We start from the raw sequence: 56,199 nt of genomic DNA on the forward strand, positions 1-56,199 counted from the left end.
GGCTGCGGTCGCGGTTCCCGGTCACACTGCGGTTCGGCGACTACTCCGTCGGCGAGCTGGTGGAGATCTTCCGCGGCCTCGCCGACGACGCGGGGTTCACCCTCGGCGACGGCGTCGGCCAACGCGTCGGGCGGTTGCTCGGGCCGTTGCGCGGGCAGTACGGGTTCGGGAACGGGCGCGAGGCGCGCAGCGTGTTCGAGGCGACGGTCGCGCGGCAGGCCACGCGGATCGCGGAGATCGCCGAGCCGAGTCAGGCGCAGCTGGCCGAGCTGGTGCCGGCCGACGTTCCGTCGTACTGGCGGGAGCAGAGCACGCGCCTGGTCGGGCAGTACCTGTAACGGGGAATCTTCTGCGGCCTTGCCGCTGTTGGGGCAGTTAGTTTATTCTTGAACTACCTGCCCAGCGAGGAGACTTCCATGCCTGCCGTCACCGTCAGCGACATCACCGTGCTGCCCCGCGTCCACCAGCCCGACCCGGCCGTGTCCCGTGAGCGCGCGGTGCGGTCGGTGACGTCGGCGCCGACCGGGTACGAGGGCGAGGGGTTCCCCGTACGCCGGGCCTTCGCGGGCGTGGACCTGCGGGACCTCGACCCGTTCATCCACATGGACCAGATGGGTGAGGTCGAGTACGCGCCGGGCGAGCCGAAGGGCACGCCGTGGCACCCGCACCGCGGGTTCGAGACCGTCACCTACATGCTCGACGGGATCATGGAGCACCAGGACTCGCAGGGCAACGGCGGCGTGATCACCAACGGCGACACGCAATGGATGACCGCCGGGTCCGGCCTGCTGCACATCGAGACGCCCCCGGAGCACCTCGTCCTGAGTGGTGGGCTGTTCCACGGGATCCAGCTGTGGGTGAACCTGCCGGCCGCGCAGAAGTGGGCGGCGCCGCGGTACCAGGACATTCGCGGCGGCGACTCGGCGCTGCTGTCGACGCCCGACGGCGGCGCGCTGATCCGCGTCATCGCCGGATCGGTCGGCGGGTACGACGGGCCGGGGTCGACGCACACGCCGATCACGCTGGTGCACGCATCGGTGAGCCCGGGCGCGGAGATGGTGCTGCCTTGGCAGGCGGACTACAACGCGCTCGTCTACGTGCTGGCCGGTCAGGGCACGGTCGGTGCCGAGCGGCGGCCGTTCCGGAAGGGCCAGCTGGCGCTGTTCGGACCGGGCGACACGATCCGCACCGCCGCCTCGACCTCGCAGCCACTGGCGGAGCCGAACCTCGACGTACTGGTGCTCGGCGGTCGGCCGATTCGTGAGCCTGTCGCGATGGCCGGGCCGTTCGTGATGAACACCCGCGACGAGGTCGTCCAGGCCTTCGAGGACTTCCAGGCCGGCAAGCTCGGAACGATCCCGGCCGTGCACGGCGCACCGACCGAACTCCGCGAGTCGAACTAGCCCTCGGGGTAGAAGACGAAGATCGTGCAGCCCTCGGTGGTTTGAGGGACGTGCTGACTACCGGCCGGACAGTGGATGAAGCTGCCGGCCGGGTAGTCGCGCAGGCCGTCGTTGAAGACACCATCGACGACGTACACCTCCTCGGGGCCTGGCTCGTGCACGTCGATGCCTTGCCAGGTCGAGCCGGGGTCCATTTCCAGTACGTGGGCTGAGGCACCCGCCGGGCTCTTCCACAGTGAGCGCAGGCGGATGCCGGGGAAGAGTTCGCGGGTGGGTCGGTCGTCGGCCGGGGTGGTCCACTCGAAATCCATAGGCCTCAGCCTGCCGTGGCGCGAGGCTTGGCGGACAGTGTCAGGAAAGTCTTCATCGGGTACTTTTCTGCCATGGCCAGGCATCGGGTGGTCGCGCTGGTGAAAGCTCCGCAGAGCACGTTCGAGCTGGGGTGCGCGGCCGGGGTTTTCCGGGGCGACGAGTACAGCTTCGGCGTGTGCACGGAAACGCCGGGCGCGGTGGCGACGTTGAACGGTTTCGAGATGCTGGTGCCGTTGGGGTTGCGCGCGCTGGATCGCGCCGACACGGTGATCGTGCCGGGCTGGCTACCGATCGACGAGCCGCCGTCGCCGGCTGTCCTGCGCGCGCTGCAGCGGGCCCATCGGCGTGGTGCCCGACTCGTGAGCATCTGCTCCGGCGCGTTCGCTCTGGCCGCGACCGGTCTGCTGGACGGGCGAACCGCGACCACACACTGGGCGTACGGCGAGGAGCTGCAGCGCCGGTTCCCCGCCGTACGGGTTGATCCCGACGTGCTCTACATCGACCACGGTGACCTCGCCACCAGCGCGGGCTCCGGCACCGGGCTGGACCTCTGCCTGCATCTGGTCCGCACCGACCACGGTGCCGCGTACGCCGCCCGCGTGGCGCGCCGCATGGTGATGCCGCCGCACCGCGAAGGCGGCCAGGTCCAGTACCGCGTCGAAACCCCGAGCGCCGCCGTCGATTCCCTCGCGCCCCTGCTCGACTGGGCCTCCGACCGCCTGTCCGAGCCGCTGACCGTCGACGACCTCGCCAACCGCTGTGCCCTCTCCCCCCGAACCCTCACCCGCCGCTTCACCGAACAACTCGGCACCACCCCCGGCCAGTGGCTGCTCGCCCAACGCATCGCCCGAACCCGCCAACTCCTCGAAACCACCGACCTCCCCGTCGAAACCATCGCCCACCAGGTCGGCCTCTCCACCGCCACCAACCTCCGCCGCCGCCTCCAGTCCGCCCTGCACACCACCCCCAGCGCCTACCGCCGAGCCTTCAGGTCGTCGTCAGGTGACCTCCAGCCGAGGTAGACCGGTTGGTGGGGTGATGTGGATGCGTCGGGTTCTGGTGGTTCTGGCGGTTCTGGTGCTGGTGGCGACGGGGTGTTCCGGGCCCGGCGAGGTCCGGGTCGATGTCGGGCCCGAGGTGGTGGTGGCTGATGAGGTGACGCACGTGAAGGTCACTGGGCTGGGTGGTGGCGATCGGGTCGAGGTGGTGGCGGAGGCTACCGATCGGGCGGGGAAGAACTGGCGGGCGTCGGCGTCGTACGAGGCTGATGACGTGGGGGTGGTCGACCTGGACCGGGCGGCCCCGGTGGGTGGGAGCTACGGGGGCGTCGACGGGATGGGGTTGTTCTGGGCGATGAATCCGCCGGACGGGGATCCCGACCAGCAGTTCTACCTCCCGGAGGTGAACGGCGAGGGGCCGCACGCGGTCGTGCGGATCAGTGTGCGAGACGGCGCGAAGACACTGGCCACGGCGACGCAGACCCGCCGATGGGCGACGGACGGGGTGACCGACCGCGCGTTGACGTTGGCGAAGGACCAAGTGGTCGGCGGGTTGTTCCTGCCGAAGCCGGACGGGAAACGGCATCCGGCGGTGCTGCTGCTCGGTGGGTCCGAGGGCGGGATGAGCCAGGCGTTGACGGCCGCTCTGCTGGCCTCGCACGGGTTCCCGGCGCTGACGGTCGCGTACTTCGGTGCTCCCGGGCTGCCGAAGGCCCTGAAGGAGATCCCGCTCGAGTACTTCCGTACGGCGGCGTCGATCCTGGCCTCGCAACCGGGCGTCGACCGCGCGCACGTCGTCGCGTTCGGCCCGTCCCGCGGCGCCGAGGCCGCGCTGCTGATCGCGGAGAACTTCCCCACGCTGATCCACGGCGCGATCCTGTACGCGCCGAGCGCGAAAGTCGTCGCCGGCTTCCCCGACTACCTCACCAGTGCCTGGACCCTGCACGGCGAACCGCTGGCCACCGACGACCTGATCCCGGTCGACCGCGTCAGTGGCCCGGTCCTCACCGTCGCTGGTACGGCGGACGGCATCTGGCCGTCGGCTCCGGCCGCCCAGCTGATCGTCACCGAACTGGACGCGGCCGAGAACCCCTATCCCCACAAGGCCCTCGTCTACCCCGGCGCCGGCCACAACGTCGGCACCTACCCGTACATGCCCCAAGGCACCCGGGTCTACGAGCCGGCCGCCGACCACACCGCCTACCTCGGCGGCGACCGCCCCACCAACGCCGCGGCCCAGGCCGACGCCTGGCCCAAGGTCCTCGCGCTGCTGCGCAACCTCTAGAAGTTGTCGAGGCTTATGTACCAAGGGATCCGGTCGTCCTCCGGGTCCGCGCCGTAGTCCAGGGCGAACGAGCGCGCTGCCGGCGGGCCGCCGTACTGGGGGTTCAGGTCGCCGGACAGGCTCATCGTCATCAGGGCGACGTCGACGTACGGGTCGCCGAGGCCGAGGCGGCTGAGGTCCAGTACGCCGGTGAAGCGCAGGGTCTCCGGGTCGACCAGGACGTTCGGCATGCAGTAGTCGCCATGGGTGACGATTGTCTTCGCGCCCGGGAACGGCGAGGCGAAGGGGCAGTCGGTCAGGGAATGCAGCTGCCTCAGGCACTCAGCGACGGCTCGCAGTACGGCGGGGCGCTCGGCGGCGGGCCAGGGCTGGGAGGCGTCGCGGCCGGGGAGTGCCGAGGTCAGCATCCAGTCGTTGCCTCGATCAAGCAGTTGCGGACAGCCGAAGCCGGTCGCGCTGAGCCACGCGACCCGGTCCGCTTCGTCGGCAGCGTCGGGACCGGCCTTGTAGTAAAGGGTTTCCGTCCCACGCTCCAGCCGGACGACGGTCGCGCCGGAGCACCCGACGTGCACCGGTTCGGCGTTCCGCGCGCCGAACCGGTCGGCCAGGATGTCGAGGTCCACCCCGACACCCTAGGCCTTCGTCAGCGACATCTCACCGGAGATTACGGTGCAGCGACGTGATCAGCTCGCCGTCGGCGGTGTCGCCGTCCAGGGACCAGATCATCGCGCCGCCGAGGCCGCGATGGTTGATGTAGCGCGCCTTGCGCTTCATCTCGGTCGGGTCGTCCCAGGTCCAGAACGTCGTACCGTCGAACAGCCAGGCGAAGCCGGCCTTCTCGTCGCGGTGGACGGTGAACTTGCCCAGCTGGGCCTTGAGCAACTTGTAGTCCTCGTACCCAGGCTCGTACGTCGCCGGAGCGGCGCCGGTGGCGGGCTGGAAGAGGCCGTTGTTCTGGTTCGTCACGCCCGTCCAGCCGCGACTGTAGAACGGGACGCCCATCACCAGCTTGCTCCGCGGCGCGCCGCGGGTCAGGTACGCGTCGATCGTCACCTGCGAGCTGAACTCGGCCGGCGCGGGATCACCGGCAGGCCCGTCGATCGCGGACTGCTGGTTGGTCTGCGGGTCCCAGGCGCCGTGGTAGTCGTAGCCCTGCGTCGTACCGAAGGTCAGGTCCTTGAAGAGCTTCTTGACCTCGAACCCGTTGTCGATCTGGGCCGGTGCGGCCGGCAGGAACGCCGAGAGCGTGTACCGGCCCTTGAACGGCCAGGACGAACGGTCGAGCTGGGTGCGGTATTCGTGCACCAGCGCGGAGAAGTTCTGCTTGTCCTGGGGCCGGATCACGTTGCCCGGGTTGCCTTCGCTGCCCGGCCACTCCCAGTCCAGGTCGACGCCGTCGAAGACACCCTTCGCGGCACCGGCCGGTGCGCCCGGCAGGTTCCCCTTGATCCACAGGTCCAGGCAGGACTTCACGCTGGCCGCCCGGCTGGCCGGGGTGAGCGCGGCGTCGGAGAAGTACTTCGATCCCGTCCAGCCGCCGAGCGAGATGCTGATCCGCAGCTTCGGGTACTTCTTCTTCAGCTGCTTGAGCTGGTTCAGGTTGCCGGACAGCGGCTGACCGGCAACGTCGGCCTGGCCGCTGACGCTCTGCTCAGCGGTGAACGGCCGCTGGTAGTCGGCCCACGGATCGCTGCTGACGCACTTGCCCTGCTCGTCCAGGAACCCGAACGCGTAGTTCAGGTGGGTCAGCTTGGCGGCCGTCCCGTTCTTCACCAGGTCGCTGACCAGGAAGTTGCGGTCGTAGCCGCTCCACTGCGTGTAGTACCCGACCACGCGCTTGCTGCTGTGCGCGTCGGCCGGTACCGCGGTCAACCCCACCGGCGCCACCACGGCCAAGGCCGTGAGCACCACGAAACTGCGACGACGTTTCACTGACATCGTTCTCCCCACCGGGCGGTCACATCGGGACAGGTGCGGCTCACCCTAAGTGCCACCGAGGAGTTCGGCAATGTCTCTACCGAAGTCATTTCGGCACAACGTCGCCAGCCAGGAGAGCGCTTTCTTTCCCCAGGCTCTTGAGTTAGTCGCTCAGAAGGTCTTGGCGCCCGTCGGCTTGAGCGGGTCGTGGCCCACCGACATCAACTTGTGGCGCCAGTGAGCGTCGCCCGCGACCGGGTCGAGGTCCTCGCCGCGTTCACGGCGGACGCGGATCGTCACGCGTTCCATGGTGGAGATGTCGTCGTCGGTGAGGTCAGCGCGGCGCTTGCCGAGAATCCGGACGACCTGGGCGCCCAGCTCCTCACCCGCATCCTCAGGCAGCGCCTCGGTGGTCTCGGACGACGCGTTCGTGCGCAGCCAGTCCTCCAGCTCGCGCGACGTCATGTTCACCAGCAGGTGGAACTCGTCCCACAGCTCGTCGGACACCTTGCTCTCAGCCATCAGCACTCCTCGTGGGCCTGGTCAAAACCCTCCCTCGCCCGGCCTGTGCCCACCCGCGGCCGACGTACACACGGCCGGCGTCACGCCTCGGGAGTGCCGAACCGCAACTCGGTCAAGCCTGCCAAGTCGATCCCGTAGCGCGCGTAACCTTGACCGTGTTCTCGCCGGTCAACCGCTCCGCCTCCACCCCGAGCAGTCCCGCCACCTCCACCACGTGGTCCCGTGAGCTCCCTTCGATCTCCAGGTACGCCGGAATCAACGGCCAGCTGTCGATCTCCAGCCGCGCTCCCGCCAGCTCGAAACTCTCCCGCCGGTTCTCCTGGTACGACTTCGCCCGGAATCCCATCCGCTGCACCAGCTCGTGCGCGTCGGCGAAGTCCCCCACCGTCACCTCGGTCTCGGTGGTTCCGTCGATGCCGTCGTGGGCGATCTCCTTGACGGTCAGGGTGGCCTGGCTGCCGTCGTCGCGGAGGCGGATCCAGCGGCTGGTGTCACCGGGCGTCACGTCGTACACGAAGCGGCGGAGCAGCACTTCTCCGAGGCGCCGGCCTCCGGCGGTCGCGATGCGGCGGCGGATGGCTGCTGCGTCGATGTCGAGGACCTTCGCCTCGTACTCGATCGGCACGTCGGTCCTCTCGGGAAAAAGACGCAGGAGGCGACCGCACCACGGCGGTCGCCTCCTGCGTGGGGAGAAACTCAGTGGAAGAAGTGTCGCGTCCCCGTGAAGTACATGGTGACGCCGGCCTTGGTGGCGGCTTCGATGGCGGCCTCGTCGCGGATGGAGCCGCCGGGCTGGACGACCGCGGTGACGCCGGCTTCGAGGAGGACCTCCAGGCCGTCCGGGAAGGGGAAGAACGCGTCGGAGGCGGCGACGGAGCCGGCGGCGCGTTCGCCGGCGCGGGTGACGGCGAGGCGGCAGGAGTCGACGCGGTTGACCTGGCCCATGCCGACGCCGACCGACGCGCCCTGGGAGGCGAGCAGGATGGCGTTGGACTTGACCGCGCGACAGGCCTTCCAGGCGAAGGCGAGGTCGGCGAGCACCTCGGGCGAGGCGGCCTCACCGGCGGCCAGGGTCCAGGCGTTCGGGTCGTCGCCCTCGGCCTGGAAGCGGTCGCTGTGCTGCAGGAGCAGGCCGCCGCTGATCGCGCGCATCTCGACGAGCTCGGCGTCCGAGCGCGGCGGCGCGACGAGCAGGCGGATGTTCTTCTTGCCCTGCAGGATCTCGACCGCGCCGTCCTCGTACGCCGGGGCGACGAGCACCTCGGTGAAGATCTCCGCGACCTGCTTGGCCATCTCGACCGAGACCGGGGCGTTGGTCGCGATCACTCCGCCGTACGCCGAGACCGGGTCGCACTCGTGCGCGCGCCGGTGCGCCTCGGCGATGTCGGCGCCGACCGCGATCCCGCACGGGTTGGCGTGCTTGATGATCGCCACCGCCGGCTCGGCGAAGTCGTACGCCGTCCGCCGCGCCGCGTCGGCGTCGACGTAGTTGTTGTACGACATCTCCTTGCCGTGCAACTGCTCCGCACCGGCCAGACCGCCGCGGCCGTTCAGGTACAGCGCGGCCGGCTGGTGCGGGTTCTCGCCGTACCGCAGGACGGCCTTCTTGTCCCACGCCGACCCGACCCACGCCGGGAACACCGAGCCGTCGCCGGTGTCGGTGAGCACGCTGCCCATCCAGGACGCGACGGCGACGTCGTACTCGGCGGTGTGCACGAAGGCCGCGGCGGCCAGCTTCTGCCGCTCGGCCAGCGAGAAACCACCCTCTTCCAGCACCGTGTAGATGTCCTCGTACTGCGAGGGCGAGGTCACCACGGCGACGTTCGCGTGGTTCTTCGCCGCGCCGCGGACCATCGACGGCCCACCGATGTCGATCTGCTCGATGCACTCCTCGGTGGAGGCGCCGGAGGCGACCGTCTCGGTGAACGGGTACAGGTTGCTGACCAGCAGGTCGAACGGCTCGACCCGCATCTCGGCCAGCTGCTCGACATGGTCGGCCTTGCGGACGTCGGCCAGCAGCCCGGCGTGCACCTTCGGGTGCAGGGTCTTGACCCGCCCGTCCAGGCACTCGGGGAAGCCGGTCAGCTCCTCGACCTTGGTGACCGGTACGCCGGCCGCGGCGATCCGCCCCGCCGTGGAACCGGTGGAGACGATCTGGACGCCGGCCGCGTGCAACGCGGAAGCGAGCTCCTCCAGACCGGTCTTGTCGTAGACGCTGATCAGCGCCCGGCGGATCGGCCTGCGGTCGGTGCTCACTTCAGTCGAACCTTTCGTCCGGTGATGGTCCAGCCCTGGCGAACCAGCCGGCCGACCCAGTCCACCAGTTGGCGGCGCTCGACCTCCTTGATCCGCTCGGTCAGGGTTTCTTCGGTGTCGTCGTCCTCAACCGGTACGACGACCTGGCCGATGATCGGCCCGGTGTCGACGCCGCCGTCGACGAAGAACAGCGTCGCGCCGGCCACCTTCACGCCGTACTCGAGCGCGTCACGGGGGCCATGGATGCCGGGAAAGGCCGGCAACAGCGCGTTGTGGGTGTTGATGTAGCGGTCCCCGAAGGCGGCGAGGAAGTCGTCGCCGACCAGCTTCAGGAACCCGGCCGAGACCACCAGGTCGGGCTGGTAGGAAGCGACCGACGCGGTCAGTGCGCGGTCCCAGTCGGCCCGCTCGGCGTACTCCTTGACCTTATGCACGAACGTCGGGACGCCGGCCGCCGCGGCCTTGTCGAGCCCGGCGATGCCGTCGCGGTCCGCGCCGACGGCGACCACCTGGGCGCCGTACGCGGGATCCTGGCAGGCGTCGAGCAGGGCCTGCAGGTTCGAGCCGGAGCCGGAGACGAGCACGACCAGCCGCGCGGGGTGAGGCGTGGGCGCCACCGGGTCTGTCACGCGCCAAACCTTATCGCCCGGGCTCAGGGCTCCGGTCGGCCGGGCCGTCAGGCCGTCGGCTGCACGTGCTCGGCCGGCCGGCGAGCCGCCAGTACGCCGGCCGCGACCGCCGCGCCGATCGCCATCCCGGCGCCGAGCAGCGCAGCGGCCGGAAGCGCGCTCGACACGCCGAAGTCGGCCATCCGCCCCGGCCCGGCCGAGCCGCCGGCCAGCAGCATCAGGATCAGCAGCCCCACGCTCGCCAGCAGCGCCGACATCGCGCCGCGCAGCGCGAACGCGTCCCAGCCCAGCGCGTCGGACTCCGGCGCGGCCAGCCCGCGCCGCGCCACCACGAGCCCGGCGACGACTCCGGCGAGCAACGGCACGATCGCGGTCAGCACCAGGAAGTACGTCGGCGTGCTGCCGTCACTCGGTACGGCGGCCAGCAGCGGCAGGGCGGGCAGGTTTCCGACGTCGACGCCGGTCGGCGCGATCGACGTCCCGACGCCGAGCTGGAACCCCGGCCCGGCCAGGAACGAGACGAAGTAGACGACCAGGTTCGGCAGCAGGCCGAGGCAGATCGCGAACAGCACGACCGACCCGACGACGCCGGTGTCGAGCAGGTCCAGCATCGCGGTCACCCGCGAGAAGCGGATCGCCAGCAGTACGCCGTACAGGAGGGCGGCGAAGCCGATCACGGTCAGTACGGCGGCCGCGGCAGCCGGTACGGCGTCGCGCAGCCCCGTCGGGGTCGCGTCGGCGAGGTCCGCGGCGGCGCCGGACTCGACCAGGATCCCGGCCGAACCCGCGACGACCGCCAGCGAGGCGGCACCGAGGAAGGCCGACAGCGGCGAGATCTTCAGCGCGCCCTCGGAGGTGAGCAGCGCGATGATCAGCGCGCCGAGACCGTACGTCGCAGCGAACACGCCGGCGGCGGTCAGCAGGTCCTTGCCACGGTCGGCGGCGCTGATCCGCGCGGTGAACCGGCCACCGCGGTACAGGCACCAGCCGACGAACGCGGTCAGGCCGAGGGGAGCGACCGAGATCGAGGCGCCGTTCAGGGTGAGCCCGGCCTTGTGGGCGAGCAGCCAGACCGACGCGCCGGCCCGGACCGCGCCGGAGGCTCCGCCGAAGGTCGCGGCCAGCCAGCCGATCACCGCGACCGCGGCACACGCCAGCAGCCCGGCCAGCAGACAGGCGCCCGCTCCGACGACAGCAGCGACCACCACCGGCCTGGGCGGGACAGTCGGCGCGGGCTGGGCGGGCCCGGGCGCCTGGTGGGATCCGCCGTCACGGGCGCCCGGACGGCTCAGCATGTCGGTCATCTAACCCCCATCGTCCCCCTCCGCCGGACACAGCTCGTTCTGACACGCCGGATGTGGAACACTTCGCCAGAGTTGACCTCGGCGTGGCTGATTTGCTTTGAGGGCTACCAGGTACATTCGGCGTGGACCAGGGGTTGAGTCAGGAGGTCTGGAGTCATTGTCCGGTTCCCACCGTGCGCCCCGCGGCGGAGGTCGCGCCGCGGCCCGTGAGGCGCGGCGTCAGCAGTCCCGCCGCCGGAACCAGATGATCGGCGCCGGAGCGGCGGTCGTGGTCCTGCTCGGCGGCGGCGGAATCGCCGCGGTGAACGCCTTCGGCGGCGACGACTCCCCGGGCGACTCCAAGTCCAGCCCTGACGCCAGCAAGGGCGCCGGCGACGAGAACGCGCTGGCCGACGCCAAGGTCCTGATCGACGGCCCGGCGGCCAAGCCGCTGACCGCGACCGGCAGCTGGGCGATCGCGGCGACGGCCGACGGCAGCAGCGCGCCGGACAAGTCGTTCGTCTGCCAGGCCCAGCGCTTCGCCGACCCGGCCGGGATCCGGACCTGGGTGCGGACGTTCAAGAACGCCACCACCAAGGACACCGCGGTCCAGTACGTCGAGGTCTCCAACGACACCGCCGCGGCCGGCAAGTCGTACACCACGATCACCGGCTGGCTGAGCCAGTGCAACACCCCGCAGGTCCGCCTGATCTCCAGCTACGTCACCGAGGGTCTCGGCGAGCGCGGCGTGATCGCGGTCTTCGGCCAGCCGACCGGCACCAAGTCGAGCAAGTACCGGACCGTCAGCGTGACGACGGCAGGCCAGGCGACGATGGTCGTCGAGCACGACACCACCGGCAGTACGCCGCCCAAGCCCGACGGCGTACTGGCCACCGCCAGCGCCGGGCTGAAGCGCATCTGCGCCGAGACCGGCGCCGACTGCGGCACCGGCACGCTGGCCGCCAAGGCCGGGCTGCTGCCGACCCAGGAGAGCGCCGGGTTCATGGCGCCGATCGACCTCCCCGTGCTGTCCAGCATCCAGAAGCCGTGGGTCAGCGTCGACGGTGAGGCCCGCTCCGGCACGCTGTGCGAGAAGATCGACCTGAAGAAGGCCAAGGCGACCAAGTACAAGACGCAGACGTACGTCGTACCGGACGCCCAGGTGCCGACCGAGTTCGGCCTGGACGCCACCGTCGCCAAGTTCGCCACCCCGGCCGCCGCGTCGGCGTTCGTGGCCCAGATCCGCAAGAACGTCGACGGCTGCGCGAAGACCACCTCGACCGCGACCGTGAAGTCGACCGGCTCGATCAGCCAGGGCGCGCTCAAGGGCGAGGCCTGGAAGGCCAGCTACGACACCGGCGGCGGCAAGATCTTCACCTTCCGGATCGGCATCGCCGGCTCCGGGGACCGCGCGGTCTACCTGCTGTACCCGGTGCTGAAGAACCTGGACATCACCGACAGCGTGTTCACCGACGTGCTCGGCCGCGCGGCGGACCGCTCGGCCACCTTCAAGTAGGCCCAACGCGAAAGGCCGCGGTCCGAGGACCGCGGCCTTTCGTCGTACGACGTACTTACTTGTTCAGGTCCTGCATGATGGCGCGCATCAGGTTGGCCGTCTCGGTCGGCGTCTTGCCGACCTTCACTCCGACCGCCTCGAGCGCTTCCTGCTTGGCGGCCGCCGTACCGGACGAACCGGACACGATCGCGCCCGCGTGGCCCATCGTCTTGCCCTCCGGCGCGGTGAAGCCCGCGACGTAGCCGACGACCGGCTTGGTGACGTTCTCCTTGATGAACGCCGCCGCCCGCTCCTCGGCGTCGCCGCCGATCTCGCCGATCATCACGATCGCGTCGGTGTCCGGGTCGTCCTGGAACGCCTGCAGCGCGTCGATGTGCGTGGTGCCGACGATCGGGTCGCCGCCGATGCCGATCGCGGTGGAGAAGCCGAAGTCGCTCAGCTCGTACATCATCTGGTAGGTCAGCGTGCCGGACTTCGACACCAGACCGATCCGGCCGGCGCCCGCGATGGTCGCCGGGATGATGCCCGCGTTCGACTCGCCCGGCGTGATGATGCCGGGGCAGTTCGGGCCGATGATCCGGGTCTTGCCGGAGGCCTGCGCGGCGGCGAAGAACGCGGCGGTGTCGTGCACCGGCACGCCCTCGGTGATCACCACGACCAGCGGGATCTCGGCCTCGATCGCCTCGAGCACCGCGTCCTTGGTGAACTTCGGCGGCACGAAGACGACCGACACGTTCGCGCCGGTCTCCTTCATCGCGTCCGCGACGCCACCGAAGACCGGAACGGCCTTGCCGTCGAAGTCGACGCTCTCGCCGGCCTTGCGCGGGTTCACGCCGCCGACGATGTTGGTGCCGGAGGCAAGCATCCGGGTGGTGTGCTTGGTGCCCTCGGAGCCGGTCATGCCCTGGACGATGACCTTGCTGTCCTTGGTCAGGAAGATAGACATGTTCAGCGATCCCTTACTTCGCAGCCAGCTCGGCGGCCCGCTTGGCGGCGCCGTCCATCGTGTCGACCCGCTCCAGACCGGCCAGGCCGGCCTCGTCGAGGATCCGGCGACCCTCGTCGGCGTTGTTGCCGTCCAGGCGGACGACCAGCGGCTTGCTGACCGCTTCGCCGCGGCCCTCGAGCAGCGCGAAGGCCTGCACGATGCCGTTGGCGACCGCGTCGCAGGCGGTGATGCCGCCGAAGACGTTGACGAACACGCTCTTCACCTGCGGGTCGGAGATGATGATCTCCAGGCCGTTGGCCATCACCTCGGCGGAGGCGCCACCACCGATGTCGAGGAAGTTGGCCGGCTTCTGCCCACCGAACTCCTCACCGGCGTACGCGACGACGTCCAGGGTGCTCATCACGAGCCCGGCGCCGTTGCCGATGATGCCGACGGAACCGTCGAGCTTCACGTAGTTCAGGCCCTTGGCCTTCGCCTTGGCCTCCAGCGGGTCGGCCGCCGACGAGTCGGCGAACTCCGCGAACTCCGGGTGCCGGAAGTCGGCGTTCTCGTCCAGCGAGACCTTGCCGTCCAGCGCCTCGACGTTGCCGTCCTTGAGCTTGACCAGCGGGTTGACCTCGACAAGCGTCGCGTCCTCGGCCAGGAACACCTCGTACAGCTTGACGATCTCCGGCGCGACCGCGTCGATGATGTCGGCCGGGTAGCCGGCCTGCTCGGCGATCTCGCGGGCCTTGGCCTCGTCGACACCGGTCGCCGGGTCGATCGAGATCTTGGCGACCGCGTCCGGGTTGGTGTGCGCGACCTCCTCGATCTCCATGCCGCCGGCCGCCGACGCGATGCACAGGTAGTTCCGGTTGGCCCGGTCGATCAGGAAGGAGAAGTAGTACTCCTCCGCGATCGAGGCCGCCGGAACGATGTTCAGCGTCTTGACGATGTGGCCCTTGATGTCGAGACCGAGGATCTCGCGGGCTCGGGCCTCCGCCTCGTCGGGCGAGGTGGCGATCTTGACGCCGCCGGCCTTGCCGCGGCCGCCGGTCAGCACCTGGGCCTTCACGACCACCGTGCCGCCACCGAGCTTCTCGGCCGCCGCGCGGGCTTCCTCCGGCGTGTGGACGACTTCACCCACCGTCGTCCGTACACCGTGCTTGGCGAAGACAGTCTTCGCCTGGTACTCCATCAAGTCCACGACTGTGGTCCCTCTCTCGCCTGTTCGAGTTGGGCCGCGGCAGGCAGCGGTGCGGAGAGGCACGGTCGCCGGGCGCGTTCCGTCGGGCTGAGACTAGCCACCCCGGCGCCCGTGGCAACAGCCGGGGTACACGCTGAGACGACTGTCACAGGTTGGTTGCCCCAGCGTGAAAGGCTGGTTCGCATGACTGAAGCATCAACCAGACCAGCTGACGACTGGTGGCGTAGTGCCGTCGTCTACCAGGTGTACCCCCGGTCGTTCGCCGACGCCGACGGCGACGGCACCGGGGACGTGAACGGGATCCGGGCCCGGCTGCCGTACCTGGCCCAGCTCGGCATCGACGCGATCTGGATCAGCCCGTGGTACCCGTCGCCGCTGCTCGACGGCGGGTACGACGTGTCGGACTACCGCGACATCAACCCCGAGTTCGGCACGCTGGCCGACGCCGACGCGCTGATCGCGGAGGCGCACGCGCTCGGGATCCGGATCCTGATCGACCTGGTACCGAACCACTGCTCCTGGGACCACCCGTGGTTCAAGGCGGCCCTGGCCGCGGGCAAGGGCTCTCCGGAGCGGGACCTGTTCTGGTTCCGTGACGGGGTCGACGGGCAGCCGCCGACGAACTGGCCGGCCGCGTTCGGAGGTGGCGCCTGGCAGCAGATCGAGGACGGGCAGTGGTACCTGCACATGTTCGACATCTCGCAGCCGGACTGGAACTGGGACCACCCGACGGTGATCGAGGAGTTCGACGCGATCCTGCGGTTCTGGTTCGACCGCGGCATCGACGGGTTCCGGATCGACGTCGCCGACTCGATGGCCAAGGACGCGACGCTGCCCGACGTACCGCTGAAGGACGGGCAGCCGACCCGCGAGAAGTACGTCGGCAACCCGTTCTACGACCAGCCGGGCGTGCACACGATCCACCAGCGCTGGCGCGCGATCGCCGACGAGTACGCCGACACCCCGCAGGGCCCGCGGGTCTTCGTGGCCGAGGCCTGGCTGTCGCCGGCCGAGCGGCTGGCCCAGTACGTGCGCTCCAACGAGCTGCACTCGGCGTTCAACTTCGACGTACTGCGGTGCGCGTGGGACGCGAAGGAGCTGCGGCAGGTCATCGACTACACCACCGAGAGCCTGTGGGCCGTCGGTGCGCCGGCGACCTGGGTGTTGAGCAACCACGACACCATCCGGCACCGCACGCGGTACGGCCGGGCGCTGCAGGACGCGCTGGCCGGTGCCGGCGAGGTCCCGACCGACCTGGCGCTCGGACTGCGCCGGGCCCGGGCGGCGGCGCTGCTGGAGCTGGCACTGCCAGGTGGCGCGTACATCTACCAGGGCGACGAGCTGGGCCTGCCCGAGGTGGAGGACCTGCCGGAGGAGACCCTGGACGACCCGACCTGGGAGCGCTCCGGCCACACCGTCCGCGGCCGGGACGGCTGCCGGGTGCCGATCCCGTGGAGCGGCAGCGAACCGCCGTACGGGTTCAGCGACGGTACGAGCCAGCCCTGGCTCCCGCAGCCCGCCGACTGGGCGCCGCTGACGGCCGCGGCCCAGGAGAGCGACCCGGACAGCCACCTGAACCTCTACCGGGCCGCGCTGAAGATCCGGCGCACCGAAGAGGCCCTCGGCGAAGGCCGCCTCACCTGGGACGACGACGCTCCCGCCGGAGTCCTGTCCTTCACCCGCGACCCGGGCTTCCGCTGCGTGGTCAACCTCGGCAGCGCGCCGATCGACCTCCCCGCCGGCGAGCTCCTGCTCGCCTCGGAGCCCCTGCTCGACGGCGAACTCCCCGTCGACGCAACGGTCTGGCTGAAGGTCTAGAACGACTCAGGGCCGGCACCCGAAGGTGCCGGCCCTGAACTTCTTCTCAGCGACGCCGGTCGCGATCCTCACGATCGCGGCGGTCGCGTTCTTCGCGATCCCTGCGGTCCCGGTCCTCCCGGTCCCGGCGGTCCCGCTCCTCGCGGTCGCGCCGATCGCGTTCGTCGCGGTCCCGGTCGTAGCTCACTTCACGCCGCCTGCCGTCAGGCCGGCGACGATCCGGCGCTGGAAGATCAGCACCGCGATCACCAGCGGGATGGTGACGACGACACCGGCGGCCATCTGGCTGCCGAACGGTTGGTCTCGCCCGGAGGCACCGGTGAACTGCGAGATGACCACGTTGGCGGTCTGCAGTTCCTTCTTGTTGATCATGCTCAGCGCGATGAGGAACTCGTTCCAGGCCGCGATGAACGTGATGATCGCCGTGGTGAACACGCCAGGTGCCGCGAGCGGCAGGATGACCTTGTAGAACGCCTGCGCCGGAGTGCAGCCGTCCACCATCGCCGCTTGTTCCAGTTCCCGCGGCATCTGCCGGAAGAACGTGGTCAACGTCCACACCGCCAACGGCAGCGCGAACGAGAGGCTCGGGACGATCATCGCCTGGTAGGTGTTGATCCACTTGATGTCGATGAACAGCTTCAGCAGCGGGATCACCAGCGAGATGCCCGGGAACATCGACGTGGTGATGATGATCGCCAGCACCACGTTCTTGAACCGGAACTCCAGCCGGGCCAGCGTGTAGGCCGCGACCATGCCGATCACCAGGGTCAGGATCGTCACCGTCCCGGCCACCAGCAGGCTGTTCAGCAGGGCGCGACCGAACCCTGTGCCCGGCTTGAAGACGTCCGTGAAGTTCGTCAGCGACCAGGTGGTCGGGATGATCGAGTTCTCGAACTGGTCGGTCGGCCGGCGCAAAGCCGAGACGACCATCCAGTAGAACGGCGCCAGGCAGTACAGGACGATGATCGCCACACCCACCAGAGGCAGGTACTTCCGCAGCGGGCTCGCCTCAGCCGCCTTGACGTCGATCTTGGCCGGAGCATTGGTTGCCGTGGCCATCAGACTCCACTCCCCACACCGCTCATACCGGCAGCAGAACCCAACGCGACGCCCGGGGGCGCACTGTCACGGTCCTTGCCCTTCCTGGTCTTCTTCTTCTGCACAGCGTCGCCCAGCACGTCCGCACCAAGCAGTTTCACGAACACGAACGCCACGATCGCGACGTACAGGAACAGCAACGTCGCGTACGCCGCGGCCGGACCGTACCTGGTCTGGTTCGCCTCCAGATAGGCCAGTATCGACAGCGTCTCCACGGACTGCTTGTTCGGACCGACCAGGACGAACGGCAGGTCGAAGATCCGCAGCGTGTCGAGAATGCGGAACAGCACGGCGACCAGCAGCGCCGGCTTCACCAACGGCAGCGTGATCTTCAGGAAGGTCTGGAACGGACTGGCACCGTCGACCTTCGCCGCCTCGTACACCTCGTCGGGAATGGTCTGCAGGCCCGCGAGCACCAGCAGCCCGATGAACGGCGCGGTCTTCCAGGTGTCGGCGACGATCACCGACGCGACCGACTGCCATCCTTCGGTCGACCACAGGATCTGCGTCCCGAGCAGCGCGTTCGCGGCGCCGTCGGCCTGGAAGATCCACTTCCACAGCAGCGCCGACACCACGGTCGGGATCGCCCACGGCACCAGGATGCTGGCCCGGACGATGGCGCGGCCCTTGAACGCCTTGTGCATCACCAGAGCCATCGCCACCCCGAGCACGGTCTCCAGGACCACACACGTGACGGTGAAGAACGTGGTGTTGTAGAACGCGTTCCAGAAACGCTCCCCGGTCTCCCCGGAGAAGATCGCGGTGTAGTTGTCGAGCCCGACGAACTCCGAGCCCTTGATCACGAACCCGTCCGCGTCGACGCGCTGACCGCTGGTGTAGAGCGACTCCCGCAGCGCCGAGATGATCGGGTAGACGACGACCAGGACCAGGACGATCAGGGTCGGGGACAGCAACAGCGCGGCCAGCCGCCCGGTGCCTTCGTTGAACGTTGTCTTGCGGACCTTGCCGGTCCCCGTTGGTGGTCGCTGCGTGGCGACCACGTCGGATGCACTCACCTTCGCCTCCTTCTCTCCACGGCCTCACGGCGGTGGGGACAGGCCGGGGCCGGTACGCAGCAGTCGCTGCGTACCGGCCCCGCCGGTTCGATCATTGCGTGATGAGCGTGCTCAGCTTGGTCTGCAAGCCGGCCAGCGCATCCTTCGGAGGTGTCGTGCCGGTCAGGGCGCCGTACGCGGCTTCCTGGATGGCGGTGGTGACATCGCCGTACTTGACCACCTTCGGCCGCGACTTCGCGGACTCGATCGAGGCCTTCAGCGGAGCGAGGTAGGGGAACTGCTTGGTCAGCGCCGGGTCGTCGTACAGCGACGCCCAGGTCGGGGCCTGCGAGGTCTTCTCGATGTTGGCCTTCTGGCGCTCCTCGCTGGACATGAACTTGATGAAGTCCGCCGCGGTCGCCTTGTTCTTGGCGAACTCCGAGATCGCGTAGTTGTGCCCACCGAGGGTGGACACGCCCGGGCCCTTCAGACCCGGCAGCGGCGCGACCGCGAACTTGCCGGCGATCTTCGACGAACCGTCGGTCTTGCCGGCCAGCGCGTACACGTACGGCCAGTTCCGGTGGAAGATCAGGTTGCCCTCCTGGAAGGCCCGTCGGCCGGGCTCCTCCTGGTAGGTGATCGCGGCCTTCGGGATCTCACCCGACTTGAAGCCGTCGACCAGGAAGTTCAGGCCTTCCAGCGCCTCGGGGGTGTCGACGTTCGGCTTGCCGTCCTCGCCGACGACCACACCGCCCGCACCGTTGACCGCCTCGGAGAAGTTGACCGTGAGGCCCTCGTACTTCTCGAACTGTCCGGCGTAGCAGTTGGCGCTCTTTGCCTCCGGCAACGCCTTGACCTTGGCGCAGGCGTCCTTCATCTCGGCCCACGTCGTCGGCGGCTTCACGCCCGCCTTGTCCAGCAGGTCCTTGCGGTAGTACAGCAGACCACCGTCGGACGTCACCGGTACGGCGTACAGCTTGTCGCGGTACTTGGCCGTGTCGAGGGTCGACGGCAGCAGCTTCCCGAGATCCGGGAACTGGTCCTGCGGCAGCTCGGTGACCCAGCGGTTCGCGGCGAACTCGGCCGTCCAGACGACGTCGAGGTTCAGCACGCTGAACGAGTCGGACTTGTTCTGCGCGTTCTGGATCATCTGCGCGCGCTGCTGGTCCGCCGACTCCGGAAGCTCCGAAACCGTGACCTTCTCGTCCGGGTGCTGCGAGTTCCACGCGGCGACCTGGTTGGTCAGGTTCCCCGACGTGTCCTTGCCGGTGGCAAACGTGATCGGACCGCGCCCTTCGAGCGCTCCCCCGGCCGAACCGCCGCCGCCACCGCTGTCCCCGTCGTCACCGCCGCACGCGGAGGCCAGCAGCACAAGGCTGCCGGTCATGGCCAGAGCGACCGCCCGGCGTGCGTGTGATCGTTCAAACCTCATCGTGTACCTGCCCTCTCCCGATGGGATCTCACTTGGTCCTGCGCAGGTCGTCCACAGTCCCCCACCACGCTGCGATCCGCCCTGTCCGGACAGTAACCGAGATCGGGGGCGATGTGTCCTGAGCCACACACCTGAACCGCTCGTTCTGTACGGACAAACGCATGGCTGTATGCGACCGCGATTCGACAGCCCGCACAACCAGGTGTTTCTTAACGATTCGGTATTACCGATTAGTAACTAAGCTGAAACGACCGATCGGCTTCAGAACGACTGCGCACGGTCGTCGTCACACTCCGGAGCGGATCCGGTGCTCCGCTTCGCGCCGTACCGGCGGCTGCTCCGTCAGGCAGTGGTGGCCGACGCGTCGCCGACGTTGGTGCGGACCCAGTCGACGATCTCGTGGGTCGGCGCGCCGGGGGTGAAGATCCGGCGGACGCCGAGCTCGGCCAGCGGGGCCAGGTCGGCCTCGGGGATGATCCCGCCGCCGAACACGACGATGTCGTCGGCGTCCCGGGCGGCCAGCAGCTCACGGACCTTCTTGAACAGCGTCATGTGCGCACCGGACAGCACCGACAGGCCGATCGCGTCGGCGTCCTCGGCGATGGCGGTCTCGACGATCTGCTCCGGGGTCTGGTGCAGGCCGGTGTAGATGACCTCCATCCCGGCGTCGCGCAGCGCCCGGGCGACGATCTTGGCGCCCCGGTCGTGCCCGTCCAGGCCCGGCTTGGCGACGACGATGCGCAGGGTGCTGGTGGCAGGCATGGCTCGAGCCTTTCAGTACTGGAGCGCCGCGTTGCGTCCAGTTTCGCAGGTTATCCGAGGCGCACCTCACGGATAAGACACGAAGGCGTGTGTTCCCCGCCACGCGATCGGGGAACCGGTTACCGTGAAAGAGAAGTCAGACCAGTTGCGCGGGGGGTCTGATTCAAGGTGAGGAGTCGCCGATGAGTGCTGAGGCTGTCGATCAGTCCGGTGCTGCTGCGCGCAGCGGGCTGCGAGAGGCACTGGACGGACTCCGGTACGGCGCGCGCTCGGCGCTGTCACCTCGCGTACTCCAGGGCGCGGCGGTCGAGATCGGCTGGCTGACCACCCACCTGGCCATGTACCCGCTCGGCCTGGTCGGCGGTGCGGGCAGCCGCACGGACCGGCTCAGCCTGGACGGCCTCACCCCGGCTCAGCGCAGCCTGGTGGTCGGCGACGTCCGCGCGGCCGGTACGCCGATCCTGCTGGCGCACGGGATCGTCGACAACCACACCGTCTTCGCGCTGATGCGCCGGCAGCTGCTGCGCCGCGGGTTCAGCCGGATCCACACGTTCTCGTACTCGCCGCTGACGCTGGACGTGCGCTCGACCGCCGAGCGGATGGCGGCCGAGGTCGAGGCGCTGTGCGAGGAGTCCGGCTCGGACCAGATCCACATCGTCGGCCACAGCCTGGGCGGGCTGATCGCGCGGTACTACGTCCAGCGCCTCGGCGGGGACGAGCGCGTGCACAGCTGCGTCACGCTCGGCACGCCGCACCAGGGCACGGTCGCGGCCCGCCTGCTGCGCTGGCCGCTGGTGAAGCAGCTCCGGCCGGAGAGCGACCTGATGGAGGAGCTCGCCGAGCCGGCTGCCGACTGCCGGACGCGGTTCGTCGCGTTCTACAGCGACGTGGACCAGCTGATCGTGCCGCAGCGGCGGGCGCGGATCGCGCATCCGGACCTGATCGCGCGGAACGTGCGGATCCGCGGGGTCGGGCACCTGTCGCTGCCGTTCCACGGCGACGTGGTGCACCAGATCTCGGGTGTTCTGGCTCACCTTGACGACGAGCGGGTCGCCTGAGAGCTCGTCGTACGGGGTCGCGGGTGCTCGCCGTACGGGTGCGGACTGATCGCCGTACGGGCGGTGGGCTGATCGCCGTACGGACTCGCTCGATCACTGAAACTGAACTTGCCGGATCTTTGTCAAGATCCGGACCCGAAACTGGTTGACCTAGCAGGTTCCCAGGCGGGCGAGCGGATGCACGTGCAGCGGCTCATGCAAAAGTTTCGTGAAGGAGAGGCCCGAAACGGGGTGGCAGGGTTTGTCGGCTCGTGACCCGTCCGTTATGGTGCATGAGCCCGCCAGGGGAATAAACCCCGGGCGAGTGGACAGTGCCCCTCCCCTGTGACCGAAAGGCCACGTTGTGTCCCAGCACCGTGCCGCGGGAAACCGCGTCACGCCAGGCAACAGTGCTGCGCGCAAGACCGGCGCATCACGTCACGCCAAACATCGTGTTGCCCGGCGTAACACCCCCAGCAGTACCCAGATCGTCGGTCTTACCGCAGCGCTCGCTGCGGCGGCAGGCGCTGTCGGCTTCAGCCACAGCTCCCTGGCGTCGCCGACGCAGGCGAACTCCGCGGTCAACATCGCCGCTCTGTCGGGCGGCAGCAGCCTCTCCGAGGTCACCACGGCCCGGATCGAGCGCCGCCAGCTGGCCACCCGTGACTCCTCCCGGGTCGAGCTCACCAGCACCGACGCCACCAAAAAGCAGGCCGCCGCGGACCGCCTCTCCAAGGCCCGCGCCGCCAAGCTGGACGCCACCCGCGCACTGACTGCCAAGCGCGCGTCGTCGCTGGCCGCCGCCAAGGCCGCCGCGGCCGCCGCCGCCGAGAAGGCCCGCGAGTCGGCCACCCGCTGCGAGATGATGATCTCCGGCTACCACATCACCGCCACCTTCGGCCAGGGCGGCAGCCGCTGGGCCGCGAACCACACCGGCACCGACTTCGCCGCCCCGATCGGCACCCCGATCCGCTCGGTGATGAAGGGCAAGGTCATCTTCGCCGACTGGGCGGGCGCCTACGGCCGCCAGGTCCAGGTCGAGCACGCCGACGGCACCGTCACCTGGTACAACCACATGTCGAAGTTCAGCGTCGAGGTCGGCGAGACCGTGTACGCCGGCGACCAGGTCGGCGCGGTCGGCGTCACCGGCAACACCACCGGCCCGCACCTGCACTTCGAGGTCCACCCCAACGGCGGCTCGGCGATCAACCCGATGCCGTGGCTCCGCGAGGTCTGCGGCCTCAACCCCTGATCTTCGGTTTCCCTGTGTCCACTGACCTTGTTCCCACTGCTCCGGCACGGAAACGGGTCGCCTGACGATCGGCGAACCGCCTAGGCTCGCCGGCATGCGTCCGGCTCCTGGCGAGGTCCTGCACTTCTCCGAGGACCCGACGATCGAGGTCTTCCGCCCGCACGTCGCCGCCACCGCGCGGCAGAAGGCGCCGTACGTCTGGGCCGTAGGGCACGACCGTGCCCCCGACTACTGGTTCCCCCGGCAGTGCCCCCGCGCGATGGCGTGGGCGGGCCCCGGCACCACCCCCGAAGACCTAGCCCGCATCATCGGGCCAGGCTCCTCCCCACGCGTCCACGCCGTCGAGTACGCCTGGCTCGAGGCGATCCGCACCGTCAAGCTCTACGCCTACCGCCTCCCCGCCGCCCCCTTCGTCGAACACGACGCCGCCGTCGTCGCCACCACGGAGGTCGTCCCCCTCGCGCCGCCCGAACGAGTAGGCAACCTCTTCACCCTCCACGCCGAGGCCGGCATCCAACTCCGAGTCCTCCCCAACCTCCACGCCTTCTGGGACGAGGTCATCGCGAGCACCCTCGAGTACAGCGGCATCCGCCTCCGCAACGCCCTCCCGCGGCCGACCACTGCGCTGATGTAGACCGACCTGCGGCAGGTCCTCGACGTGCGAAGTACGGCAAGTGCCGAACGGGATACAGAGGAAGGTGCGGGCCGGGCGGCGTACTAGCTCGGGAACTGAGCTGGCACGATGGGCCGGTGAGTAGCGCGGGTGCGACGTACCGGGACACGGCTGAGGCCGCCTGGCAGTGGACGCTCGGGCAGGTGCGGTGGGCGGACGACGGGCCGTGGATCCCGACCAGCGTGACCGGGGACGAGCCGCAGGTTCCGGACGACCGGGACGGGATGCACAGCGGGATCGCCGGGCTGGCGCACACGCTGGCGGAGATCCGGCTGAGTCGTCCCTGGACGGCTGCCGAGACCAAGCTGGGCGACGCGATCGCCGAGCGGCTGATCCGCGAGATCCCGGGCTGCTCCGACGTCACGTTCTTCGACGGGCTGGTCAGCACGATCGGCGCGCTGGTCGCGCTCGACCGGCTGGACGGCGTACGGGCTGCTGTCGTACGCCTGCAGGAGTTGGCCGCCGACGACGGATGGCCGCAGACGTTGATGGTCCCGCCGCGATTCGCGCCGGGTGCGCGGATCCACGACATGACACTCGGTACGGCGGGAGTGCTGCTCGGCGGCGTGTGGGCGGCCCGGCACGGCGTCGAAGGCGGCCGCGAACTCGCCGACCACGCGGCCGGGATCCTGCTCACCGAGATCGCCCTGGCCGGTGCCGAGGCCGAGGCGGAGGTCGGAGCCGGAGTTGACGCCGAGGCGAGGGCCGCGGTCGGCGCCGAGGTCGGGGCGATCGATGTCGGCTGGCCGTTCGTGCCTCGGCGGTTCCGGCCCGAGGCCGGTGCCGTGATGCCGAACCTGTCTCACGGGCTCGCCGGCGTCGCGGCCGCGCTCGCCTCCGCCGGCCTGTCGCTGGGCCGGCCCGAGTTGGTCGCCGCGGCCACGAAGGTCTCCGAGCAACTGGTCTCGCTCGGCGTGACGGACGGACGCGGCTTCATCGTCCAGCGGTACATCCCGACGGAGATCAACGACGAGGACGAGTTCACCTACACCTGGTGCCACGGCGCGTCGGGCACCTCGCTGGCCTTCGCGGCGCTGGACGCCGCGGGCGTCAAGTCGGTCGCCGGTACGGCGCCTGCGGACTGGCGTGCGCGCTGCCTGCACAGCGTCCGTACGTCGGGCCTGCCCGCGCGACTCCACCCCGGCTTCTGGGACAACGACGGCCGCTGCTGCGGTACCGCCGGCGTCGGCGACATCCTCCTCGACTCCTGGCACCGCACGGGATCCGCCGAAGACCTGGCCTTCGCGACGCTGCTCGCCGACACCCTCGTCGAGCACGCGTTCCACGAGGGCGGCACGTACTGGCGCTTCACCGAACACCGCAACGAAAACCCACTCCTCCCACCCGCCGTCGGCTGGATGCAGGGCGCCGCCGGCATCGCGGCGTACCTGCTGCACACGGCACGAGTGGTCGAGCAAGGCACCGCGGCCCAACCCCAGCAGCGCATGGACACCTGGTGGGCTGCCCCCGCCGACGCCCACCACTGACTAACCTCGCCAAAACCCACTTCCAGCGGCCTACCCACGCCTGCGGCCTCGGGCTCCGACGAGGTTGGACGGTGGTGCACGTCGGGCCCGCCGGCGGACAAGCCCCACCGCCCGTCGACCGGCCAGACCTGTACGCCGAACGCCCGGTCCCCGAGCTGCCGTCTCGCCTCGATCGGCACGGTCCGCCTCGCGCAGCAGATACCTGAAGATCTCGGCCGCGCTGCAACGCGAACACCTGGGGCGACGCGGCGAAGTACGAGTTCCTGGCCCGTCGAGAACCTCGGCGCGGACGTGCACCACTCAGCAAGCCCCGATCAACAGAGATCCGCCGACGGCACCCACGCCTGAACCAGCAGGTTCCGGCAAGGTTGGTGAGTGGTGGGGGTACATCGGCGGCAAGCAAGCAGGCGTTCCTGGACGTCGCCCCCAGCGGCAGCTCGGCGGACAGATGCCAACGAGGACGGTGCGCGCCGGGCGTCACGCTGGCAGGGTGCTCGGCGATCAGCTGCCCGCGCGCCTTGTGCAGGCGCGGCATCGTCGGCAACGGCTGACCGGTGCAGTGGCGACGCGGTCTGTGGCGCACCAGTACGGCACGTGTCACGGGCGCGGGGGCGGACGCGCGTCGCGGGCGGGGCGGGCGCCGCAGCCGGGCGGGCGCCGCCCGGGGCGGACGCGCGTCGCGGGCGGGGCGGGGCGCCGCAGCGGGGTGGACGCCGCGGACACGGGCGTCGCAGGTGCGGGGCCGGGCGGCCGCGGGCGGGCCGCCGTACCAACTGCTACTCGCCGTACGAACTACCGGCGCCAGACCTCGGCGGTCGTGAGGAATGCGGACGAGCCCGGGCGGTCGTGGGAACCGTCGACCTGGACGAAGCCTGGGACGGAGGCGCCGCCGATGGAGACCGTGGCGGAGCGGACGGGGGCGATCACCAGGCTCAGGCTGTGCATGCCGTCGGCGAGCTGGAAGTTGTCGGTGGCGAACAGCCTGCGGTCGAGTACGCCGCCCATCTCGATCTGGATGTCGGCGGCCTTGGCGCTGAGGCCGTCGGCGAGGTTCATGGAGACCTGGACGAGGTCGCGTTCGACGGCCGGCTCGTGCCACGGCAGGCCTTGGACCTCGAGGAACGAGCGGACGAAGTACCGTTCCAGCCAGGCGGCGAGGTCGACGTCCTCGGACACCACCCGGACGATCCCGTCGAACCACAGCACCACCGCCGTACCGGATCCGCGTACCGACCAGTCGACCATCCAGATCGACGCGTACGCGGTGACCTTGCCGTGCTCGTCGAACAGCCGCAGCCCAGGGTTGGCTCCCGCCAGGATGATCCGGCGGTTGGAGCTGTCAGCTGCCTTGGGCATGGGAGGACCTGTCGTCCGGGGAGGGCTGAAGACCCAGAGTGACCCACGGCAGGCTCACCGCGCAACGCGAACGCCTGATTCCTGACCCGCTTCGTGGGAAGATCGCCGTCTCCCGCCCCGAGGAAGGTCCCCGATGCCGTCAGACGGTCCCGCCCAGTGGACGACCACGCTCCGTGAGCACGGCCGCTTGGTGGTCGGGCCAGAGCGCACCCGGCTCGCCCTCAGCCTGGTCGTGTCCGGCGGGATCCTGCTGGTCAACGGCACTCGGACCATCGGTCACGTCTCCAGCGGCGCTTCCTGGGACTTCTTCGCCTACGTCCGTACGATCCTGGCGGTGGGCGCCGCGGTCGCGCTGGTGATGATCCTCAACAACCTGCGCACTCGCCGCTGGACTCTGGTTGTCGATTCCACCGGGCTCACCCTCGGCCGGCAGCGCGTCGCGTGGTCCGAGATCAGCAGCATCACGTCCGGCAAGGAACAGGTCACCGTGCACGGCACCGAAGACCTCCGCATCACCAACAGCACAGTCCGCGATCCGTCAGCGTTGGCCCTTTGGTTGACCACCGAGCTGGAGACCCACCGCTAGCTTTTGTACGACGAGCGCACGGCCGCGGACCTGCTCCCGCAGGACGAAGCGCCGCGCCCGCGGACCTGCTCGCGTGGGACGATCACCGCTTCCAGCCCCGAGGAGGTCCCGTCCATGCCGCCCGACGGCCCCACCGAGTGGACGAACACGCTCCGCGAGACCGGCCGCCTGGTCATCCGCGCCCGCCGGTTCCCCATCCTGATGCTCGTCGTCTGGTCCGGTCTCCTGCTGACCAACGGCATCAGCACCATCGACCGACTCACCGGCGCCCAGCCCTGGGGTGCCCTCGCGTACTTCCGCGCAACCTTCGCCGTCGTCGCCTTGGCCGTCGTGGTGGGCTACATGTACTACCTAATTTCCGGCGCCTGGACTCTGACCATCGACACCCAAGGCGTCACGATCGGCCGTCGTCACCTCGCCTGGCGCGACATCACCGAGATCACGTCCACCGAGCTGGCCGTCACCGTCCACGGCGACCCCCAACTCCGCATCACCGGCAACACCCTCAAGGACCCCAAGGCCTTCGCCCGCTGGCTGACCACGGAACTGGAAACCCACCGCTGACTCCAGTACGCCGAACCGCCGCGGCACGACCACCCTCCCGTCGGGCACGGCCTTCACCATCCTGGCCGGCGTCGTCCGCTGGAGGATCCGCTCGCGCGCCTTCCGGGCGACCTCGGGGTCGACCAGCACCCACTGGCCGCACCGGGTAGAACGGCCTATTAGATCTTCTCCACCGGCGCATACCTCAGCAGCAGCCGCTTCACGCCCTCGGATCCGAAGTCGATGTCCGCCTGGGCCTGCTGCCCTTCGCCGCGAACCACGACGACCGTGCCCATCCCGAAGCTGTCGTGGACCACCCGGTCGCCCGGGTTCAGGTTGATCACCGGCTTGTCCGACGCCGACGGCGTACGACGCGCAGGCTCGTACCGGCTCGGTATCCCGCCGCCAGCGCCGCCCGCGCGAGTTCCCGTGCCTGACCAGCGCGTGATCGCCGACTCGTCGCGGCGCCAGTCGAGGAGCTCCGACGGGATCTCCTCCAGGAATCGTGACGCCGGGTTGTGCTGCGGTGCCCCGAACGCGGAGCGCACCGCGGCGCGCGAGATCGCCAGCCGTTGCCGCGCACGCGTGATGCCGACGTACGCGAGCCGCCGTTCCTCCTCGAGCTCCTTCAGATCGGTCAGCGACCGCGAGTGCGGGAAGACGCCGTCCTCCATGCCGGTCAGGAACACGACCGGGAACTCCAGCCCCTTCGCCGTGTGCAGCGTCATCAGCGTGACCACGCCACCGTCGTCGTCGGCGTCCGGGATCTGATCGGCGTCCGCGACCAGCGCGACCCGCTCGAGGAACGCCTGCAGGTCCGACGGCTCGGCGGCCGCCGTACGCTCCTCGACGAACTCGCGCGCGACGGAGATGAACTCGTCCAGGTTCTCCAGGCGGGTCTCGTCCTGCGGGTCCGGCGATTTCTGCAGTTCCTCGTAGTACCCGCTGCGGTGCAGCGCTACGTCCAGGATGTCGTCCGGCGGCGCCCCCGAGTCGACCATCGCGGTCAGCTCGTCGAGGATGTCCACGAAGGCCTGTACGGCGTTGACCGAGCGCGACGCCATCGCCGGCGCGTCCTGCGCCCGCCGCATCGCCTGCGCGAACGAGATCCGGTCCCGCGCCGCCAGCGCCTCGATCGCCGCCTCGGCGCGGTCGCCGATGCCGCGCTTGGGCACGTTCATGATCCGGCGCAGCGAGACGGTGTCCTCGGGGTTGACCAGCACGCGCAGGTACGCGAGCGCGTCGCGGACCTCCTTGCGCTCGTAGAACCGGACGCCGCCGACCACCTTGTACGGGTGGCCGGTGCGGATGAACACTTCCTCGAACACCCGCGACTGCGCGTTGGTCCGGTAGAACACCGCGACGTCGGAGGGCTTCACCTTGTCGGCGTCGGCCAGCCGGTCGATCTCGTCAGCGACGAACTGCGCCTCGTCGTGCTCGTTGTCGGCGACGTACACGGCGATCTGCTCGCCCTGGCCCTGGTCGGACCACAGGTTCTTGGCCATCCGGCCCTCGTTGCGGCTGATCACCGAGTTCGCCGCGGTCAGGATGGTCTGGGTGGAACGGTAGTTCTGCTCCAGCAGGATGGTCTCGGCGCCGGCGAAGTCCTCCTCGAACGCGAGGATGTTGCGGATCGTGGCGCCGCGGAACGCGTAGATCGACTGGTCGGAGTCACCCACCACCATCAGCTCGGCCGGCGGCGCGCTCGGGCCGTTGCGGCCCGGCTCGTCCTCGCCGCAGATCTCGCGGATCAGCGTGTACTGCGCGTGGTTGGTGTCCTGGTACTCGTCGACGAGCACGTGACGGAACCGCCGGCGGTAGTACTCCCGGACCTCCGGGAAGGCTTGCAGCAGGTTGACCGTGGTCATCAGCAGGTCGTCGAAGTCCAGCGCGTTGGCCTGCGCGAGCCGCTCCTGGTAGATGCGGTAGCACTCGGCGTACTTCTCCTCCAGGTGGTTCTCGGCCTTGGCGGCGGCCGACTCGTGGTCGACCAGCTCGTTCTTCTGGGTGGAGATCCAGTTCAGGACGGCGCGCGGGTTGTACTGCTTGACGTCCAGGTCGAGCTCGCGGCAGACCAGCGTCATCAGCCGGCGCGAGTCGGTGGCGTCGTAGATCGAGAACGTCGAGCTGATCCCGAACCGCTTGATGTCCCGGCGCAGGATCCGCACGCAGGAGGAGTGGAACGTCGAGACCCACATCAGCTTCGCCCGCGGCCCGACGAGGTCGACCACGCGCTCCCGCATTTCCGCGGCCGCCTTGTTGGTGAACGTGATCGCCAGGATCGACCCCGGATGCGCGTCCCGCGCCCCCAGCAGGTACGCGATCCTTCTGGTCAGGACACGGGTCTTGCCCGACCCCGCGCCGGCCACCACCAGCAGCGGCTTCCCCGCGTGCACCACCGCAGCCCGCTGCTGAGGGTTCAGCCCCTCCAGCAACGCCTCAGGGTCGGCCTTACCCTTCCTGGGCGCGTCGAGCGGCACGGGAAGCTCATCAGGAGAAAACAGCGTAGTCATCGCCCACCAGGGTAGGCGCTGCCACAGACAGTTCTCGTACGCCGGTCACCCGTCCCCTTCCCCGGCCCGGGACCGACGCCTGAAAGTCCTCAGGCCCGCCCGCCCTCGGTCCCCACCGCCCAGGCAGTCCTCCGGGTCGCTCACGACGTTGGTGTTGGCTGAGAGCAGAGTTGCTGGGAGCAGAAAAGCTGGGGTACGGCGTACTGGCCCGGTCATGGTGGATGCATGGCTGATGAGAACAAGGCGCCGCTCTTCGGGGAGCAGGCTCGGTTGCAACTGTTGCGGCGGCGGGTCGTCGTACTGGATGGCGTGTTGAACGACGACAACGGGACGTTGCTCGCGACACAGATACTGACGTTGGCGGCGGAGGATCCCGAGACCGACATCGCGTTGTGGATCCACTCGCTCGGCGGGTCGGTGCCGTCGATGCTGGCGATCCGGGACGTGATGCGGCTGGTGCCGTGTGACGTGGCGACGGTGGCCCTCGGGCTCGCGTGCAGCGCGGGGCAGTTCCTGCTGTCGGCGGGGACCAAGGGGAAGCGGTACGCGCTGCCGCACGCCCGCGTGCTGATGCACCAGGGGTCGGCGGGGATCGGCGGGTCGGCGGTGGAGATCGAGATCCAGGCCAACGACCTGCGTCACATCCGCGACACCGTGCTCGGGCTGATCGCGGACGACACCGGGCAGCCGGTGGAGACCGTGTACGAGGACTCGCTGCACGACCACTGGTACACGGCGCGCGAAGCGATGGAGTTCGGCTTCATCGACCACCTGGTGGAGTCGTTCGACCAGGTCATGCCCCTGCGGACGGAGACGGCGCGATGAGCACCTACACGATTCCCAACGTGATCACCCAGAGCGCGCGCGGCGAGCGGATCATGGACGTCTACTCGCACCTGCTGTCCGAGCGCATCATCTACCTCGGCACCGGGATCGACGCCGGCGTCGCCAACGCGATGATCGCGCAACTGCTGCACCTGGAGGCCGACCGGCCCGAGCAGCCGATCAACCTCTACATCAACTGCGAGGGCGGCGACATGACCGCGATGCTCGCGATCTACGACACCATGCAGTACATCAGTTCGCCGGTCTCGACCTTCTGCATCGGCCAGGCGATCGCCGCCGGCGCCGTCCTGCTCGCGGCCGGCGAACCGGGTCAGCGCGCGGTGGTGCCGCACGCGCGCGTCGTACTGCACCAGCCGGCCGCCCGCGGTCAGGGCACGATCCCCGACCTGATCCTGCAGGCCGACGAGGTGGTTCGCGTGCGGGCGGAGGTCGAGGAGATCCTCGCCACGCACACCGGCCAGTCGATCGAGCAGCTCCGCCACGACACCGATCGGGATCACGTGCTGCGGGCCGAGGCGGCGCGCGACTACGGCATCGTCGACACGGTCATCCAGCACCGGCGCGCGCTGGCGACGTTCGCGAGCTAGCAGGCCGTACGGCGGCCGGCTGCTTGTACGGCGGCCGGTCGCCGTACGCCGGTACGCCGTACAGCACCCTGCCGTGGGTGCTTGAAGGTTCACTAAGCTGGCGACGTGAGCGTACCCGCGGCAAATCCCCGTCCGGACCACGAGATCGAGCGTGTGCTGGTGATCGCCGCGCACCCGGACGACATCGACTTCGCCGCGGCCGGCACCGTCGCGACCTGGACGAAGGCCGGGATCGAGGTGCACTACTGCCTGGTCACCGACGGCCAGGCCGGCGGCTTCGAGCCGGACCGGAACCGCGCCGAGATGCCCGCCGTACGCCGGGCCGAGCAGACCGCCGCAGCCGCGCACGTCGGGGTGGACCAGCTGCACTTCCTCGGGTACGCCGACGGCGAGGTCGAGCCGACCCTCGCACTCGTCCGCGACATCGTCCGCGTCACCCGGCAGGTGCGGCCGCAGCGCCTGGTCAGTTCCTCACCCGAGCGCAACTGGTCCAAGCTCCCGGTCTCACACCCGGACCACCTGGCGACCGGCGAGGCGACGGTCCGCGCGTTCTTCCCCGCGATCGGCAACCCGTACGCGTTCCCCGAGCTCGACGAGCCGGCCTGGGACGTCGACGAACTGTGGATGATGGAACACCCCGAGACCAACCACCACGTCGACATCACCGACGTCATGGACCAGAAACTCGCCGCCATCGAGTCCCACCACAGCCAGCACCGAGACCCCACCCACCTGCTCGCCCGAGTCCGCGACCTCCTGGCCCACAACGCCACCCAGGCAGGCCTCCCCGAAAACCACTACGCCGAACTCTTCACCGTCATCCGGCTCTAGCGCGGGAGTCAGTCGGCGGACAGCCGATCGACGACGGCGGCGGTTGCGGCTACTACCGCGGCACGGTGGGCCGCCTGGCGGGCTGCTGGGTCGGACACGCCCGCTGCGCGGAGGGCGGGGGCGGTGGTGGTCCAGGCCGTGCAGAGGCCGACGACGAGGATGAAGATGTCCATCGCTCGGGTCTCGGACAGGGCCGCCGGTGAGGCGGCGGCGATGGCTTTGGCCTTGGCTTCGTGGGACTCGATCTCGGCGGGGGTGACGTCGGCGCGTTCCAGCCAGGCCCATTGGGTCAGGCGGAGGATGTCGGGGTTGTCCTGGAGGGCGTCGAACAGCGCGCCGGCGTACGCCGGGAGGTCGTCGGGGGTGAAAGGGGCGGCATCGGCAAGGCTGCTCATGCGGACCGCGAGCATCGCGTCGAACAGGCCGTCCTTGGAGCCGAAGTAAACGTAGATCGCCTGCTTGTTCGCGCGCGCCTCGGCCGCGATCCGGTCGACGCGCGCGCCGGCCAGCCCGCGGGCGGAGAACTCGTCGTACGCCGCGTCGAGCAGGCGGGCGCGCGTGGCGGCGGAGTCGTACGGCACCGCGCGCAAGCCCGAGCGCCTCGCCGAACTGGCGAACCAGTACGGCGAACAGCTGTGGACCGCCGAGCTCGACGTCACCGACGTACCGCAACTGCGCGCGGTCGTCGATCGCGTGTTCGCCGAACTCGGGCGGATCGACGTGGTCGTGTCGAACGCCGGCTACGGGACGTTCGGGGCCGCCGAGGAGTTCACCGACGCGCAGATCCAGGCGCAAATCGCGACCAACCTGGTCGCGCCGATCCAGCTGACGCGCGCCGTACTGCCGCACTTACGGGGCCAGGGCAACGGCCGGATCGTGCAGCTGTCGAGCGCCGGCGGGCAGGTCACGTTCGCGGGCGGCAACCTCTACCACGCGACGAAGTGGGGTGTCGAAGGCTTCTTCGAGGCGCTGGTCGGCGAGCTCGCGCCGTTGGGCATCGGTGTGACGCTGGTCGAGCCGGGCATCTCCCGGACCGGATTCGGTGCGTCGCTCGACATCGCGCCGGCGATGGAGGCGTACGCCGGTACGCCGATCGGCCAGGCGCGGCCGGCGATGGAGGCGCCCGGCGGCATCACTGCGAACGGTCCTGGTGATCCGGACAAGATCGCCGACGCGATCATCGCGTCGGTCGGTGTCGAGCCTGCGCCGAGGCGGATCACGCTGGGGAGCGATGCGTACGAGTGGGTCCACGCCGGGCTCACGGCGCGATTGCAGGAACTGGAGTCGGCGAAAGAGCTGGCTCACTCCACTGACCTGAACTGAAGGCAGGGCGGCGCAGGCAAGTGCCGCCGTGCTCTTCGCCACAGGCCTCGGCTAAAGCGTTTGCGGCTGGGTGCCGCAGCCCCGAAGCTCCTCGCATGACGATTCATCATGTGGTGGCGGGCGACGGGCCCGCGGTGTTGCTGGTGCACGCCGGGGTGGCGGACTCGCGGATGTGGGGGCCGCAGGTTGAGGATTTGGGGCGGGATCACCGGGTGATCACCGTGGATCTGCGCGGGTACGGCGAGACGCCGCTGGCCGCGGGGGCGGCGTACTCGGATGCCGGGGATCTGTTGGAGGTGCTCGACGTACTGCAGAAGCAGGGCGCGATCGGCGAGCAGGTGGCTGTGGTTGGCGCGTCGTACGGCGGGAACGTGGTGCTGCAGGCGGTGAGTCGGGCGCCTGAGCGGTTCAGTCGGGTCGTGCTGCTGGCGCCGCCGGTGGACGGGGTGGAGCCGACGGCTGACCTTCGTACCTTGTGGGGCGAGGAGAACGCGCTGCTGGAGAAGGGCGATGTCGACGGGGCGACCGCTGTCAACGTGCGCACCTGGCTCGGGCCGGACGGCGACGACGCTGCTCGTGAGCTGCTGTTCGCGATGCAGAAGAACGCGTTCGAGGTGCAGCTCGCGGCCGGCGACGTGGAGAACGAGGAGTACGAGGTCACGCCGGACAAGCTCACGATGCCGGTGCGGCTGTACGTCGGGGCGCACGATCTCGAGTTCTTCAGGACCGGCGCGGCACACCTGGCGAGTCAGCTGCCGGACGTCGAGCTCACCGAGCTGGACTGGGCCGGGCACCTGCCGACGATGGAGCGCCGCGAGGAAGGCGTCGCTCTCGTCCGCGAGGCCCTCACCAAGTAACAGCAACAGGCCCCGGACCACAGAGGTCCGGGGCCTGAAAAGCCGTACCCATCAACGCCCAGCAGCAGAAAGTCAGTCCGCGAGCGCGCCCATCGGGTCCCACGCGGGCAGCACGATCGGCTCCTCGTCGAACGCCGCGAGCAGCTCGGCCGGCAGCGCCGACCGCCGTACGGCGATCTCGAAGACGTGCTCGCCGAACCACGAGTCGTTCATCGTCCAGAAGCCGTTGTCGGCCTTCTCGTCGCCCCAGCTGTTCTCGACGCGCCAGCGCCGCGGCTTGCCGTCGACCAGGTCGACGCCGGTGAACAGCATCGCGTGCGTCATCAGCGTCTCGTGGTGCAGCAGCCGCTCGGCCTTGTCCAGCGTGAACGACGTGTCGTACACGGCCTCGTAGTCGTACAGCGCGGCGTCCCAGTAGCCGAGGTCGGCCGACATCTGCTTGCCGACGTCGCAGCCGAACCAGACCGGCTCGCCGCCAACGATCGCGTCCTGGGCCAGCTGCTTCATCAGGTCCATCTCGACGTTCAGGTAGACCACCGGCGGCGCGTCGATCACGTTGCCGAGGTAGTCGACGGTGAAGGTCTTGCCGGTCGGGCTGGACTCGCGGGGGTCGTGCACGATGCAGACGTAGTCGTCGACCGGCAGCGTCACGTACGACGCCGCGAACTCGGCCGGGGTGGTCCAGCCGTCGCGGTGGAAGGCCTTGTCGCTGTCCTTCCACTGCCACAGGAACTTCTGCGGCGGCGTCCCGAGGTGGATGCTCAGCACCCGGTGGATCGTGGTCAGCAGCTCACGCTTGGTGGCGCGCTGGGCCTCGACGTCGTCGAGCTTGCGCAGGTCGCGCGCGCCCTGGCGGAGCAGCTTGCGCAGGGTGTCGTTGAGCTGGGCGGTCGCCGACGAGCTCTCGGTCTCGGGCATCGCGGTCTTCGGCACCAGGCCGTGCTTGCGGACCAGCGCGACGAACATGTTCCACTGGCCGCCGTCGCCGATCGGGTCCGACAGCAGGTGTGCGACCGTGCGGTCGTCGACGTGCCGGTCGGTGGTCTCGATCACCGCTTCGAGGAAGAAGTTGGCCCGCTCGAACTTGTCCCAGAACAGCAGGTAGTTCTGCGAGAACTCGAAGTCCTTCACGCCGAGCTTCTCGGCGGCGCCGGCCCGGAGCAGGTTCAGGCCCGCGAACAGCCAGCAGCGGCCGCTCTTCTTCTGGTTCGTCACCTTCCAGTCGTCCAGCAGGTTCGACACCGAGTGGTCGATCGAGGTGACGACCTGGCGATCCAGGGCGATCTTGGCGACCGGCGTTTCCGTGACGGCGTTCTGCATCACCCGGTACTGCGGGTTCGACGCGAACTCCTTCTCGAAGAGCGCCAGCTGTTCGGCAGTGAGATTCCGCTCCATAACCATCGACGGTATCTCAGCCCCGAAGAGGTCCGCGCGCCCGCCGGGGTGGCGCATGTGTGCCCTGTCCGGAATCCGCCAGCGCCGTCCCACGACGTGGTACGGCGACCCGCGGAACTCAGTGCCAGAAGACCGCGATGACCGCGTTCAGGAGGGTGAGGGCGCCGATGGTCATCAGCATGCCGCGGGTGATCGCCGGGCGGCGGCGCCAGAGGAACAGCAGGACGGTGATGACCAGGACGACGACGAGCTTGACCGCGATCTTGGTGTTGTCGACGGTGAAGTCGTCGTCCTTGACGCCGGAGGCGAGGCCGACCAGGAGGATGCCGGTGACGAGCTGGGTCAGGGCGCCGTGCAGCATCGCGTTGTTGACGACCGGCTCCTTGGTCTTCAGCTGGGTGAAGAACCCGCCGAAGAGCGCGGCGAAGCCGACCAGGTGCAGCAGCGTGAGCACGTCGTGCAGGAAGTCCATGCCCACACCCTATTGATGCCTGCCCGAGCCGGTACGACGTACGCGCCGCCGGTACGGCGTGACCTCAGCCGCCCGTACGGCGGTGAGTCAGGGCGTCAGGAAGCGCCGCGGGTCGCCGGATGCGCTGGCCGACGATGCCAGCCAGGCGTTGAAGCCGACAGGGTCGCGGCGTTCGAGCTCGTCGAGGTACAGCTGGCGGAGTCGCACCAGCGGGAGGGCCGCCGGTGAGGGAGCTGCCCGGAGATGCTGGCCGGTGGTGATCCAGGCAGTGCACAGCTCGGAGGTGGTCAGCTGCCCGATCCGCTCGACGTCGTCCTTCGGGGGACGGTCCACCGCGGAGGACCTCCAGCCGAAGCGTTCCAGCAAGGCGGCGACCCGGCGTACGACAGGCGGTGAGGTCAGGCCCACCAGGATGGCGATCAGCAGCCCCGCCGACCCGAGGAACGAGCAGAGGCCGCCCACGGCCACCAGCGCGAGCGCGAGCAGGAAGCCGTCCCGGACCGACCGGGACAGGCGGGATCTCCGCCCGCCGGCTGCTTGGTCCTGGCCTTCCCGGGCGCACCACAGCACCACCGCTGCCACCCAGCCGCCGACGAGCGGCAGGCCGAGCAACGCCGACGGCGACCACAGCACGCCCGCCGCGACCAACCCGAACAGCCCGACGGCCGCCGCCAGACATCTCCAGACCAGAAGTCCCATCACCGACCGCCTCCCGCCTCGGCTGACTGAGCTTCGGCGGTACCCCGATCGCTGCCGGATATGTCGACAATCCCGATCGGTGGGACACAGGTCAGCACGGAAAGCGGCCGGTACGGCGCACGCGCCGACGGTCGCCCCGGTACGACGCGCCGGCGCGTCGTACCGGTCGAAGAACTCAGACCAGGCGGCGGTCCGTGGCCCAGCGGGTGAGCTCGTGGCGGTTGGACAGCTGGAGCTTGCGCAGCACCGAGGACACGTGGGTCTCGACGGTCTTCACCGAGATGAACAGCTCCCGCGCGACCTCCTTGTACGCGTACCCGCGGGCGATCAGCCGCAGCACCTCGCGCTCGCGCTGCGACAGCCGGTCGAGGTCCTCGTCGACCGACGCGATGTCGATCGCGCCCGAGAACGCGTCCAGCACGAACCCGGCCAGCCGCGGCGAGAACACCGCGTCGCCGTCGGCGACCCGGCCGATCGCGTCGACCAGTTCGGTGCCGCTGATGTTCTTGGTGACGTACCCACGGGCGCCGGCCCGGATCACGCCGATCACGTCCTCGGCCGCGTCCGACACCGACAGCGCCAGGAACTTGATCTCCGGGTGCCGCTGGTGCACCTGCTTCATCACCTCGGTCCCACCGCCGCCGGGCAGGTGGACGTCGAGCAGGACCACGTCCGGCTCGGTCGCCACGATCGCCTTCACCGCGCTGTCCACGTCGGCGCCCTCGCCGACGATCTCCACCGCGGTGCCGATCTCGCTGCGCACACCGGCCCGGAACATGTCGTGGTCGTCGATGACGACCACCCGTCGTTGACTCATCTGTCCATCTCCAGTCGCACTTCGGTGCCTGTTTCCGGGCTCGACCGCACCGTCGCGCGGCCGCCGTGCCGTTCCATTCTCCCCATCACGCTGTGCCGCAGACCGAGCCGGTCCTCGGGCACGCCGTCGGTGTCGAAGCCCTTGCCGCGGTCCCGGACGAACATCTCCGCCCGGTCGCCGTCGACCTCGACGAACACGTCGATCTTGTCCGCGCCGGAGTGCTTGGCCGCGTTGACCATCGACTCCCGCGCCGCGCGCACCATCGCCGACAGCCCCTCGGTCAGGTCGCAGTCGCCGACCGTGACCACCTCGACCGGTACGCCGTGGGAGTCCTCGACCTCGGCCGCGGCACGCTTCGCGGCGCCGGCCAGGGTCTTGTCGGTCTGGTCGTCCTCGTCGTACAGCCAGGCCCGCAGCTCGCGCTCCTGCGAGCGGGCCAGCCGGGTCACGGCCTTCGGGTCGGCCGCCTGCTTCTGGATCAGCGCCAGCGTCTGCAGGACCGAGTCGTGCAGGTGCGCGGCCATGTCGGCGCGTTCCTGGGACCGGATCCGCTCCCCGCGCTCGGCGTTCAGGTCACGGCTCAGCCGGTGCACCCACGGGCCGGCGATGACGCCGAGGCCGACGACCGCGAGCAGCAGCGCGACCAGGACGTCGCCGACCTGCGAGAGGCGGCCGTTCTGCACCAGGAAGACCGTGACCGCCGTACCGAGCAGGATCACGCCGACCACGACGCGGACGATCGACTTCATCCCGCCCTTGCCGAGCAGGTTGCCGAGCGTCGGCGCCTTGTTCGTCCAGGCGGCCTTCTGCGTCTCGTCGGCCTGCCGCCAGATCAGCGCCAGACCGGTCCCGGCGAAGACCAGCGGCCAGAACATCTTGCCCGCGATGCCGAGCCCGGCGGCCTGCAGGAGCAGCAGGACGCCGGCCGCGACAACCACGATCGCGATCATCTGGCCGCGGTTCTTCTCGCGGCGCCGGGTCCGGGCCTCGCTGACCGGCGGCGGAGGTACTTCGGACCGCATGTTCTGCCGGGTGTGCGCCGCCAGTCCCGGCGCGGCCGGGACGGTCGGAGCCGCCAGCGGCATCAGGAACCACAGCGCCGCGTAGATCAGGACGCCGAACCCGCCGAACACGGTCGCCGCGATGAACACGAGCCGCACCGCGATGTCCGGCACGTTCAGGTGATCGGCGATCCCGCCCGCGACGCCGCTGACAACCCGTCCCTCGAAGCGCCGGTAGGCCCGCCGTACCGGCGGTGGCTCAGGAGCAGGTCCAGGCGGCCCGTACGCCGTACCGCCCGGCTGACCCGGACGGCCCGCACCAGGCACCCCGTACGCCGCACTGCCGGCCGGTCCGCCGTGCCAGTGCCGGTACTGGTCGGCGTGCGGCCGCGCACCACCGGCCGGCGCCTGCTGGCCGGCCGTGGCGGACTGGTTCTGCCCGTGCGGCGACCCAGCGGGGCCTCCTGCACTGGAGGCTCCGCCTGGGGGCGCGGCTGCGGCTGGTTGGCTCATCACCACGATCGTCACATGCGGACAGGGCCGACACCAGCAGGCTTGTCCCCGGGCGCCACCTCAGCGCGAACCCCCGGCGGTCAGGGTCGGCTCGGGGACAACCCGGAGGGATCAGGCGGGACCGGCCAGTTCCAGGGGTCGGCGCAGGGGGATCCCCGATGTCGCCGCGGCCCGGCGCGGGACACTATCGGTGTCATGGAGCAGAACCAGAGCGGCTTCGATCGCACCCAGCTGCGCGACGTGCAGAGCTGGCGACGGAGCAGAAGCGACCGGATGGTGGCCGGTGTGTGCGGCGGGATGGCCCGCGCGCTGAACATCGACCCGGTACTGGTTCGCGTCGTGATGGCGACGCTGGTGATCATCGGTCCGGGCATCCTGTTCTACATCGCCGGCTGGATCCTGATGCCGGACGAGGGCTCGGACAAGGCTCCGGTCGAGGGCCTGCTCGGCAACCGGGTCCGCGCGGACCACCCGTGGCTGTGGCCGGTCGTGCTCGGCGTCTGCGTGTTCGTCGCGATCGCGGTGATGTCGTCGTTCAACTTCGGCAAGCTGATCCCCGGCCCGATCGTGGTGCTCGGCCTGCTCTACCTGTTCGTCTTCCGCAAGCCGAAGAACGGCCGCCGCTCGCACTGGTCCCACCAGGGCACGTCGCTGCAGAGCCGCCCGCAGGATCCCACGCCGTACGCCCCGAACCCGCAGACCACCCAGTACGTCGGCCAGCAGGCTCCCCAGAACGGCCCGCCACCTCCCCCGGCGGGCACGTCGTCCTCGGCCACCCGGCGACCACAGGACCGCACCGTCGAATCGGTCCAGCCGGTGTGGACCGAGGACGACCCCCTGGGCCTGTACGTCGACGAGCCGCCGGCCGGCTACGCCCCGGCGCCGACCCGGCCCGCCGAGCCGCCCGTCAAGGGTGTCCGCGGTGTGAAGCCCGCCGTCGTCGCGCTGACCGGCCTGGCGATCGCGATCGCCTGGCTCGCGGGATCGTCGACGCCGACGATGCTGGCGATCGGTGTGGCCACCCTGGGCGCCGGGATGCTGATCGGCGGGTTCATCGGCCGGACGATGGCGCTGCTTCCGCTCGGCATCCTGCTCGCGGCCGGGGTCGCGGCCAGCACGATCTTCCCGAGCGTGCCGCGCGACTTCAAGGACGTGAACGTGGTCTCGCGGCCGGACCAGCCGATCACGTCGACCAGCAACAACTACACGTTCGACGCCGGGTCGGTGCACGTCGACATGACCAAGACGACGTTCGCGCCGGGCGCGCACGTGACGATCAAGGGCGGGGTCGGTGAGGTCGTGCTGAAGCTGCCGGCCAACGTCGACGTCACCGGTACGCTGAGCGCGCAGGCCGGCGAGGTGATCGGCCTGGGTGGGCAACGCGAAGGCGGCCACGACCCGAAGGTCGTGCTGAACGACCTCGGCGCCGACGGCAAGGCCGGACCGGAGAAGGTCGTGATCGACGCAGAGCTCAAACTCGGCAGCATCACAGTGGAGCGCGGATGAGGAAGACGAAGGCGGACGTCCCCGGTGTCATCACCGGCACCGTCCTGACCGGCGCCGCGACCATCTACCTGCTCAACGAGGAGGGTCTGGTCCAGACCGACGACCTCGGCCTGACCGCCGCGCTCCTCCTGGTGGTCGCCGGAGCGGTAGGCCTCGCGGCCTCCCGCCGCAGTTAACTCTTTGCCGTCCCTCGAACCACACTTCTAGGATTCCAGCGTGTCCACGCCCGAGGCCGACAGAGGCTAGCCACCGACTGTTCGGTGGCTGATCCTTCGCCCGCACCGCAGCCGGTGCGGGCGTTCAGCCTGTCCCGGGCCGTCGGCGATGTGTGTTCTCGCGCGGCAGTCCTGCCGCGTCCATCGTCTCGTGGTCGTGGAGTCCTCGATGCCCTTCGTGCTGTACCTGCTCGCCCTGGCGGTGTTCGCCCAGGCGACCTCCGAATTCATGCTCTCCGGGCTCACGCCGGAGATCACCGCCGATTTATCCGTCTCGATCCCCACCGCCGGCTGGCTCACGTCGGCGTTCGCGCTCGGCATGGTCGTCGGCGCGCCGGCGATCGCCCTCCTCGGCCGACGCTGGCCGCGGCGCCTCACGCTGCTGTCGACACTGACCGTCTTCCTGCTCGCCCACGTCGTCGGGGCGCTGGCCGACGACTTCACCGTCCTGCTGATCACTCGCCTGGTCGCGGCTTTGTCCAACGCCGGGTTCCTCGCCGTCGCGTTGGCGACCGCGTCCACGCTGGTCGAGGCCAAAGGCCGGGCGACCGCCGTACTGCTGGCCGGTACGACGCTCGCCTGCATCGCCGGCGTACCGGCCGGGGCCTGGCTCGGGCAGCACCTCGGCTGGCGCTCGGCGTTCTGGGCCGTCGCGCTGATCTGCCTGCCCGCGCTGGTCGCGATCTTCCGGTCGCTGCCGCGCGATCGGACCGCGCCGCAACCACCGGTCGCGCGGCTCCGGCCGTCGCCACGGCTGGTCGTGCTGCTCGTGCTCGGCGCATTGGTGAACGGGGCAACGTTCTGCACGTTCACCTATCTCGCCCCGGTCCTCACCGACGTCACCGGCCTCGACCGCTCATGGATCCCCGCGTTGCTGATGCTCTTCGGCCTGGGATCCTTCGCGGGCGTCACCCTCGCCGGCCGGTACGCCGACCGCCAGGCACCCGGCGTACTGGCTGCCGCCGGTGTCGCACTCCTGCTCGGCTGGTGCTTGTTCGCCTGGTCCGCCCACCTGACCGCCGCGGCTGTCGCCCTCGTCTTCGTCCAGGGCCTGCTGTCGTTCGCGGTCGGCTCCACCCTGATCTCCCGGGCCCTGTACGCCGGCGCCGAGTCGCCCGTACTGGCCGGCGGCCTGGCGACCGCCGCCCTCAACGTCGGCGCGGTCCTCGGCCCGGTCGCGGGCGGCGTCGGCATCACCTTGGCCGGCGACCGAGCACCCCTGTGGTGCAGCGCGATCCTGGTCGCGAGCGCGCTCGCGGTGGCTGCTGCCGCGCGGATCCTTGCGCGTCCGGAGCCGGCCGCGACTGCGCTGCGCTGACGGTTCGCGGCGGACCGGTCCGGCGTACCGGGACGGATTCGGCTAGTCTGGTGGACCGCTCGGCACGGCCGGACTCCGGCCGACGGGCACCGGAGGGGCCCGAGTGCAGCGGGTCCCGTTGAGGGTCACGGGAGTTTCCAATGGTGCGCGGCACCGTGAAGTGGTTCAACGCCGACAAGGGGTACGGGTTCCTGGCGGTCGACGGGCAGGACGACGTGTTCGTCCACTGGAGCCGGATCGTCTCCGACGGGTACAAGACCCTCGAGGACGGCCAGCAGGTCGAGTTCGAGGTCGTCGACGGTCCCAAGGGCCGCGAGGCCGACGCGGTCACCCCGGTCTGACCCGCGACGCCTGGGAGCGGGTTTCCGGACTGCGGGGGTCGGCGGCAACCGATAACCTGAGCGCCCACGCCTTTGGGAGGGGTTGCCGCGGTGAGCGAGCCGGTGCACGTGATCAGGAAGCTCGAGCAAGCACTGGTCGACGACGACTTCTCCTGGTCGTTGCTGCTGGTCGGCGAGGACCAGACCGACAAGCTGGCGACGCTGACCGGCGACCTGCGCGGCCCGTACTCCACCACCGGCGACGGGAAGCAGATCACGTCGGGCTTCTCGTACTGGGGGATCGGCCCGACCATCGCCTGGGCGAACGCGACCAACGACCCGTTCTACCTGGTGATGAAGGCCGGCGCCGAGTCGTTCCAGCGGCACTGGCGGCAGGTCCGGCCGCACGTGGACCACGGCGGGTTCCACTTCGTCAGCCTGGGCGTCGGGACCGGCGTCAAGGACCGCACGATCGTGGCCGACCTGCACCGGTACAACCCGGACATGTTCTACATCCCGGTCGACATGAGCTCGGAGATGCTCCGGCTGGGCACGCTCGAACCGGTCCGCGGCGCGGGCTTCCCGATGGCGCAGGTGCTGCCGGTCCAGCTGGACTTCTCGATCGCGGACAACGTCGAGCAGCTCGGGCAGATGCTCGCCAAGCTGGTCGGCGACGAACCGCTGCTGTACGGGCTGACCGGCAACACGCTGGCCAACTTCGAGAGCGACCTCGAGCTGCTGCAGACACTGACCAAGGTGCTCCGCCCGCAGGACCGGTTGCTGCTCGAGGTCGCCAGTACCAACGTGCTGAACGCGGAGACGGCGAAGGAGGCCGCCGAGGAGTACCACCAGACGCGGGCGTTCGCGGAGTTCGTCACCAGCGCGCTGCGCTACAACACCGACCTGCGGATCGACCTGGACAACCTCGACTTCCGCGGCGAGGTCGAGGACGACGACGCGCTGCTGGTGAAGATCGTCTGGCAGAACAACACCCCCGACCAGATCGTGATGGGCCTGCCCGACCACACCGACGTCGCGCTCGACAAGGGCGACACGATCCTGCTCTACACCACCCGCAAGTTCTCCACCGAGCGCCTGAAGAAGCTCACCTCGGCCTGCGAGCTCACCCCGGTCGAGCACGCCCGCTCCCGCTTCCGCCGCACCCGCCGCCCGAGCCCCTTCGGCCTCGACCTGATCCTGCTCGCCCCCGGCACCGCCCCCGCCACCAGCTCCCTGGCCGACGACATCTGGCGATGAGCACCCCACCACCCGGTACGCCGGGAAGCCCTGGCGCGAAAGGCGAGAGCCGCAGCGGTCGCGACAGCCCGGATGCACAGCGAAGCGTGGGCGAGGGTGCCGAGCGAAGCGAAGGCGAGGGCGGCGCCCGCCCCTCCCTCCCCGACCGGCGGATCGCGACCGCACGGCTCCGGGTGCTGGGCCGCCTGCGCCGACTCACCAAAGCATTGCCCGAGGCAACCAATCGGACCGCCTGGGCGGCGTACCGCCGGACCGTCGTCTCCGTCGTCAGCTACGGCCTCCTGGCCGTCGCGTTCGTGCTCGGCGTGATCTGGTTCTTCAAGCCCGACAACAGCCGCTGGGAACCGGCGGTCAACTCGCTCACGCTGGTCGCCGGCCTGACCGGCATCTTCGTCGAACGCCTCACCGCCGCCGCCGAACGCCGCAGCGAGGTGCTGCGCGCCGTCGCCGAAGAGCTGCAGGAGAACACCCGCCTCCTCGCCGACGAACGCTTCTCCCCCACCCCGCCGAGCCACCGCCAGGTCTACCCCCGCCTGGTCGTCTCCGCCGTCGACCTCGCGCTCGTCTCCGGCGCCCTCGGCCTGCACCGCGACGCCGAGCTCGTCGGCCTGCTGCATCGCTGGCGCGACACCGTCCACCTGTTCAACCGTCGCCTCGACCTGACCGAGATCAGCACGTTCTCGAGCACGATCACCAGCGCCGAGCTGGCCGCGTTCCACCGCGCGCTCAACCACGAGAACAGCTACTTCGCGACCACCCGCCAGATGCTCGAGACCCTGCTCGCCCGCCTCCCGAAGGACGCCTGAGGTTGCCCCGCGTTTGCGGCTCCGGTAACGTACCCCTCCCCTAGCGACGAATTCCGAGAGCTGGAGGGTGGGGTCCGATCCCACCGAGTTCTTGGAGCTGCTCGTGCTACGGCACCACGATTTCCGGCTACTGCTCGCCGGACAGACCACCAGCCAGTTGGGCGCCCAGGTCAGCGGCGTCGCCCTTCCCCTGCTGGCCGTTCTCACCCTCGACGCCACACCGTTCGAGCTGGGCCTGCTCAGCGCGTCGAGCACCGTCGCGTTCGCGCTGATCGGTCTCCCGGCCGGCGCCTGGGTCGACCGCTGGCGCCGCCGCCCGGTCCTGGTTGCCTCGGACGCGATCCGTTGCTTGCTACTGGCAACAATTCCGGTCGCCGCCTGGCTCGGCGTACTGACCATCACGCAGCTGGTCGTGGTCAGCCTGTTGTCCGGCTTCGCCCGGGTGTTCTTCGACGTCGGCTACCAGAGCTACCTCCCGACGGTCGTCGGCAAGGACCAGGTCCTCGCCGGGAACTCCACCCTGGAAGCGATCCGCGCCTCCGGCCAGGTGGTCGGCCCGGGTCTCGGCGGCTGGCTCGTCGCGCTGCTCGGCGCGGCGAACGTTGTCCTGGTCCAGGCCGTCACGTTCGCCGTGTCCGCCGTCTGCCTGCTCGGCATCCGTACGCCGGAAGCAGCACCCCGCCGTACGACGAACTCGCTGCGGGTGCAGATCCGCGAAGGCCTGTCCTTCGTCCGGCGGACGCACACCCTGGCCGCGCTCGTGCTGACCAGCGCGCTCGGCAACTTCTCGTTCGCCCTGGCCTCCGCCGTGACGATGATCTTCCTCGTCCGCGACCTGCACCTGTCCTCGACGCTGATCGGCCTGACCCTGGCCGGTGGGTCGCTGACCGTCGTCCTCGGCGCCGCGACGACGCCGCGGCTGGCGCGACGCTTCGGCTCGGCGCGGATCATCTGGCTCGCGCCGGTCGTGGTCGGTCCGGTCGGGCTGCTCGGTCCCCTCGCGAGCGGCGACTGGCCCACCTGGCTGATCGTCCTGCTCGTGCTGGTCGGCACCGGCGCCGGCGAGTTCGGGCAGATCGTCTATGCCATCACGTCGGTCAGCCTGCGGCAACGGCTGTGCCCGGACCACCTGCTCGGCCGGGTGAACGCGACCACACGGTTCGCGATCATGGCGTTGTTCCCGCTCGGCGGACTGCTCGGCGGCGTACTGGGTGAGTACGCCGGTCCGCGCGGGACCCTGGCGATCGCGCTCGGCCTGCTGGCCGTGTCGCCGCTGCCCGCCTACCTGGCCCTGCGCGGTGTCAGGGACGTCGAGCAGGTGGCTGGATAACCGTCACCCCGGCCGGCGTACCGGCGGTCAGCTCGTCGAGAGCAGCCGGTACGTCGTCCAGGGTGATCGTCCGGGTGATCAGGTCCTGCGGCCGCAGTACGCCGGACGCCACCAGATCCAGCATCTCCGCGTAGGTGTGCGCGGCCATCCCGTGGCTGCCGAGCCACTGCAGCTCCTGGCCGATCAGCCGGGACACGTCGAGCTGGACACCGGAGGGCAGCAGCCCGACCTGCAGGTGCCGTCCTTGCGGCCGCAGCACGGTGAGCGCCTGCTGCACGATCTCGTTGGACCCCAGCGCATCCATCGTCACCCGAGGCCCACCACCGGTCAGCGCGCGGATCTCGTCGACGGCCCCCGGCCCAGCCTGTACGACGTCGGCCGCGCCGTACTTCCGGGCCAGCTCCAGCGCCCCCGGATTGGTGTCCACGGCAACGACCCGGGCACCGAGCGCCGCCGCGATCATCACCGCCGACAAGCCCACACCCCCGCACCCGAACACCACGACGTCCTCGCCGGCCTGCACCTTCCCCACCTGGTGCACCGCCCGGAACGAGGTCGCGAACCGGCATCCCAGCCCGGCCGCGGTGTCGAAGCTCATCTCCTCCGGCAGCCGCACGAGATTCACCTGCGCGAACGGCAGTGCGACGTACTCCGCGAACGAACCCCAGTAGTTGAAGCCCGGCTGCAACTGGTTCGGGCAGACCTGCTGGTTGCCCTCCTGGCACTGCTCGCACTCCCCACAGGCGCAGATGAACGGCGTCGTCACCCGATCGCCGATCTCCCACCCGCTCACCCCGTCGCCGACCGCCACGATCGTCCCGGCCAGCTCGTGCCCCGGCACGTGCGGCAGCACGATGTCCGAGTCGTGCCCCTGCCACCCGTGCCAGTCGCTGCGGCACAACCCCGTGGCTTCGACCTTCAGCACCACCCCACCGGCGGCCACCTCCGGCTCGGCCACGTCCTGCACCGTGGGCAGCACCCCGAACTGCTCGATCACAATCGCTCGCATGCCGCCTATCCTCAGGTACGGCCCCGATCACCGCCAGCCGCCCCGGCTCAGCTCACGGCGGCCGGCAGGCGCTGAGCGATCAGCCGACCGGCTGGCGCTGGTAGCTGCGGGCCACCTCGACGCCGAGGACCTGGGGGGTGCCGGACGGCTCCGGGCCGAGGAGCTTCGCCAGGGCCGGGCCGAGGCGTTCGGCGAAGAACTTGTCCGCGTGCGCCTTCGACTCCCACAGGGTGACCACCCGAAGGCCTTCGGGCGACGGACCGACGTAGCGGGCCTCCAGGCCCTCGGGTTCCGGGCCGACGTGTTCCATCACCTGGTCGAACTGCTCGATCGTCCTGAACGGCGGGGTGGCGACTGCGATCCACTGCATGGCTGTCTCCTTCGGTGGTACGGCCGGTGTTGGCCGCACCCGTAACGCTAGGAGGGCGGGGCCGCCACGGAATCCGCCGAACGACTCACTCCCGTACTCAGGTGCGCGGTCCAGGCGGCGATCTGGCTGCGGGTGGTGAAGCCGAGCTTGGTGAGGATGTGCTGGACGTGGTTCTGCGCGGTGCGTTCGGACAGCACCAGCCGCTCGGCGATCTGCCGGTTCGTCAGCCCCTCGGCCACGAGCGCCGCGACCTCCGCCTCGCGACGGCTGAGGCCTCCAGGCGCGTCACCGGCGACCAGCAGGGCGGCGGTGCGTCCGGCGTACTCGGACATGCCGAGGGACCTGACGAGCCGGTCGGCGTCCTGCGCCACAGCCGATGCGCGCCGGCGGTCTCCCGGGCCGTTCCGCGTGCGCAACGCGACCGCGAGGTGGTACTCCGCTTCGGCGACGAACCCGGGCGCACCGGCGCTCTCGGCCTGCCGGACAGCCACCGTCAGGTCGTCGACGGCCGCGTCCAGGCGTCCGAGCACCGCCGCGGCCCGTCCGAGGGCGAACTCGACCGGCCCCATGTACGCCACACCGTTGCCGACCGCGTGCTCGCCGCGGAACGGTTCGAGCCGCTCGACCAGTACGGCGAGGTCGTCGTGCCGCCCGAGCCCGGCGCACGCCAGCGCGGCGTACACGTAGCCGGGCATGACGAAGAAGGCCGGCAGCGACCAGGTCTCGATCGGTCCGGCCCGCCGGTACGACGCCGCCGCCTCGTCCGGCAGCCCCGAGCACAGCTGCAGGTAGGCCCGGGACAGCTGGGCCATCGTGGCGAACCGTGGCGGCGGGTCGAACGCCTGGCGCGCGAAGGCTGCCGCCTCCTCGGGCACCCCGACGTGACCCGCGAGCGCGGTCAGCAAGGCGAAGTACGCGCCGGACGCCGGCGCGGGCTCGACCACCCGCATCCGGTCGAATCCCCGGCGGGCGATCGCGGACGCGTCGGCGTACCGGCCACGGGCCTGGGCCAGGCAGGCCGCGACGCGATCGTGGTGCCAGGCGCCGACCGGGCCACCGAGCCGGTCGACCGCGACCTTCAACGCGGCAAGTTCGTCGGCGGCCGTCGCCAGCCCGCCGCTCTCGATCAGCGCGTCGAGTCGCCACAGCCAACCCCACATCGCCGCCCGCGCACTGTCCGTCCGCCGGGCCAGCGACAGCATCTCGGTCGCCAGTTCCAGCCGTTCGGCGCGACCGGCCGGACCGGGGCAGGCCTCTTGCCGGGCCCGCAGCGCATCCGTCAGGGCGAGATCGTCGTGCGCGGCCCGCGCCAGGTCGAGCGCTTCCGCGCTGAGCACGTCGAGCCGCTCCTGCTCGCCGTCGTAGAAGGCCAAGTGGCTGCGTTGGGCCAGGAGCCGGGCCCGGAGCGCGTCGTCCTGCGTGGTCGCCAGGGCTTCCTCGCACAGTCTCTTGGCCGTCGCGTTGATCGCCGGGTCGGGAACAGCTTCCAGCACCAGCGCGGCCTCGGCCTGCTGCTCCGGCGTCTGCGCCGTCTCGGCCGCGGCGGCCGCCGCGGTCACGCACGCCTGCAGGTCACCCGCCAGGTACGCCGCCCGGCCGAGCGCCGCCTGGATCACCGATCTCTCGCCCGGTGGGGAGGGTGCCGCCGCCAGCGCCTCCCGGTAGAGCCGAGCACCTTGTTCGTACGCGAGCCGCCGGACCGCGTCGTCCGCGGCCCGCACCAGCCACCGCCGCGCCGTTTCCCCTTCGCCGTACGCCGCCAGCTCGGCGCGGTGCCGGGCGATGTCGGCGAGATGCTCGGACAGGTCGGCCGCGAACTCGGTCTCCAGCACCTCGGCCACGCGCCGGTGCAGGGCGCACAGGTCAGCGGTGGCCAGTGACGCCTCGACCGCGTCGCGGGTGAGCGCGTGGACGAAGCGGTGCTCCCCGCCGGCGCCGACGCGATCCACGAGCCCGAACGCCACGGCCTCGTCGATCAGCGGCAAACACTCCTCGACCGGTCGGCCGAGCACGGTCGCCACGAGACCGGCGCGGAAGTCACGGCCGATGATCGCCGCGGCCTGCACCAGTCGGCGGCAGTCCGGGCTGGTCCGGTCCAGTCGCGCACCGACGATGTCGAGCACGCTCCGCGGTGGCCGGTCCGGACGCCACGAGCCGTCCGCCATCGCCCGGGCCACCTCGCGGACGAACAGCGGGTTCCCGCCGGTGATCTCGTGCACCCGTCGCGCTTGCTCCTCCGTTGCCAGGGGCAACTGCAGCCGGACTTCCACCGGATCCAACCCCTGCAGTGCCAGGCGTTTCACCGACGGCGCGCGGAGCAGCTCCGGCATCAATCGCGCGGTGGCCGGCTCGAAGTCGCGCAGCGTCGCGAGGACGAGCACACGCAGGGAGGTCACCTGGTCGGCGAGATGCCGCAGGACCAGCAGCGAACCCTCGTCGGCCCGGTGCACGTCGTCCAGGACGACGACCAGTCCGTTCTCGCCCGCCGCGCGCGCCACGGCCCGAACGATGTCCTCGAGGAGCCTGAACCGGTCCTCGGTTTCCGCGGCCGGCAACGGGCCGGCCCCGACCGAACGGAGCAACTGCTGCCAGGGCCAGTACGCCGGCGCACCTTGAGTCTCGACGCATCGCCCCCACGCCACCGTGGCGCCGGCCGCCAGCGCCAGTCCCGCCACTTCCTGCGCCAATCGGGTCTTGCCGATCCCGGCCTCTCCACTGCACAGCACCAGCCGACCCGCGCCGCCGCGCGCCTGGTCCACCCAGTCACGGAGCAGACCGAGCTCATGCCGCCGCCCGACGATCCCGTCGCCCTGCCCCGGCGTACTCACCCGCCCAGCATCACCTACCACCGCCGCGACGGGAAGCACCACAGCAACGCGGCGGCGCCGGCGGAGGGGGCAGCCGGTCGGCGATCCAGCCGAACAGGAGCAGCAGCACGACCCCGACGACGTAGACGAGGAGCTGCACGAAGATGAGCATGCAACTGATCGTCGCGACGACCGGCGCTGCTCGACAGTGGCAAGAATGCCGACCTCCGATAGATTGTTGACATGCACCGGATCGCAGTCATCGCCCTCGACCGGGTGGACAGTCTCAATCTCGCGATCCCGGGTCAGGTGTTCGGGACCGCGACCTCGGAGGACCGACCGGCCGGGGCCGTGTTCGGTGCTCCGCTCTACGAGGTGCTCGTGTGCGGGGAGCGTCCAGGCCTGGCTGTGACCGGCCGTGGCGGAGCCGAGCTGTTCCAGCTCACCGCACCCCACGCACTCTCCGCGGCCCTCACCGCCGACACCGTGATCGTGCCGGGTGCACGCCTGGACATCGAACCGGCCGCCGAGGTGCTCGAGCTCCTGCGGCAGGCCCACGGCCGCGGTGCGCGGGTCGCCTCGATCTGCAGCGGGGCCTCCGTTCTCGCCGCGGCAGGTTTGCTCGACGGGCGGCGAGCGACGACCCACTGGACCTCCGCCGAGTCCCTGGCGCAGCGTTTCCCGCGGGTCGAGGTCGATCCCAACGTGCTGTTCGTCGACCACGGCGACGTGCTCACGTCGGCCGGAGCGGCCACCGGCCTCGACCTGTGCATCCACATGGTGCGCAACGACTTCGGATCGGCCGTGGCGGCCGACGTCGCCCGCCACGTCGTCGTCCCTCCACAGCGCACCGGTGACCAGGCGCAGTTCATCGTGCACCACGAGCCCACCGCTGACAGTGGTTCGCTGGAACCGACGATGCGCTGGCTGCAAGGCCGGCTCGGTGAGCCGCTGACGCTGTCCGACATCGCCCGCCACGCGGCCGTCAGCCCGCGCACCCTCAACCGGCGGTTCCGCGAACAGACCGGGATGACGCCGCTGCAGTGGCTGCTCACCCAGCGCGTGCGCCACGCCCAGGAACTCCTGGAGACCACAGCCTTGTCGGTCGAGGACGTCGCCCGGCACTGCGGGTTCGGCACCGCGATCAACCTGCGCCAGCACTTCGGCCGGCGAGTGCACATCTCTCCGCTGGCCTACCGCCGGGCCTTTCAACCGCGCTGAAAAGCGGACCCGCCGCGTGGTTGGATCGACTCATGTTCCGAGCGGCCGGACGCGGTGACTTCGAGGCGATCAGCAGGCTCTACCACCAGCTGCACCCTGGCGAGCCGGTGCTCACCGACCGCGCGGACTTCGACCGGATCGTCGCGTCGGAGTTCTTCCGGTTGTGCGTGCTGGAGGTCGACGGGGAGGTGGTCGCCACGACGTACCTGAACCTCGTCCCGAACCTCACCCGCGGCAGCAGGCCGTACGGCGTCGTCGAGAACGTGGTCGTCGACGAGAGCCGCCGCGGGACCGGGCTGGGCAAGCAGCTGATGGCGGCGACGCTGCAGGCGGCCTGGGACGCCGGTTGCTACAAGGTGATGCTGATGACCGGGTCGAAGCGCGAGTCCACGCACGCGTTCTACCGGGCCTGCGGGTTCTCGCCCGACGCGAAGCAGGCCTACCTCGCGCGGCCGCCGGGCTAGAAACGACGAAACACCCCTCGGGGAGGGGTGTTTCGTCGACACAAGAAGGTCAGCAGCCGCCCGCGACCGCCGGGATGATCGAGACCTGACCGCCGTCCTTGATGCTGGTCTGCAGCCCCTCGGCGAACCGGACGTCGTCGTTGTCGACGTACACGTTGACGAAGCGGCGCAGCTCGCCCGACTCGTCCAGCACCCGGCTCTTGATCCCGGGGTACGAGGTGTCGAGCGACTCCAGCACCTCGCTCAGGGTCGAACCTTCGACGGAGACCTCGGACGCGCCCTGGGTGTAGGGCCGCAGGATGGTCGGGACGCGGACACTGACGCTCACTGCAGACCTGCCTTCACGAAGGCGTCGTACGACGCGGGGATGGTCACCTTCGGGCCGACCCGGTCGGCCACCGCGTCGAGCGTCTTGAGCCCGTCGCCGGAGTTGATGATCACCGTCTCGGCCTCGGGGTCGAGCTGGCCGGTGGCGATCAGCTTCTTCAGCGTCGCGACCGTCACCCCGCCCGCGGTCTCGGTGAAGATGCCCTCGGTGCGGGCCAGCAGCTGGATGCCCTCGACGACCTCTTCGTCGCTGACGTCCTCGATCACGCCGCCGGTACGCCGGGCGACGTCGAGCACGTACGGCCCGTCGGCCGGGTTGCCGATCGCCAGCGACTTCGCGATGGTGTCCGGCTTGACCGGCTTGACCACGTCGTGGCCGTCGCGGAAGGCCTGCGCCACCGGCGAGCAGCCGGTCGCCTGCGCGCCGTAGATCTTGTAGTCGGTGGCGTCGACCAGGCCCAGCTTGCCGAGCTCGGTGAAGCCCTTGTCGATCTTGGTCAGCTGCGAACCGGACGCGACCGGGATCACGACCTGCTGCGGGATCCGCCAGCCGAGCTGCTCGGCGATCTCGAAGGCCAGCGTCTTGCTGCCCTCGGAGTAGTACGGCCGGACGTTCACGTTGACGAAGGCCCAGCCCTCCTCCTCACCGGCGATCTCGGAGGCGAGCTTGTTCACGTCGTCGTAGTTGCCCTCGACGGCGACCAGCGTGCCGCCGTACACGGCGGTGGTGATGATCTTGGGGCGCTCGAGGTCCTTCGGGATGAAGACGACCGAGCGGATGCCGGCCCGGGCGGCGGCCGCGGCGACGGCGTTGGCCAGGTTGCCGGTGGAGGGGCAGGCGAAGACCTTCATGCCCAGCTCGCGGGTGGCGCTCAGGGCACTCGCGACCACCCGGTCCTTGAAGGAGTGCGTGGGGTTGCCCGAGTCGTCCTTCACCCAGAGCTTGCGCAGCCCGAGCTCGCGGGCCAGGTTGCCGGCGTCGATCAGCCGGGTGTAGCCCGGCTCGGTGTTCGGGTAGCTGGCCACGTCGACGGGGACGGGCAGCAGCGGCTGGTAGCGCCAGATGTTCTTGGGGCCGGCCTCGATCTGTTCGCGGGTGATGGTCGGGAACTCGTACCCGACCTCCAGCGGACCGAAGCACTCCATACACGCGTAGAACGGGCCGAGCTCGGACTTCGCCCCGCAGGCCCGGCAGCTCAGGTGCGTACCGTTGCCGAAGGCCCCTTCACGGATCGTGTGCGGGGTGGTGGCGGTCTGGCTCATGGAGAGGTTCCTCCTCATCTTCCCCGGGCGCCGGATCTCGGCGTGGGACGGATTTGGCACCGGTCCGCCGCGAGCACCCCAGGACGGGGCCTCCACGGGGAGGGTTGCCGGGACTTCAACGGGCCGTTTCCCTCAGTCCCTCTGGATGAGCAGGTTCGAGGTTACCCAATCGGGTCCATATTGTGTCCTGTGATCCCACCATCCGAGACGACAGGTCTCAGCCACGGACGACGCTCCGGGCCCGGGTTGCGAGCGCTCACCCCCGGCGTGCGCGGAACGCCCTGCGGTACGCCGAGGGCGACGTCCGCACGCTCTTGGCGAAGTGGTGCCTAAACGTCACCGGCGTGGCGAACCCGGCTGCCAGCGCGATCTCCTCGACCGGCGCGTCCCCCGTCTCCAGCATCGCGAGCGCCGCCTGGATCCGCTGGGCGATCAGCCACTTGGCGGGCGTCGTACCGGTCTCTCGGGTGAAGTGCCGCAGGTAGGTTCGCGGCGACAGCCCGGCTTCGCGCGCCAGATCCGGTACGCCGATCGGCTCGGCCAGGTGCTCGAGCGCCCAGCCGAGGCTGCGCGCGACCGGCGCGTCCACCGGGTCGGGCGGCATCGGGGACTCGATGTACTGCGCCTGGCCGCCGGAGCGGTAGGGCTGGATCACCATGCGCCGGGCGACCGCGTTCGCGACCGCGGCGCCGAGGTCCTTGCGGACCAGGTGCAGCGCGAGGTCGAGGCCGGCCGCGCAGCCGGCGCTGGTCAGGACGTCGCCTTCGTCGGTATAGAGCGGCTCGGGGTCGACGTGGATCGCGGGATAGCGCTCGCGCAACTGGTCGGCGTACCGCCAGTGCGTGGTCGCGCGCCGGCCGTCGAGCAGTCCGGCGGCGGCCAGGGCGAACGCGCCGGAGCAGATCGAGACGATCCGGGCGCCACGGGCGTGCGCGTGCTGGAGGGCCTCGATGAGCTGCGCGGACGTGGCGGCCTTCGGATCGGCGACGCTCGGCACGACGACCGTGTCAGCGGCCGCGAACTCCTCCAGCCCGTACGGCGTACTGAGCGTGGCCCCGCCGATCACCCGGATCGGGTCCGGTGTCTCGGTGCAGACCTTCAGCTCGTACCAGGGCTGGTCGATGTCGGGCCAGACCAGCCCGAACACCTCGATCACGATGCCGGCCTCGAAGGCGGTCATGCCGTCGTAGGCGAGCACGGAGACGGTGCGTTGCGGCATGTCAAAATCTTAGCGGTCAGGGTCCTTTACGCCACTTCTGCGGCGGCAGTCTGGCTCAGAGGATGGAGACATGTTCGAGAAGCTGAAGGACTTTCTCGCCGGGATCCACGCCGCTTCCGCCGTACGGCACGGGGTGGAACCGCCTGCGCGGGCGGTCAGGACTCGCGGCGGCGTTCGAGCATGCGCATCAGCGGGGTCGCCGCGACGCCGTGCACGACGACGCTGAGCACGACGGTGAACCCGATCGTCGCCCACAGCCAGGGCAGGTCGTCGGCGAAGTCCGACCCGGCGTACGCGAGGTAGAAGATCGAGCCGACACCCCGTACGCCGAACGCCGCGGTCACCCAGCGCTCGGACCGGCGCATCTCCGTGCGCTGCAGGCTGAGCCAGGCGGTCAGCGGCCGGAGCACCAGGATCAGGCCGACCCCGAGCACGACGCCCTTCAGGTCCAGCGGTGCGAGCAGGCCGCCGGTGACCGCGACGCCGAGCAGGAGCAGGACGCCCCAGGTCAGGATGTGCTCGACCTGCTCCACGAAGCTGTGCAGCTCCTCGTGGAAGTCGTGCGCCCGCTCGGCCGACCGGAGAGCGATGGCGGCCACGAAGACGGCCAGGAAGCCGTAGCCGTGCAGCACCTCGGCGAGGCCGTACACGCCCAGCGTCATCGCTAGCGCCAGCACCGGCTCGCGCGAGTCGGCCAGCCGGAAGCTCGGCACCGGCGCCGAGAACGCCATCCGTCCGAGCAACCGCCCGGCCACGGCGCCCACCACGATCCCGATCACGGACTTGCCGATCAGCTCCCACGCGATCCACTCCAGGGCCCAGTCGCCGAGCGCACCCTTGGTCGCGGCGAATACCGCCAGGTAGACCAGCGGGAACGCCAGCCCGTCGTTCAGCCCGGCCTCCGACGTCAGCGCGAACCGGACCTCGTCGTCCTCCTCCGGTTCGGCGCCTTCACCCGTCGTCGGCCCCTGGACCTGGACATCCGAGGCCAGCACCGGGTCGGTCGGCGCGAGCACGGCGCCGACCAGCAGGGCCAGCGCCGGGGCCAGCCCGAGCAGCCAGCCGAGGCCGGCCATGGCCGCGACGCAGGCCGGCATCGCGACGAACAGCAGCCGCCACGTGACCGCCCAGCGCCGCCAGCCGATCGGGCGGTCGATCGCGAGACCGACGCCCATCAACGCGATCAGGACCGTCAGCTCGGCCAGGTGCTCGGTGAGCTTCGGCTCGGCCAGCGGACTGACCTTGCCGCGCTCCACCACGAAGCCGAGCAGCATCCCGGCCCCGAGGAACGCGATCGGCGCGGACACGGCGTACCGCTTGAGCAACCGGGGCAGCACGGCCCCGAGCAGGAGGGCCACGCCTGCCACCAGGTACAGCCCGTCCCCGTCGATTCGCATGATGGGAACCTAGTGCCCACCCCTCACGCCGAGATCCGTTCCGCGCCGGGTGACGCGCACCACCGTTCAGCGCAGGCGGTGGGTCGCGCCGGGGGTGTGGGTGGGTAGCGACTTGCGCGGGCCGTAGCGGGGGTGGCCGATGCCGGCCAGCTGCAGGAGGGCCTGGACCCGGTAGCGGTGGCCTCGGTAGGGCTCGATCAGCTCGGCGGTGCCGTCGTCGT

At 70.1% G+C, this 56,199-nt stretch carries 57 protein-coding genes and 1 riboswitch (2 of these 58 cut by a window edge); of the genes, 26 read left to right on the top strand and 31 right to left on the bottom strand.

The features are described from left to right. Both ABD235_RS17275 and ABD235_RS17280 read left to right on the top strand, forming a co-directional pair. Positions 1-338, top strand: partial view of an AAA family ATPase gene (locus tag ABD235_RS17275; RefSeq protein ID WP_344175195.1) — the end only. Its footprint begins 2,410 nt before the window's first position; only the last 338 of its 2,748 coding nucleotides appear in the window; its start codon lies beyond the left edge, outside the window; the stop codon is at positions 336-338. Between the two features lie 78 nt (positions 339-416). Beyond that, positions 417-1,403: a pirin family protein gene (locus ABD235_RS17280; protein ID WP_344175196.1), complete on the top strand. Its 987-nt coding sequence runs from the start codon at positions 417-419 to the stop codon at positions 1,401-1,403. On the opposite strand, the gene ABD235_RS17285 is transcribed toward ABD235_RS17280, so the two are convergent. Beyond that, on the bottom strand, positions 1,400-1,714 hold the full coding sequence (locus ABD235_RS17285; RefSeq protein ID WP_344175197.1) for a cupin domain-containing protein: 315 nt from the start codon (positions 1,712-1,714) through the stop codon (positions 1,400-1,402). The genes ABD235_RS17280 and ABD235_RS17285 overlap by 4 nt on opposite strands. Positions 1,715-1,786: 72 nt before the next feature. On the opposite strand from ABD235_RS17285, the gene ABD235_RS17290 reads away from it, so the two are divergent. Both ABD235_RS17290 and ABD235_RS17295 read left to right on the top strand, forming a co-directional pair. Beyond that, on the top strand, positions 1,787-2,737 hold the full coding sequence (locus tag ABD235_RS17290; RefSeq protein WP_344175199.1) for a helix-turn-helix domain-containing protein: 951 nt from the start codon (positions 1,787-1,789) through the stop codon (positions 2,735-2,737). 22 nt (positions 2,738-2,759) lie between these two features. Continuing rightward, positions 2,760-3,998: an acyl-CoA thioesterase/bile acid-CoA:amino acid N-acyltransferase family protein gene (locus ABD235_RS17295; RefSeq protein ID WP_344175200.1), complete on the top strand. Its 1,239-nt coding sequence runs from the start codon at positions 2,760-2,762 to the stop codon at positions 3,996-3,998. Here the strand turns inward: ABD235_RS17295 and ABD235_RS17300 are convergent. From ABD235_RS17300 to ABD235_RS17330, 7 genes are all read right to left on the bottom strand, one after another. Continuing rightward, positions 3,995-4,621, bottom strand: coding sequence for a phosphotransferase (locus tag ABD235_RS17300; protein WP_344175202.1), 627 nt, complete (start codon positions 4,619-4,621; stop codon positions 3,995-3,997). The two genes, ABD235_RS17295 and ABD235_RS17300, sit on opposite strands and share 4 nt — an antisense overlap. 31 nt (positions 4,622-4,652) lie before the next feature. After that, positions 4,653-5,936: a glycoside hydrolase family 18 protein gene (locus ABD235_RS17305; protein WP_344175203.1), complete on the bottom strand. Its 1,284-nt coding sequence runs from the start codon at positions 5,934-5,936 to the stop codon at positions 4,653-4,655. A gap of 150 nt (positions 5,937-6,086) precedes the next feature. Next, entirely contained in the window at positions 6,087-6,437 is a 351-nt protein-coding gene (locus ABD235_RS17310; RefSeq protein ID WP_344175204.1) for a DUF3140 domain-containing protein, read from the bottom strand. Between the two features lie 112 nt (positions 6,438-6,549). Continuing rightward, the gene (locus ABD235_RS17315; protein ID WP_344175205.1) at positions 6,550-7,062 is read right to left on the bottom strand and encodes a class IV adenylate cyclase; all 513 of its coding nucleotides are present in this window, start codon (positions 7,060-7,062) and stop codon (positions 6,550-6,552) included. A 71-nt stretch (positions 7,063-7,133) separates the two neighbouring features. Continuing rightward, positions 7,134-8,693 (bottom strand): bifunctional phosphoribosylaminoimidazolecarboxamide formyltransferase/IMP cyclohydrolase, encoded by a 1,560-nt coding sequence (gene purH / locus ABD235_RS17320; protein ID WP_344175206.1) that lies wholly within the window; start codon positions 8,691-8,693, stop codon positions 7,134-7,136. Further along, a complete protein-coding gene (gene purN, locus ABD235_RS17325; protein ID WP_344175207.1) occupies positions 8,690-9,322 on the bottom strand; it encodes a phosphoribosylglycinamide formyltransferase in 633 nt (210 codons plus the stop codon). Before purN ends, purH begins: the two co-directional genes overlap by 4 nt. Positions 9,323-9,369: 47 nt before the next feature. Then, a complete protein-coding gene (locus tag ABD235_RS17330) occupies positions 9,370-10,626 on the bottom strand; it encodes a cell division protein PerM (protein WP_344175208.1) in 1,257 nt (418 codons plus the stop codon). Positions 10,627-10,783: 157 nt separating this feature from the next. On the opposite strand from ABD235_RS17330, the gene ABD235_RS17335 reads away from it, so the two are divergent. After that, complete coding sequence (locus ABD235_RS17335) at positions 10,784-12,121, top strand: hypothetical protein (protein WP_344175209.1); 1,338 nt, start codon at positions 10,784-10,786, stop codon at positions 12,119-12,121. Positions 12,122-12,176: 55 nt separating this feature from the next. Here the strand turns inward: ABD235_RS17335 and sucD are convergent, their stop codons facing one another. Then, entirely contained in the window at positions 12,177-13,067 is an 891-nt protein-coding gene (gene sucD, locus ABD235_RS17340) for a succinate--CoA ligase subunit alpha (protein ID WP_344175210.1), read from the bottom strand. Positions 13,068-13,080: 13 nt separating this feature from the next. Then, the gene (sucC, locus tag ABD235_RS17345; RefSeq protein ID WP_344175211.1) at positions 13,081-14,256 is read right to left on the bottom strand and encodes an ADP-forming succinate--CoA ligase subunit beta; all 1,176 of its coding nucleotides are present in this window, start codon (positions 14,254-14,256) and stop codon (positions 13,081-13,083) included. Positions 14,257-14,439: 183 nt separating this feature from the next. Here sucC and ABD235_RS17350 point away from each other — a divergent pair, with 183 nt between their 5' ends. Continuing rightward, entirely contained in the window at positions 14,440-16,074 is a 1,635-nt protein-coding gene (locus tag ABD235_RS17350) for a glycoside hydrolase family 13 protein (protein ID WP_344175212.1), read from the top strand. Positions 16,075-16,257: 183 nt separating this feature from the next. Here ABD235_RS17350 and ABD235_RS17355 read toward each other — a convergent pair whose 3' ends face one another. From ABD235_RS17355 to icmB, 4 genes are all read right to left on the bottom strand, one after another. Further along, a complete protein-coding gene (locus ABD235_RS17355; protein ID WP_344175213.1) occupies positions 16,258-17,133 on the bottom strand; it encodes a carbohydrate ABC transporter permease in 876 nt (291 codons plus the stop codon). Next, a complete protein-coding gene (locus tag ABD235_RS17360) occupies positions 17,133-18,188 on the bottom strand; it encodes a carbohydrate ABC transporter permease (RefSeq protein ID WP_344175214.1) in 1,056 nt (351 codons plus the stop codon). The genes ABD235_RS17355 and ABD235_RS17360 overlap by 1 nt, the downstream gene beginning before the upstream one ends. Positions 18,189-18,279: 91 nt before the next feature. Continuing rightward, positions 18,280-19,554, bottom strand: coding sequence for an ABC transporter substrate-binding protein (locus ABD235_RS17365; RefSeq protein ID WP_344175216.1), 1,275 nt, complete (start codon positions 19,552-19,554; stop codon positions 18,280-18,282). 387 nt (positions 19,555-19,941) lie between these two features. Beyond that, positions 19,942-20,361, bottom strand: coding sequence for a coenzyme B12-dependent isobutyryl CoA mutase small subunit (gene icmB, locus ABD235_RS17370; protein ID WP_344175217.1), 420 nt, complete (start codon positions 20,359-20,361; stop codon positions 19,942-19,944). Positions 20,362-20,543: 182 nt separating this feature from the next. On the opposite strand from icmB, the gene ABD235_RS17375 reads away from it, so the two are divergent. From ABD235_RS17375 to ABD235_RS17390, 4 genes are all read left to right on the top strand, one after another. After that, positions 20,544-21,419, top strand: coding sequence for an esterase/lipase family protein (locus ABD235_RS17375; RefSeq protein ID WP_344175218.1), 876 nt, complete (start codon positions 20,544-20,546; stop codon positions 21,417-21,419). Between the two features lie 343 nt (positions 21,420-21,762). After that, a complete protein-coding gene (locus ABD235_RS17380; RefSeq protein ID WP_344175219.1) occupies positions 21,763-22,650 on the top strand; it encodes a M23 family metallopeptidase in 888 nt (295 codons plus the stop codon). Between the two features lie 94 nt (positions 22,651-22,744). Continuing rightward, a complete protein-coding gene (locus ABD235_RS17385; RefSeq protein WP_344175220.1) occupies positions 22,745-23,284 on the top strand; it encodes a DUF6886 family protein in 540 nt (179 codons plus the stop codon). A gap of 116 nt (positions 23,285-23,400) precedes the next feature. Further along, positions 23,401-24,810, top strand: a complete 1,410-nt coding sequence (locus ABD235_RS17390) for a lanthionine synthetase LanC family protein (RefSeq protein WP_344175222.1) — start codon at positions 23,401-23,403, stop codon at positions 24,808-24,810. Positions 24,811-25,602: 792 nt separating this feature from the next. Here the strand turns inward: ABD235_RS17390 and ABD235_RS17395 are convergent. Further along, positions 25,603-26,166 (bottom strand): hypothetical protein, encoded by a 564-nt coding sequence (locus ABD235_RS17395; protein WP_344175223.1) that lies wholly within the window; start codon positions 26,164-26,166, stop codon positions 25,603-25,605. Between the two features lie 133 nt (positions 26,167-26,299). Here ABD235_RS17395 and ABD235_RS17400 point away from each other — a divergent pair, with 133 nt between their 5' ends. Together ABD235_RS17400 and ABD235_RS17405 are read left to right on the top strand one after the other, a co-directional pair. After that, positions 26,300-26,752, top strand: coding sequence for a hypothetical protein (locus ABD235_RS17400; protein ID WP_344175224.1), 453 nt, complete (start codon positions 26,300-26,302; stop codon positions 26,750-26,752). A gap of 3 nt (positions 26,753-26,755) precedes the next feature. After that, positions 26,756-27,316, top strand: coding sequence for a hypothetical protein (locus ABD235_RS17405; RefSeq protein ID WP_344175225.1), 561 nt, complete (start codon positions 26,756-26,758; stop codon positions 27,314-27,316). Positions 27,317-27,474: 158 nt separating this feature from the next. Here ABD235_RS17405 and pcrA read toward each other — a convergent pair whose 3' ends face one another. Then, complete coding sequence (pcrA, locus tag ABD235_RS17410) at positions 27,475-29,808, bottom strand: DNA helicase PcrA (RefSeq protein ID WP_344175226.1); 2,334 nt, start codon at positions 29,806-29,808, stop codon at positions 27,475-27,477. 225 nt (positions 29,809-30,033) lie between these two features. On the opposite strand from pcrA, the gene ABD235_RS17415 reads away from it, so the two are divergent. From ABD235_RS17415 to ABD235_RS17425, 3 genes are all read left to right on the top strand, one after another. Next, positions 30,034-30,633: a ClpP family protease gene (locus tag ABD235_RS17415; RefSeq protein ID WP_344175227.1), complete on the top strand. Its 600-nt coding sequence runs from the start codon at positions 30,034-30,036 to the stop codon at positions 30,631-30,633. After that, positions 30,630-31,241: a ClpP family protease gene (locus tag ABD235_RS17420; RefSeq protein ID WP_344175228.1), complete on the top strand. Its 612-nt coding sequence runs from the start codon at positions 30,630-30,632 to the stop codon at positions 31,239-31,241. The genes ABD235_RS17415 and ABD235_RS17420 overlap by 4 nt, the downstream gene beginning before the upstream one ends. 105 nt (positions 31,242-31,346) lie before the next feature. After that, positions 31,347-32,072 (top strand): PIG-L deacetylase family protein, encoded by a 726-nt coding sequence (locus ABD235_RS17425; protein WP_344175229.1) that lies wholly within the window; start codon positions 31,347-31,349, stop codon positions 32,070-32,072. An 8-nt stretch (positions 32,073-32,080) separates the two neighbouring features. Here the strand turns inward: ABD235_RS17425 and ABD235_RS17430 are convergent, their stop codons facing one another. After that, on the bottom strand, positions 32,081-32,653 hold the full coding sequence (locus ABD235_RS17430; protein WP_344175230.1) for a TetR/AcrR family transcriptional regulator: 573 nt from the start codon (positions 32,651-32,653) through the stop codon (positions 32,081-32,083). Between ABD235_RS17430 and ABD235_RS17435 the strand changes: the two genes are divergently transcribed. Both ABD235_RS17435 and ABD235_RS17440 read left to right on the top strand, forming a co-directional pair. Next, a complete protein-coding gene (locus ABD235_RS17435; protein WP_344175232.1) occupies positions 32,631-33,395 on the top strand; it encodes an SDR family oxidoreductase in 765 nt (254 codons plus the stop codon). The genes ABD235_RS17430 and ABD235_RS17435 overlap by 23 nt on opposite strands. A gap of 95 nt (positions 33,396-33,490) precedes the next feature. After that, positions 33,491-34,252 carry an alpha/beta fold hydrolase gene (locus tag ABD235_RS17440; protein WP_344175233.1) on the top strand — a complete coding sequence of 254 codons (762 nt, stop codon included), beginning with the start codon at positions 33,491-33,493 and terminating at the stop codon, positions 34,250-34,252. A gap of 72 nt (positions 34,253-34,324) precedes the next feature. Here ABD235_RS17440 and ABD235_RS17445 read toward each other — a convergent pair whose 3' ends face one another. From ABD235_RS17445 to ABD235_RS17465, 5 genes are all read right to left on the bottom strand, one after another. After that, entirely contained in the window at positions 34,325-35,647 is a 1,323-nt protein-coding gene (locus ABD235_RS17445) for a C1 family peptidase (protein WP_344175234.1), read from the bottom strand. 118 nt (positions 35,648-35,765) lie between these two features. Further along, entirely contained in the window at positions 35,766-36,119 is a 354-nt protein-coding gene (locus ABD235_RS17450) for a hypothetical protein (protein WP_344175235.1), read from the bottom strand. Positions 36,120-36,206: 87 nt separating this feature from the next. After that, positions 36,207-36,818: a hypothetical protein gene (locus tag ABD235_RS17455; protein WP_344175236.1), complete on the bottom strand. Its 612-nt coding sequence runs from the start codon at positions 36,816-36,818 to the stop codon at positions 36,207-36,209. Between the two features lie 175 nt (positions 36,819-36,993). Beyond that, positions 36,994-37,635 (bottom strand): response regulator, encoded by a 642-nt coding sequence (locus ABD235_RS17460; RefSeq protein WP_344175237.1) that lies wholly within the window; start codon positions 37,633-37,635, stop codon positions 36,994-36,996. Next, on the bottom strand, positions 37,632-39,149 hold the full coding sequence (locus ABD235_RS17465; RefSeq protein ID WP_344175238.1) for an ATP-binding protein: 1,518 nt from the start codon (positions 39,147-39,149) through the stop codon (positions 37,632-37,634). Before ABD235_RS17465 ends, ABD235_RS17460 begins: the two co-directional genes overlap by 4 nt. Positions 39,150-39,344: 195 nt before the next feature. Here ABD235_RS17465 and ABD235_RS17470 point away from each other — a divergent pair, with 195 nt between their 5' ends. From ABD235_RS17470 to ABD235_RS17500, 7 genes are all read left to right on the top strand, one after another. After that, a complete protein-coding gene (locus tag ABD235_RS17470) occupies positions 39,345-40,655 on the top strand; it encodes a PspC domain-containing protein (RefSeq protein ID WP_344175239.1) in 1,311 nt (436 codons plus the stop codon). Beyond that, positions 40,652-40,831, top strand: coding sequence for a hypothetical protein (locus ABD235_RS17475; RefSeq protein ID WP_344175240.1), 180 nt, complete (start codon positions 40,652-40,654; stop codon positions 40,829-40,831). Before ABD235_RS17470 ends, ABD235_RS17475 begins: the two co-directional genes overlap by 4 nt. A gap of 208 nt (positions 40,832-41,039) precedes the next feature. Continuing rightward, positions 41,040-42,188, top strand: a complete 1,149-nt coding sequence (locus ABD235_RS17480; protein ID WP_344175241.1) for a Cmx/CmrA family chloramphenicol efflux MFS transporter — start codon at positions 41,040-41,042, stop codon at positions 42,186-42,188. Between the two features lie 140 nt (positions 42,189-42,328). Beyond that, complete coding sequence (locus tag ABD235_RS17485; protein ID WP_344175242.1) at positions 42,329-42,529, top strand: cold shock domain-containing protein; 201 nt, start codon at positions 42,329-42,331, stop codon at positions 42,527-42,529. Between the two features lie 90 nt (positions 42,530-42,619). Beyond that, positions 42,620-43,765 carry an L-histidine N(alpha)-methyltransferase gene (locus ABD235_RS17490; RefSeq protein WP_344175243.1) on the top strand — a complete coding sequence of 382 codons (1,146 nt, stop codon included), beginning with the start codon at positions 42,620-42,622 and terminating at the stop codon, positions 43,763-43,765. An 86-nt stretch (positions 43,766-43,851) separates the two neighbouring features. Continuing rightward, positions 43,852-44,571 (top strand): hypothetical protein, encoded by a 720-nt coding sequence (locus ABD235_RS17495; protein ID WP_344175244.1) that lies wholly within the window; start codon positions 43,852-43,854, stop codon positions 44,569-44,571. 67 nt (positions 44,572-44,638) lie between these two features. Then, a complete protein-coding gene (locus ABD235_RS17500) occupies positions 44,639-45,901 on the top strand; it encodes an MFS transporter (RefSeq protein ID WP_344175245.1) in 1,263 nt (420 codons plus the stop codon). On the opposite strand, the gene ABD235_RS17505 is transcribed toward ABD235_RS17500, so the two are convergent. From ABD235_RS17505 to ABD235_RS17520, 4 genes are all read right to left on the bottom strand, one after another. Further along, the gene (locus ABD235_RS17505) at positions 45,873-46,910 is read right to left on the bottom strand and encodes a zinc-binding dehydrogenase (RefSeq protein ID WP_344175246.1); all 1,038 of its coding nucleotides are present in this window, start codon (positions 46,908-46,910) and stop codon (positions 45,873-45,875) included. The genes ABD235_RS17500 and ABD235_RS17505 overlap by 29 nt on opposite strands. A 79-nt stretch (positions 46,911-46,989) precedes the next feature. Beyond that, entirely contained in the window at positions 46,990-47,280 is a 291-nt protein-coding gene (locus ABD235_RS17510) for a hypothetical protein (RefSeq protein WP_344175247.1), read from the bottom strand. A 47-nt stretch (positions 47,281-47,327) separates the two neighbouring features. Beyond that, a complete protein-coding gene (locus ABD235_RS17515; RefSeq protein WP_344175248.1) occupies positions 47,328-50,108 on the bottom strand; it encodes an ATP-binding protein in 2,781 nt (926 codons plus the stop codon). Positions 50,109-50,118: 10 nt separating this feature from the next. Next, entirely contained in the window at positions 50,119-50,259 is a 141-nt protein-coding gene (locus ABD235_RS17520) for a hypothetical protein (protein ID WP_344175249.1), read from the bottom strand. A gap of 71 nt (positions 50,260-50,330) precedes the next feature. Here ABD235_RS17520 and ABD235_RS17525 point away from each other — a divergent pair, with 71 nt between their 5' ends. Together ABD235_RS17525 and ABD235_RS17530 are read left to right on the top strand one after the other, a co-directional pair. Next, complete coding sequence (locus tag ABD235_RS17525; RefSeq protein ID WP_344175250.1) at positions 50,331-51,308, top strand: GlxA family transcriptional regulator; 978 nt, start codon at positions 50,331-50,333, stop codon at positions 51,306-51,308. A 32-nt stretch (positions 51,309-51,340) separates the two neighbouring features. Next, positions 51,341-51,772: a GNAT family N-acetyltransferase gene (locus ABD235_RS17530; RefSeq protein WP_344175251.1), complete on the top strand. Its 432-nt coding sequence runs from the start codon at positions 51,341-51,343 to the stop codon at positions 51,770-51,772. A 49-nt stretch (positions 51,773-51,821) separates the two neighbouring features. On the opposite strand, the gene ABD235_RS17535 is transcribed toward ABD235_RS17530, so the two are convergent. The 5 genes from ABD235_RS17535 to ABD235_RS17555 all read right to left on the bottom strand — a co-directional run. Continuing rightward, positions 51,822-52,100 (bottom strand): ubiquitin-like small modifier protein 1, encoded by a 279-nt coding sequence (locus tag ABD235_RS17535; RefSeq protein WP_344175252.1) that lies wholly within the window; start codon positions 52,098-52,100, stop codon positions 51,822-51,824. Further along, positions 52,097-53,362 carry a threonine synthase gene (thrC, locus tag ABD235_RS17540; protein ID WP_344175254.1) on the bottom strand — a complete coding sequence of 422 codons (1,266 nt, stop codon included), beginning with the start codon at positions 53,360-53,362 and terminating at the stop codon, positions 52,097-52,099. Before thrC ends, ABD235_RS17535 begins: the two co-directional genes overlap by 4 nt. An 11-nt stretch (positions 53,363-53,373) precedes the next feature. Continuing rightward, positions 53,374-53,514, bottom strand: a riboswitch (SAM riboswitch). 104 nt (positions 53,515-53,618) lie between these two features. Further along, positions 53,619-54,581 carry a helix-turn-helix domain-containing protein gene (locus tag ABD235_RS17545; protein ID WP_344175255.1) on the bottom strand — a complete coding sequence of 321 codons (963 nt, stop codon included), beginning with the start codon at positions 54,579-54,581 and terminating at the stop codon, positions 53,619-53,621. Between the two features lie 155 nt (positions 54,582-54,736). Continuing rightward, a complete protein-coding gene (locus tag ABD235_RS17550; RefSeq protein WP_344175256.1) occupies positions 54,737-55,978 on the bottom strand; it encodes a cation:proton antiporter in 1,242 nt (413 codons plus the stop codon). Between the two features lie 66 nt (positions 55,979-56,044). Then, positions 56,045-56,199, bottom strand: the final stretch of a protein-coding gene (locus ABD235_RS17555; protein ID WP_344175257.1) for a DNA-3-methyladenine glycosylase family protein. 808 nt of this gene lie beyond the right edge of the window; the window shows 155 of its 963 coding nt (coding positions 809-963); its start codon lies off the right edge, out of view; the stop codon is at positions 56,045-56,047.

Origin of the sequence: Kribbella lupini (genome assembly GCF_039529595.1) — a bacterium.
Classification (GTDB): Bacteria; Actinomycetota; Actinomycetes; order Propionibacteriales; family Kribbellaceae; genus Kribbella; species Kribbella lupini.

Coding starts and splice junctions, on each gene's coding strand:
- ABD235_RS17280 (WP_344175196.1), top strand. CDS start 417: ATGCCTGCCGTCACCGTCAGCGACATCACCGTGCTGCCCCGCGTCCAC.
- ABD235_RS17285 (WP_344175197.1), bottom strand. CDS start 1,714: ATGGATTTCGAGTGGACCACCCCGGCCGACGACCGACCCACCCGCGAA.
- ABD235_RS17290 (WP_344175199.1), top strand. CDS start 1,787: ATGGCCAGGCATCGGGTGGTCGCGCTGGTGAAAGCTCCGCAGAGCACG.
- ABD235_RS17295 (WP_344175200.1), top strand. CDS start 2,760: ATGCGTCGGGTTCTGGTGGTTCTGGCGGTTCTGGTGCTGGTGGCGACG.
- ABD235_RS17305 (WP_344175203.1), bottom strand. CDS start 5,936: ATGTCAGTGAAACGTCGTCGCAGTTTCGTGGTGCTCACGGCCTTGGCC.
- ABD235_RS17310 (WP_344175204.1), bottom strand. CDS start 6,437: ATGGCTGAGAGCAAGGTGTCCGACGAGCTGTGGGACGAGTTCCACCTG.
- ABD235_RS17330 (WP_344175208.1), bottom strand. CDS start 10,626: ATGACCGACATGCTGAGCCGTCCGGGCGCCCGTGACGGCGGATCCCAC.
- sucD (WP_344175210.1), bottom strand. CDS start 13,067: ATGTCTATCTTCCTGACCAAGGACAGCAAGGTCATCGTCCAGGGCATG.
- ABD235_RS17350 (WP_344175212.1), top strand. CDS start 14,440: ATGACTGAAGCATCAACCAGACCAGCTGACGACTGGTGGCGTAGTGCC.
- ABD235_RS17355 (WP_344175213.1), bottom strand. CDS start 17,133: ATGGCCACGGCAACCAATGCTCCGGCCAAGATCGACGTCAAGGCGGCT.
- ABD235_RS17365 (WP_344175216.1), bottom strand. CDS start 19,554: ATGACCGGCAGCCTTGTGCTGCTGGCCTCCGCGTGCGGCGGTGACGAC.
- icmB (WP_344175217.1), bottom strand. CDS start 20,361: ATGCCTGCCACCAGCACCCTGCGCATCGTCGTCGCCAAGCCGGGCCTG.
- ABD235_RS17375 (WP_344175218.1), top strand. CDS start 20,544: ATGAGTGCTGAGGCTGTCGATCAGTCCGGTGCTGCTGCGCGCAGCGGG.
- ABD235_RS17385 (WP_344175220.1), top strand. CDS start 22,745: ATGCGTCCGGCTCCTGGCGAGGTCCTGCACTTCTCCGAGGACCCGACG.
- ABD235_RS17395 (WP_344175223.1), bottom strand. CDS start 26,166: ATGCCCAAGGCAGCTGACAGCTCCAACCGCCGGATCATCCTGGCGGGA.
- ABD235_RS17400 (WP_344175224.1), top strand. CDS start 26,300: ATGCCGTCAGACGGTCCCGCCCAGTGGACGACCACGCTCCGTGAGCAC.
- pcrA (WP_344175226.1), bottom strand. CDS start 29,808: ATGACTACGCTGTTTTCTCCTGATGAGCTTCCCGTGCCGCTCGACGCG.
- ABD235_RS17415 (WP_344175227.1), top strand. CDS start 30,034: ATGGCTGATGAGAACAAGGCGCCGCTCTTCGGGGAGCAGGCTCGGTTG.
- ABD235_RS17420 (WP_344175228.1), top strand. CDS start 30,630: ATGAGCACCTACACGATTCCCAACGTGATCACCCAGAGCGCGCGCGGC.
- ABD235_RS17440 (WP_344175233.1), top strand. CDS start 33,491: ATGACGATTCATCATGTGGTGGCGGGCGACGGGCCCGCGGTGTTGCTG.
- ABD235_RS17445 (WP_344175234.1), bottom strand. CDS start 35,647: ATGGAGCGGAATCTCACTGCCGAACAGCTGGCGCTCTTCGAGAAGGAG.
- ABD235_RS17450 (WP_344175235.1), bottom strand. CDS start 36,119: ATGGACTTCCTGCACGACGTGCTCACGCTGCTGCACCTGGTCGGCTTC.
- ABD235_RS17455 (WP_344175236.1), bottom strand. CDS start 36,818: ATGGGACTTCTGGTCTGGAGATGTCTGGCGGCGGCCGTCGGGCTGTTC.
- ABD235_RS17460 (WP_344175237.1), bottom strand. CDS start 37,635: ATGAGTCAACGACGGGTGGTCGTCATCGACGACCACGACATGTTCCGG.
- ABD235_RS17465 (WP_344175238.1), bottom strand. CDS start 39,149: ATGAGCCAACCAGCCGCAGCCGCGCCCCCAGGCGGAGCCTCCAGTGCA.
- ABD235_RS17470 (WP_344175239.1), top strand. CDS start 39,345: ATGGAGCAGAACCAGAGCGGCTTCGATCGCACCCAGCTGCGCGACGTG.
- ABD235_RS17475 (WP_344175240.1), top strand. CDS start 40,652: ATGAGGAAGACGAAGGCGGACGTCCCCGGTGTCATCACCGGCACCGTC.
- ABD235_RS17480 (WP_344175241.1), top strand. CDS start 41,040: ATGCCCTTCGTGCTGTACCTGCTCGCCCTGGCGGTGTTCGCCCAGGCG.
- ABD235_RS17485 (WP_344175242.1), top strand. CDS start 42,329: ATGGTGCGCGGCACCGTGAAGTGGTTCAACGCCGACAAGGGGTACGGG.
- ABD235_RS17505 (WP_344175246.1), bottom strand. CDS start 46,910: ATGCGAGCGATTGTGATCGAGCAGTTCGGGGTGCTGCCCACGGTGCAG.
- ABD235_RS17510 (WP_344175247.1), bottom strand. CDS start 47,280: ATGCAGTGGATCGCAGTCGCCACCCCGCCGTTCAGGACGATCGAGCAG.
- ABD235_RS17520 (WP_344175249.1), bottom strand. CDS start 50,259: ATGCTCATCTTCGTGCAGCTCCTCGTCTACGTCGTCGGGGTCGTGCTG.
- ABD235_RS17525 (WP_344175250.1), top strand. CDS start 50,331: ATGCACCGGATCGCAGTCATCGCCCTCGACCGGGTGGACAGTCTCAAT.
- ABD235_RS17530 (WP_344175251.1), top strand. CDS start 51,341: ATGTTCCGAGCGGCCGGACGCGGTGACTTCGAGGCGATCAGCAGGCTC.
- thrC (WP_344175254.1), bottom strand. CDS start 53,362: ATGAGCCAGACCGCCACCACCCCGCACACGATCCGTGAAGGGGCCTTC.
- ABD235_RS17545 (WP_344175255.1), bottom strand. CDS start 54,581: ATGCCGCAACGCACCGTCTCCGTGCTCGCCTACGACGGCATGACCGCC.
- ABD235_RS17550 (WP_344175256.1), bottom strand. CDS start 55,978: ATGCGAATCGACGGGGACGGGCTGTACCTGGTGGCAGGCGTGGCCCTC.